General features: G+C 62.3%; 53 protein-coding genes and 1 tRNA gene (2 of these 54 running past the window's edge). 30 read left to right on the forward strand and 24 right to left on the reverse strand.

Features of this window, described 5'->3' with window-relative positions:
- Window positions 1–19 carry the start of a hypothetical protein gene (locus ACI5KX_RS04695; protein ID WP_406809513.1) on the reverse strand. It extends 368 nt beyond the left edge of the window, so the window shows 19 of its 387 coding nt (coding positions 1–19); it begins with the start codon at window positions 17–19; its stop codon lies off the left edge, out of view.
- Window positions 16–519, reverse strand: coding sequence for an SspB family protein (locus ACI5KX_RS04700; RefSeq protein WP_406809514.1), 504 nt, complete (start codon window positions 517–519; stop codon window positions 16–18). Before ACI5KX_RS04700 ends, ACI5KX_RS04695 begins: the two co-directional genes overlap by 4 nt.
- 138 nt (window positions 520–657) lie before the next feature.
- On the opposite strand from ACI5KX_RS04700, the gene hisB reads away from it, so the two are divergent.
- The 13 genes from hisB (at window position 658) to pal (ending at window position 9,321) form a co-directional block, all read left to right on the forward strand.
- Window positions 658–1,275 carry an imidazoleglycerol-phosphate dehydratase HisB gene (gene hisB / locus ACI5KX_RS04705; protein ID WP_406809515.1) on the forward strand — a complete coding sequence of 206 codons (618 nt, stop codon included), beginning with the start codon at window positions 658–660 and terminating at the stop codon, window positions 1,273–1,275.
- Window positions 1,276–1,382: 107 nt separating this feature from the next.
- Window positions 1,383–2,009 (forward strand): imidazole glycerol phosphate synthase subunit HisH, encoded by a 627-nt coding sequence (gene hisH / locus ACI5KX_RS04710; RefSeq protein ID WP_406809516.1) that lies wholly within the window; start codon window positions 1,383–1,385, stop codon window positions 2,007–2,009.
- 115 nt (window positions 2,010–2,124) lie between these two features.
- Window positions 2,125–2,853 (forward strand): 1-(5-phosphoribosyl)-5-[(5-phosphoribosylamino)methylideneamino]imidazole-4-carboxamide isomerase, encoded by a 729-nt coding sequence (gene hisA, locus ACI5KX_RS04715; RefSeq protein ID WP_406809517.1) that lies wholly within the window; start codon window positions 2,125–2,127, stop codon window positions 2,851–2,853.
- A complete protein-coding gene (locus ACI5KX_RS04720) occupies window positions 2,850–3,158 on the forward strand; it encodes a hypothetical protein (RefSeq protein WP_406809518.1) in 309 nt (102 codons plus the stop codon). The genes hisA and ACI5KX_RS04720 overlap by 4 nt, the downstream gene beginning before the upstream one ends.
- Window positions 3,155–3,976: an imidazole glycerol phosphate synthase subunit HisF gene (gene hisF, locus ACI5KX_RS04725; protein ID WP_406809519.1), complete on the forward strand. Its 822-nt coding sequence runs from the start codon at window positions 3,155–3,157 to the stop codon at window positions 3,974–3,976. The genes ACI5KX_RS04720 and hisF overlap by 4 nt, the downstream gene beginning before the upstream one ends.
- Before the next feature lie 15 nt (window positions 3,977–3,991).
- Complete coding sequence (locus ACI5KX_RS04730) at window positions 3,992–4,306, forward strand: phosphoribosyl-ATP diphosphatase (RefSeq protein ID WP_406809520.1); 315 nt, start codon at window positions 3,992–3,994, stop codon at window positions 4,304–4,306.
- Window positions 4,306–4,686, forward strand: coding sequence for a histidine triad nucleotide-binding protein (locus ACI5KX_RS04735; protein WP_406809521.1), 381 nt, complete (start codon window positions 4,306–4,308; stop codon window positions 4,684–4,686). Before ACI5KX_RS04730 ends, ACI5KX_RS04735 begins: the two co-directional genes overlap by 1 nt.
- A gap of 95 nt (window positions 4,687–4,781) precedes the next feature.
- Window positions 4,782–5,246 carry a YbgC/FadM family acyl-CoA thioesterase gene (locus tag ACI5KX_RS04740; RefSeq protein ID WP_406809522.1) on the forward strand — a complete coding sequence of 155 codons (465 nt, stop codon included), beginning with the start codon at window positions 4,782–4,784 and terminating at the stop codon, window positions 5,244–5,246.
- The gene (gene tolQ, locus ACI5KX_RS04745; RefSeq protein WP_406809523.1) at window positions 5,243–5,944 is read left to right on the forward strand and encodes a protein TolQ; all 702 of its coding nucleotides are present in this window, start codon (window positions 5,243–5,245) and stop codon (window positions 5,942–5,944) included. The genes ACI5KX_RS04740 and tolQ overlap by 4 nt, the downstream gene beginning before the upstream one ends.
- Before the next feature lie 127 nt (window positions 5,945–6,071).
- Window positions 6,072–6,512 carry an ExbD/TolR family protein gene (locus ACI5KX_RS04750; RefSeq protein WP_406809524.1) on the forward strand — a complete coding sequence of 147 codons (441 nt, stop codon included), beginning with the start codon at window positions 6,072–6,074 and terminating at the stop codon, window positions 6,510–6,512.
- Between the two features lie 13 nt (window positions 6,513–6,525).
- The gene (locus ACI5KX_RS04755) at window positions 6,526–7,326 is read left to right on the forward strand and encodes an energy transducer TonB (RefSeq protein ID WP_406809525.1); all 801 of its coding nucleotides are present in this window, start codon (window positions 6,526–6,528) and stop codon (window positions 7,324–7,326) included.
- Entirely contained in the window at window positions 7,323–8,741 is a 1,419-nt protein-coding gene (gene tolB / locus ACI5KX_RS04760; protein ID WP_406809526.1) for a Tol-Pal system beta propeller repeat protein TolB, read from the forward strand. The genes ACI5KX_RS04755 and tolB overlap by 4 nt, the downstream gene beginning before the upstream one ends.
- A 61-nt stretch (window positions 8,742–8,802) precedes the next feature.
- Complete coding sequence (gene pal, locus ACI5KX_RS04765; RefSeq protein WP_406809527.1) at window positions 8,803–9,321, forward strand: peptidoglycan-associated lipoprotein Pal; 519 nt, start codon at window positions 8,803–8,805, stop codon at window positions 9,319–9,321.
- 5 nt (window positions 9,322–9,326) lie between these two features.
- Here pal and ACI5KX_RS04770 read toward each other — a convergent pair whose 3' ends face one another.
- Window positions 9,327–9,488, reverse strand: a complete 162-nt coding sequence (locus ACI5KX_RS04770) for a hypothetical protein (RefSeq protein WP_406809528.1) — start codon at window positions 9,486–9,488, stop codon at window positions 9,327–9,329.
- Between the two features lie 181 nt (window positions 9,489–9,669).
- On the opposite strand from ACI5KX_RS04770, the gene ACI5KX_RS04775 reads away from it, so the two are divergent.
- Window positions 9,670–10,203 (forward strand): DnaJ domain-containing protein, encoded by a 534-nt coding sequence (locus ACI5KX_RS04775; protein ID WP_406809529.1) that lies wholly within the window; start codon window positions 9,670–9,672, stop codon window positions 10,201–10,203.
- 181 nt (window positions 10,204–10,384) lie between these two features.
- On the forward strand, window positions 10,385–10,798 hold the full coding sequence (locus ACI5KX_RS04780; RefSeq protein ID WP_406809530.1) for a hypothetical protein: 414 nt from the start codon (window positions 10,385–10,387) through the stop codon (window positions 10,796–10,798).
- A gap of 51 nt (window positions 10,799–10,849) precedes the next feature.
- On the opposite strand, the gene ACI5KX_RS04785 is transcribed toward ACI5KX_RS04780, so the two are convergent.
- From ACI5KX_RS04785 to pdeM, 8 genes are all read right to left on the reverse strand, one after another.
- Entirely contained in the window at window positions 10,850–11,668 is an 819-nt protein-coding gene (locus tag ACI5KX_RS04785; protein ID WP_406809531.1) for an SDR family NAD(P)-dependent oxidoreductase, read from the reverse strand.
- A 40-nt stretch (window positions 11,669–11,708) separates the two neighbouring features.
- Window positions 11,709–13,025: a cystathionine gamma-synthase family protein gene (locus ACI5KX_RS04790; protein ID WP_406809532.1), complete on the reverse strand. Its 1,317-nt coding sequence runs from the start codon at window positions 13,023–13,025 to the stop codon at window positions 11,709–11,711.
- A gap of 240 nt (window positions 13,026–13,265) precedes the next feature.
- Complete coding sequence (locus ACI5KX_RS04795; RefSeq protein ID WP_406809533.1) at window positions 13,266–14,693, reverse strand: SLC13 family permease; 1,428 nt, start codon at window positions 14,691–14,693, stop codon at window positions 13,266–13,268.
- Between the two features lie 213 nt (window positions 14,694–14,906).
- Window positions 14,907–16,106 carry a DUF547 domain-containing protein gene (locus ACI5KX_RS04800; protein WP_406809534.1) on the reverse strand — a complete coding sequence of 400 codons (1,200 nt, stop codon included), beginning with the start codon at window positions 16,104–16,106 and terminating at the stop codon, window positions 14,907–14,909.
- Between the two features lie 101 nt (window positions 16,107–16,207).
- A complete protein-coding gene (locus ACI5KX_RS04805) occupies window positions 16,208–17,200 on the reverse strand; it encodes a DUF547 domain-containing protein (protein ID WP_406809535.1) in 993 nt (330 codons plus the stop codon).
- A gap of 299 nt (window positions 17,201–17,499) precedes the next feature.
- A complete protein-coding gene (locus tag ACI5KX_RS04810; RefSeq protein ID WP_406809536.1) occupies window positions 17,500–18,633 on the reverse strand; it encodes a DUF547 domain-containing protein in 1,134 nt (377 codons plus the stop codon).
- 334 nt (window positions 18,634–18,967) lie between these two features.
- A complete protein-coding gene (gene infC / locus ACI5KX_RS04815) occupies window positions 18,968–19,486 on the reverse strand; it encodes a translation initiation factor IF-3 (protein ID WP_406809537.1) in 519 nt (172 codons plus the stop codon).
- Between the two features lie 102 nt (window positions 19,487–19,588).
- Window positions 19,589–20,296, reverse strand: coding sequence for a ligase-associated DNA damage response endonuclease PdeM (gene pdeM, locus ACI5KX_RS04820; RefSeq protein ID WP_406809538.1), 708 nt, complete (start codon window positions 20,294–20,296; stop codon window positions 19,589–19,591).
- A gap of 134 nt (window positions 20,297–20,430) precedes the next feature.
- Here pdeM and hemF point away from each other — a divergent pair, with 134 nt between their 5' ends.
- Window positions 20,431–21,288, forward strand: coding sequence for an oxygen-dependent coproporphyrinogen oxidase (gene hemF, locus ACI5KX_RS04825; RefSeq protein WP_406809539.1), 858 nt, complete (start codon window positions 20,431–20,433; stop codon window positions 21,286–21,288).
- A gap of 32 nt (window positions 21,289–21,320) precedes the next feature.
- On the opposite strand, the gene ACI5KX_RS04830 is transcribed toward hemF, so the two are convergent.
- The 3 genes from ACI5KX_RS04830 to ACI5KX_RS04840 all read right to left on the reverse strand — a co-directional run bounded on the left by ACI5KX_RS04830 (window position 21,321) and on the right by ACI5KX_RS04840 (window position 23,612).
- Window positions 21,321–21,713, reverse strand: a complete 393-nt coding sequence (locus ACI5KX_RS04830; RefSeq protein WP_406809540.1) for a hypothetical protein — start codon at window positions 21,711–21,713, stop codon at window positions 21,321–21,323.
- Between the two features lie 472 nt (window positions 21,714–22,185).
- Window positions 22,186–22,470, reverse strand: coding sequence for a hypothetical protein (locus tag ACI5KX_RS04835; protein ID WP_406809541.1), 285 nt, complete (start codon window positions 22,468–22,470; stop codon window positions 22,186–22,188).
- A gap of 257 nt (window positions 22,471–22,727) precedes the next feature.
- A complete protein-coding gene (locus ACI5KX_RS04840; RefSeq protein WP_406809542.1) occupies window positions 22,728–23,612 on the reverse strand; it encodes a family 16 glycosylhydrolase in 885 nt (294 codons plus the stop codon).
- Between the two features lie 128 nt (window positions 23,613–23,740).
- Between ACI5KX_RS04840 and ACI5KX_RS04845 the strand changes: the two genes are divergently transcribed.
- Genes ACI5KX_RS04845 through ACI5KX_RS04855 form a run of 3 tightly spaced genes read left to right on the forward strand, consistent with a single transcriptional unit; the run spans window position 23,741 to window position 26,832 of the window.
- Window positions 23,741–25,831, forward strand: a complete 2,091-nt coding sequence (locus tag ACI5KX_RS04845) for a RelA/SpoT family protein (protein ID WP_406809543.1) — start codon at window positions 23,741–23,743, stop codon at window positions 25,829–25,831.
- Between the two features lie 16 nt (window positions 25,832–25,847).
- Window positions 25,848–26,213 (forward strand): VOC family protein, encoded by a 366-nt coding sequence (locus tag ACI5KX_RS04850; protein ID WP_406809544.1) that lies wholly within the window; start codon window positions 25,848–25,850, stop codon window positions 26,211–26,213.
- A gap of 31 nt (window positions 26,214–26,244) precedes the next feature.
- Window positions 26,245–26,832: an N-acetyltransferase family protein gene (locus ACI5KX_RS04855; protein ID WP_406809545.1), complete on the forward strand. Its 588-nt coding sequence runs from the start codon at window positions 26,245–26,247 to the stop codon at window positions 26,830–26,832.
- Here the strand turns inward: ACI5KX_RS04855 and ACI5KX_RS04860 are convergent.
- Both ACI5KX_RS04860 and ACI5KX_RS04865 read right to left on the reverse strand, forming a co-directional pair.
- A complete protein-coding gene (locus ACI5KX_RS04860) occupies window positions 26,829–27,143 on the reverse strand; it encodes a DUF1905 domain-containing protein (protein ID WP_406809546.1) in 315 nt (104 codons plus the stop codon). The two genes, ACI5KX_RS04855 and ACI5KX_RS04860, sit on opposite strands and share 4 nt — an antisense overlap.
- Complete coding sequence (locus ACI5KX_RS04865) at window positions 27,136–28,245, reverse strand: peptidylprolyl isomerase (RefSeq protein WP_406809547.1); 1,110 nt, start codon at window positions 28,243–28,245, stop codon at window positions 27,136–27,138. The genes ACI5KX_RS04860 and ACI5KX_RS04865 overlap by 8 nt, the downstream gene beginning before the upstream one ends.
- Window positions 28,246–28,624: 379 nt before the next feature.
- Between ACI5KX_RS04865 and ACI5KX_RS04870 the strand changes: the two genes are divergently transcribed.
- Window positions 28,625–28,715, forward strand: a tRNA-Ser gene (locus ACI5KX_RS04870).
- A 111-nt stretch (window positions 28,716–28,826) separates the two neighbouring features.
- Here ACI5KX_RS04870 and ACI5KX_RS04875 read toward each other — a convergent pair.
- Genes ACI5KX_RS04875 through ACI5KX_RS04900 form a run of 6 tightly spaced genes read right to left on the reverse strand, consistent with a single transcriptional unit; the run spans window position 28,827 to window position 36,224 of the window.
- Window positions 28,827–29,447, reverse strand: coding sequence for an isochorismatase family protein (locus ACI5KX_RS04875; RefSeq protein ID WP_406809548.1), 621 nt, complete (start codon window positions 29,445–29,447; stop codon window positions 28,827–28,829).
- Entirely contained in the window at window positions 29,448–30,632 is a 1,185-nt protein-coding gene (locus tag ACI5KX_RS04880; protein ID WP_406809549.1) for a CaiB/BaiF CoA transferase family protein, read from the reverse strand.
- Window positions 30,629–32,536, reverse strand: coding sequence for a hydantoinase B/oxoprolinase family protein (locus ACI5KX_RS04885; protein ID WP_406809550.1), 1,908 nt, complete (start codon window positions 32,534–32,536; stop codon window positions 30,629–30,631). Before ACI5KX_RS04885 ends, ACI5KX_RS04880 begins: the two co-directional genes overlap by 4 nt.
- Window positions 32,537–32,540: 4 nt before the next feature.
- Complete coding sequence (locus ACI5KX_RS04890) at window positions 32,541–34,610, reverse strand: hydantoinase/oxoprolinase family protein (RefSeq protein WP_406809551.1); 2,070 nt, start codon at window positions 34,608–34,610, stop codon at window positions 32,541–32,543.
- 24 nt (window positions 34,611–34,634) lie between these two features.
- Window positions 34,635–35,552: a hydroxymethylglutaryl-CoA lyase gene (locus ACI5KX_RS04895; RefSeq protein WP_406809552.1), complete on the reverse strand. Its 918-nt coding sequence runs from the start codon at window positions 35,550–35,552 to the stop codon at window positions 34,635–34,637.
- Window positions 35,553–35,555: 3 nt separating this feature from the next.
- Window positions 35,556–36,224: a GntR family transcriptional regulator gene (locus ACI5KX_RS04900; RefSeq protein ID WP_406809553.1), complete on the reverse strand. Its 669-nt coding sequence runs from the start codon at window positions 36,222–36,224 to the stop codon at window positions 35,556–35,558.
- Window positions 36,225–36,394: 170 nt separating this feature from the next.
- Here ACI5KX_RS04900 and ACI5KX_RS04905 point away from each other — a divergent pair, with 170 nt between their 5' ends.
- Window positions 36,395–38,932, forward strand: a complete 2,538-nt coding sequence (locus tag ACI5KX_RS04905; protein WP_406809554.1) for a TonB-dependent receptor — start codon at window positions 36,395–36,397, stop codon at window positions 38,930–38,932.
- Between the two features lie 415 nt (window positions 38,933–39,347).
- Here the strand turns inward: ACI5KX_RS04905 and ACI5KX_RS04910 are convergent, their stop codons facing one another.
- A complete protein-coding gene (locus tag ACI5KX_RS04910) occupies window positions 39,348–39,995 on the reverse strand; it encodes a hypothetical protein (RefSeq protein WP_406809555.1) in 648 nt (215 codons plus the stop codon).
- 85 nt (window positions 39,996–40,080) lie between these two features.
- Here ACI5KX_RS04910 and ACI5KX_RS04915 point away from each other — a divergent pair, with 85 nt between their 5' ends.
- From ACI5KX_RS04915 to ACI5KX_RS04925, 3 genes are read left to right on the forward strand one after another with little or no spacing between them, the layout of a single operon-like run.
- Window positions 40,081–43,437, forward strand: a complete 3,357-nt coding sequence (locus ACI5KX_RS04915) for a hypothetical protein (protein WP_406809556.1) — start codon at window positions 40,081–40,083, stop codon at window positions 43,435–43,437.
- Between the two features lie 32 nt (window positions 43,438–43,469).
- Window positions 43,470–45,470, forward strand: coding sequence for a caspase domain-containing protein (locus tag ACI5KX_RS04920; RefSeq protein ID WP_406809557.1), 2,001 nt, complete (start codon window positions 43,470–43,472; stop codon window positions 45,468–45,470).
- Window positions 45,471–45,474: 4 nt separating this feature from the next.
- Window positions 45,475–46,617 carry a S1 family serine peptidase gene (locus ACI5KX_RS04925; protein ID WP_406809558.1) on the forward strand — a complete coding sequence of 381 codons (1,143 nt, stop codon included), beginning with the start codon at window positions 45,475–45,477 and terminating at the stop codon, window positions 46,615–46,617.
- 41 nt (window positions 46,618–46,658) lie between these two features.
- On the opposite strand, the gene ACI5KX_RS04930 is transcribed toward ACI5KX_RS04925, so the two are convergent.
- On the reverse strand, window positions 46,659–46,955 hold the full coding sequence (locus ACI5KX_RS04930) for a hypothetical protein (protein WP_406809559.1): 297 nt from the start codon (window positions 46,953–46,955) through the stop codon (window positions 46,659–46,661).
- A gap of 630 nt (window positions 46,956–47,585) precedes the next feature.
- Between ACI5KX_RS04930 and ACI5KX_RS04935 the strand changes: the two genes are divergently transcribed.
- The 6 genes from ACI5KX_RS04935 to ACI5KX_RS04960 form a co-directional block, all read left to right on the forward strand.
- Complete coding sequence (locus tag ACI5KX_RS04935) at window positions 47,586–48,542, forward strand: sigma-54 interaction domain-containing protein (protein WP_406809560.1); 957 nt, start codon at window positions 47,586–47,588, stop codon at window positions 48,540–48,542.
- 166 nt (window positions 48,543–48,708) lie between these two features.
- A complete protein-coding gene (locus tag ACI5KX_RS04940) occupies window positions 48,709–49,071 on the forward strand; it encodes a DUF3467 domain-containing protein (protein WP_406809561.1) in 363 nt (120 codons plus the stop codon).
- A gap of 4 nt (window positions 49,072–49,075) precedes the next feature.
- Window positions 49,076–54,232 carry an N-acetylmuramoyl-L-alanine amidase gene (locus ACI5KX_RS04945; RefSeq protein WP_406809562.1) on the forward strand — a complete coding sequence of 1,719 codons (5,157 nt, stop codon included), beginning with the start codon at window positions 49,076–49,078 and terminating at the stop codon, window positions 54,230–54,232.
- Window positions 54,233–54,248: 16 nt separating this feature from the next.
- The gene (locus ACI5KX_RS04950; RefSeq protein WP_406809563.1) at window positions 54,249–55,364 is read left to right on the forward strand and encodes a hypothetical protein; all 1,116 of its coding nucleotides are present in this window, start codon (window positions 54,249–54,251) and stop codon (window positions 55,362–55,364) included.
- Complete coding sequence (locus tag ACI5KX_RS04955; protein ID WP_406809564.1) at window positions 55,361–55,609, forward strand: hypothetical protein; 249 nt, start codon at window positions 55,361–55,363, stop codon at window positions 55,607–55,609. Before ACI5KX_RS04950 ends, ACI5KX_RS04955 begins: the two co-directional genes overlap by 4 nt.
- Window positions 55,606–56,003 carry the 5' portion of a hypothetical protein gene (locus tag ACI5KX_RS04960; protein ID WP_406809565.1) on the forward strand. 391 nt of this gene lie beyond the right edge of the window, so 398 of the gene's 789 nt are visible here — the first part of the coding sequence; its start codon is at window positions 55,606–55,608; its stop codon lies beyond the right edge, outside the window. The genes ACI5KX_RS04955 and ACI5KX_RS04960 overlap by 4 nt, the downstream gene beginning before the upstream one ends.

Below are 56,003 nucleotides of genomic sequence, written 5' to 3' on the forward strand. Positions count from 1 at the left end.
GCTTGCGGCTGCGTTTCACTTCTTCCGACCGAAATCGACAGTCACTACGTTCGAACCGTCGCCATCGCCGTCATCATCGGGCCCTTCGCTGCTATCGGAGCCATCGTTTTCTGCGTCCTCATGCGCCTCGGGCGCCATGTCGGCCACGGTCGCCTGGAATTGCAGGCCGAAATCGACGGCCGGGTCGACAAAGGCAGTGATCGCCGCGAAAGGCACCTGCAGCTTCGCCGGGATCTGGTTGAACGAGAGTCCGACGGAAAATCCTTCTTCACCGACTTCGAGGTCCCAGAACTTGTTCTGGAGCACGATCGTCATCTCGTCGGGAAAGCGTTCTTTCAGATGCGGGGGGATCGATACTCCCGGCGCGCCCGTCTTGAACGTGATATAGAAGTGGTGGTTGCCCGGCAGTTCGCCTCCGCCGCTCTCGATCTCGCCCAGCACACGTCCGACGACGGCGCGGAGCGCTTCCTGGACGATCTCGTCATACGGGATCAGGCTGTCGGGCGTGTCATCGCTCATAGTCCAAGTGGTGGCGAGGCTCGCGGCGCTGGTCAAGCCTTTCCCTTGGGCTAGCAGCAGAATTCGACGTCTCGGGGTGCGTGTCGAACGCGTCTCAATGGCTTGCGCTGATCGCTCACGCGCCTATAGCCTGCGGCCATGTCCGACCCGACGAAAACCAGCCCGCGCACGGGCACTATCGAGCGCAAAACCGCCGAAACCGAAATCGCGATCGGCGTCGATCTCGACGGCACCGGCACCTATGATGTTTCGACCGGGATCGGTTTTCTCGATCACATGGTCGAACAGTTTTCGAAACACTCGCTTATCGACGTGACGATGAAGGTGAAGGGCGACCTCCATGTCGACCAGCACCACACGACTGAGGATTCGGCCATCGCGCTGGGCCAGGCAATTGCCGAGGCGCTGGGCGACAAGGCCGGGATCGGGCGATACGGCAGCGCCTATTCGCCGATGGACGAGACGCTGAGCCGTGTCGCACTCGACATATCGGGGCGGCCTTATGTCGTCTGGAACGCCAAATTCACCCAGGAGAAGCTCGGCGAATGGGACACCGAGCTGATCGAGCACTGGTTCCACTCGGTCGCGCAGACCGCCGGGATTACCCTGCACATCGAACTGCTCTACGGCACCAACAACCACCACATCTGCGAAAGCATCTATAAGGGCTTCGCCCGCGCGATGCGGATCGCGGTGGAGCGTGATCCGCGCAAGGGCGGCGCGATCCCGAGCACGAAAGGCCAGCTCGGTGGGTAGTTCGGCTGCGAAGCAGCCGCAAGGGCGACCGCCCGCCCGCAGCGGGTGCAGCTTTGCTGCACGCCTAGCGAGGACCGCGCGCCCGGATGGGCGTGCGGAAAACCAAAATGCCTGAAGTCGTTGCCTTGGTCGATTACGGCGCGGGCAATCTCCACTCGGTCCACAACGCGCTGAAGGCTGTCGGAGCCGAGGTTTCCGTCACCGCCGATCCCAATGTCGTGCGCGCCGCAGACAGGATCGTCCTGCCAGGCGTCGGTTCGTTCAAGGCATGCGCCAAGGGCCTCAAGTCGATTCCCGGCATGGTCGAGGCCATGACCGAGAGGGTAGAAATGGGTGGCGCGCCGTTTCTCGGAATCTGTGTGGGGATGCAACTCCTCGCGACCCGCGGTCTGGAGCATGGCACGACGCGCGGGCTCGGCTGGATACCGGGCGAAGTGAAGCGGATTGAGCCGCACGACCGGAGCATCAAGGTGCCGCATATGGGCTGGAACGATGTCGCGATGCTGCCGCACATGCGCAGCCACGAAGTGATCGAGGAAGGCGAAGCCTATTTCCTCCATTCGTATCACTTCGTCGCCGATGATCCGTATCACATCGCCGCGCTCACCGATCACGGCGAGGGTCTCGTCGCAGCGGTCTCGCGCGGCAACATGATCGGGGTGCAGTTCCATCCCGAAAAGAGCCAGGCCTATGGGCTGGCGACGCTCGCCCGTTTCCTGGAGTGGAAGCCATGATGTCTGAACGCGCCATGCCGCCCGCGCCCTCCACCCTTCCACCCGGATTGTATCCCGGTAGGCTCCGGGTGGAAGGGTGGAGGGCGCGGGTGGCCCGGCTGGCTGAGGAAGTAACATGATCGTCTTCCCTGCCATCGACCTCAAGGGCGGCGAAGTCGTGCGGCTTGCCGAAGGCGACATGGACCGCGCGACGATCTATGGCGACGACCCGGCGGCGCAGGCCATGATCTTCGCCGAAGCGGGAGCGGAGCACCTGCATGTCGTCGATCTCGATGGCAGCTTCGCGGGCGAGGGCCGCAATCGCGAAGCGGTCGAAGCAATCGTCGAGCGTTTTCCCGGCTATGTCCAACTCGGCGGCGGCATCCGCGATGCCGAGACGGTCGAAGGCTGGTTCAACCTTGGCGTCGCGCGGATCGTGATGGGTTCGGCAGCGCTCAAGAACCCGCAATTCGTGAAGGATATGGCGCGTGAATGGGAAGGCGGGATCGTCGTCGCAGTGGACGCGAAGGATGGCATGGTTGCCACCGAGGGCTGGGCCGAGGTGTCGGACGTGCCGGTCGTCGATCTTGCCCGCCGGTTCGAGGATGCGGGCGTCGCCGCACTGCTGTTCACAGATATTGGCCGCGACGGTTTGCTCAAAGGCGTGAATATCGACGCGACGGTGGAGCTTGCCCAGCGGGTCGATATCCCGGTGATCGCGAGCGGCGGGGTGAAGGGACTGGACGACATCCACGTCCTCTCGATGCACGCGCATGAGGGGATCGAGGGCGTGATTACTGGTCGCGCGCTCTACGAAGGGCGCCTCGATCTGGCGGCAGCGATCCAGATGGGAGCGCGGGAATGAGCAAAGGACCAAAGTTCTATTTAGATACTGTTCACAGGCCTCGTTGGTTGCGAGTTGTAGGTATCGGTTTGGTCCTCGCATTTCTGGCAGGGTTCTTCCTTTATCCTTCACCTCTCTATGCGCCAATCATGCTCTTTTTTGTCTTGGCGCAATGGCTGGAGCGAATATGGAAGCATCAGGACGAGGGCTTCATCAAGCGCGCAGACGACCCCCACATTTTCTGGCTCGCTGTTTTGTCCATCGGTGCTGCGCTTGTTTTCCAGATTTTCTTGTTCTTCGATTTTTTGATGGCGGTTCTGCCATGACCGTCCGCATTCGCGTCATCCCCTGTCTCGACGTTGCCGATGGGCGCGTGGTGAAGGGCGTGAACTTTGTCGATCTGAAGGATGCGGGCGATCCGGTCGAGCAGGCGCGCGCCTATGACGAGGCGGGCGCGGACGAGCTATGTTTTCTCGACATCTCCGCCACGCATGAAGGGCGCGGGACGCTGCTCGATATCGTCAAGCGCACGGCGGAGGTGTGCTTCATGCCGCTCACTGTCGGCGGCGGGGTGTCCTCGGTCGAGGACGCACGCGCGCTGCTGCTCGCAGGCGCAGACAAGGTTGCGATCAACAGCGCGGCGGTGAAACGGCCCAAGCTTGTCGAAGAAATCGCGAAGAAATTCGGCAGCCAGTGCGTCGTCGCCAGCGTCGATGCACGGCGGGTCGCGCCCGAGGTAACGGTGCAGGGCGAGGTGACCAGCGATACCGGTGCGGTGTCCGAAACCGGTGCTCGCTGGGAAATCTTCACCCATGGCGGGCGCAAGCCCACCGGGATCGATGCGATCGAACACGCGGTAAAGCTGGCCGAACTGGGCGCGGGCGAGTTGCTCGTCACGAGCATGGACGGCGACGGGACCAAGGCGGGCTACGATCTCGAACTCACGCGCACGATCGCGGACAAGGTCGGCATTCCGGTGATCGCCAGCGGCGGTGTGGGCACGCTCGATCACCTCGTCGAAGGGGTGCGCGAGGGCCATGCGAGCGCGGTACTCGCAGCGTCGATCTTCCATTTCGGCGAGCATTCGATCAGCGAGGCGCATGCGGCGCTCCGGGCTGCCGGGTTGCCCGCGCGCGGCGTTTGAGCGAGAAGCGCGCGCATGAGCACACTTGAACGCCTTGAAAAAACCATCGCGTCGCGCCGTGCGGCTTCGCCCGATGAAAGCTACGTCGCCAAGCTCAATGCCAAGGGACTGCCCAAGATCGCACAGAAGCTGGGCGAGGAAGCGACCGAAGCCGTAATCGCGGCGGTTTCGGGCAGCAACGAGGAACTCGTCGGCGAAGCGGCAGACCTGCTGTTCCACCTGCTCGTGCTGCTCGATGCGCGCGGCGTTTCGCTCGAACATGTGCTCGGGGAACTGGAGCGCCGCGAAGGGCTTTCGGGGCTCGAAGAAAAAGCCAGCAGGAGCGAATAATGCCGATCGATCCGACGCTTCCCTATGACGACGACAACATCTTCGCGAAGATCCTTCGCGGAGAGATCCCCTCCAACAAAGTCTACGAAGACGACTGGGCGTTTGCCTTCGAGGACATCAACCCCCAAGCCGAAATTCACACGCTCGTCGTGCCGAAGGGCAAGTATGTCAGCTGGGACGATTTCTCGGCCAAGGCGACCGACGAGGAAATCGGCGGGTTCGTGCGGGCCGTGGGTGAAATCGCAAGGCGCAAGGGGCTGGTCGAGCCGGGGTATCGGCTGCTTGCCAACATCGGCGCGCATGGCGGGCAGGAAGTACCGCACCTCCACGTCCACATCTTCGGCGGGCAGCCGCTCGGGCCGATGATTGCGCGGAGATAATTCCGTCGCACGCAAGACTCGTTTTACCGCCGTTCATCTGACCGATAGCAAACGCCACTTTGCAGCGAATCCTTGCTGCGCTAGGTGGCTCCCCGATGGTTAACCCTGTTCCTCCCGGTGGCGTATTCGACGGCCCGCGGCACCTCTATGCGGTGCGGGTCTATTACGAGGATACCGACCTGTCGGGGATCACCTACCACGCCAATTATCTGCGCTGGTTCGAACGCGCGCGCAGCGATCTGCTGCGGATGCTCGAGATCGACCAACGCGAGGCGATCGAGGCTGGCGCCAGTGGCGATGGGGGCGCCTACGCGGTATCGGAGATACACCTGAAATATCTCCGCCCTGCGAAGCTCGATGACGATGTCGTGATCGAGACCACCTGCACCGAACTCGGCGCCGCTAGTTGCCGCATGCACCAGGTCGCCCGCCGCGATGGCGAGGATCTGTGTGAGGCCACCTTGCGGGTCGGCTTCATCTCGCTCGAAGGCCGCCCCAAAAGACAGCCTGCCGCATGGCGCGCAGCGTTCCAATCATTCATGGATCAAGAAGCTCAATGACCATTTCCGCGACCGTCCTTGCCGCTGCAACCGGCACCCGGCTCGACCCTCTCGAGCTGTTCCTGCAGGCCGATATCGTCGTGCAGGCGGTTATGGCGGGGCTGATCCTCGCCAGTCTCTGGGTGTGGACGATCATCGTCTCGTTCAGCCTGCGGATCGGGAAGATGGAAGGCCGCTCGCGCGATTACGAACACGATTTCTGGGAAACCCCCGATCGTGAGGGGCTGCTGTCGAAGGGGCAGCGCCGCGAAGTGCCTTCGGCGCGTGTGGCCGCAGCCGGTTTGGACGAGTGGAAGAAATCGACCTCGGGCGGCGTGCGCGACAAGGCGGCGGCGCGCGAGCGCATTGGCGCGGCGATGGAAGGGCAGGTCGCGCACGAGGCGGACGAACTCGCGAGCCGCCTCAATTTCCTCGCTACCACCGGTTCGGTCGCGCCGTTCGTGGGCCTGTTCGGGACCGTGTGGGGCATCATGAATAGCTTCTTCCAGATCGGCGCGCAGGAAAGCTCTTCACTGGCGGTCGTTGCTCCGGGCATTTCCGAGGCGCTTTTCGCAACTGCGATCGGCCTGTTCGCGGCGATCCCGGCGGTGATCGCCTATAACCGCTTCTCCAACCGCGTGAACCGCTACGAGGCAAAGCTCCAGCGCTTCGCCGACAAGGTTCATGCCGGCCTGAGCCGCGAGCTGGACAAGGCATGATTGTTTGCGCATTCGCATCCGCGAACGCGATTTCCTCGCTCACGCGACCTGAAGGTCGCGTCGCTGCGGGCGCGCGGTCGCGCTTGCGGCTGCTTTCGCACCCGTTTGAAGGCGAGGAGGTAATCTCATGGGCATGAGCGTCTCCTCGCGCCGAGCAGGCCGCAGGTCGCGGCGCGCACCCATGTCGGAAATCAACGTCACGCCGTTCGTCGACGTGATGCTGGTGCTGCTGATCATCTTCATGGTGACTGCGCCGCTGCTCGCGGTCGGCGTGCCGATCGAACTGCCCGACAGCCGCGCCAATCCGGTCGATCAGACGCCCGACCAGATCACCATTTCGGTCGATGCCGAAGGGGTGATCTACATCGATGATGCAGCAGTCCCCGTCGGCGGTTTTCCCGATGCGGTCGGCCAGCTTGGGTGCGGGGGCGCGCAGCAGCCGGTGATCGTCTTTCGCGGCGACCGCAGCGTCGATTACGGGCGCACCATGGCGGTGCTGGGCGAGCTTAACCGCGCGGGCTGCAACTCGATATCGCTGGTCACCAGCGGTTCAGTTAACGAGCCATAATTTCGGGTTCGGAATGGGAGAAACCGCCATCTTTCGCAGCGAGGACCGGGTTGCCATCCCGGTCGCGATCGTCCTGCACCTTGCGGTGATGGCCCTGCTGCTGTTCCAGCCAAGCCGAGGCGACGTGTTGGACATTCCGGAACGTATGACGGTTAGTCTCGCGAGCGAAGTAAGCCTCGAAGCGACCGCACCGAACCCGGCCGAGGACAGCCGCGCCGCGATGGCACCCGAGCTTTCCGACGAACCGGCTCCAGTAAGCGAGGCCGATGTCACGGAAAGCATTCCCGAAGCGACAACGCCCCCGACTCAGCGCCGCACCACGACTTCACCGACCAGCCCCGAGCGCAACAGCCCGACAACCCCGACGCGCCAGCCGGATCCGCCAGCCCGCAACGCCGAGCGCGGCGGCGGCAGCCGCATCGGCGAGGATTTTCTGCCCGGTTCGGGGAGCTCGACTACGACCGACGACACCCGGATTCCTGCGTCGCAAATCGGGGCGAGCGCGAAGGCTTCGATCATACAGGCGATCGTGCGACAAATCCGTCCGCACTGGAATGCGCCGAGCGGCGTTGATGCAGAGCTTCTAGTGACCGAGCTCGCTTTCGACCTGAATGAAGACGGCTCGCTCAAAGGCCGACCCCGGGTGCTCAGGCAAAGCGGCGAGACCGATGCCAACCGCCCGCAAAAGGCGCTCCATGCCGAGCGGGCGATCCGCGCAGTGCAGCTTGCCGCGCCTTTCGACCTGCCCGACGAATACTATAATGCCTGGAAGTCGATCCGGGGTGCGCGCTTCGATAGGAACCTTTCACGATGAAATTCAGCCTCTTTACCATTTCGCTATTGGCCGTCTCGCTTGCGAGCCCGGCGCTGGCCCAGCAGACCGATCTTGGAGAGCCGGTGGGCGAAGGCGGCGAGGTCGAAACGACCGGCACAGCGGCCTCCGACGAACAGGCCGAAGAGGGCGGGCTGACTTTCACCGTCACCGACGAAAGCGACTGGTCCGATATTGGCGTGGCCATCCCGGCCTTTGCGACCGATCGCGACCAGCCGACGCCGGCCAATGCCAACGGCACCGAAGCATTGGGGCGCGAAGTCGCGCGGGTCATCACCGCGAACCTGCGGAACAACGGCCTGTTCAAGCCGGTCGGCCCGGATAGCCTGCCGCAGCCGAGCTTCCCGCAGATCACTTCGCCGAGCTGGGGTAGCTGGAGCGGGCGCGGGGCCGAGATGCTGGTCCACGGCTATGTCCGCGCGCAGGGCGACGGCCGGCTGGTGGTCGGCTGCTATCTCTACGATGTGGCCTTGCAGGACGAGCTGATCCGCGAAGGCTGGGTCGTGCGGCCCGCCGACTGGCGCCGCGCTGCGCACAAATGCTCGGACCTGATCTACGCCCGGCTGACCGGCGAAAGCCCGTTCTTCGACAGCCGCATCGCCTATATCGCCGAGACCGGGCCGAAGGATAAGCGCGTGAAGCGGCTTGCGGTCATGGACAGCGACGGCGCGAACCACCGCTTCCTCACTCTCGGCAGCGCGACCGCGCTCACCCCGCGCTATTCGCCCGATTATTCGAAGATCATGTACCTATCCTATGTCGACGGGAACCCGCGCATCTACGTCTACGATATCGGTACCGGCAAACAGCAACTGGTGACCGAGAACCGCAATCCGACACTCGCGCCACGCTGGTCGCCTGACGGTCGGTACATTCTCTATTCGATGGCGGTCGCGGGCAACACCGATATCTACCGCGTGCCCGTCACCGGCGGTAAGAGCGTACGCCTCACCGACACGCCGGGGATCGACATCGGCGGGTCCTATTCGCCCGATGGGTCCAAGATCGTATTCGAAAGCGATCGTTCGGGCTCGCAGCAATGCTACGTCATGGATGCCGACGGGCGGAACCAGCGCCGCATCACATTCTTCGGCGGGCGTTGCGCGACGCCGGAATGGAGCCCGCGCGGCGACCAGATCGCCTTCACCCGTATCGCGGGCGACTTCAACGTGGCAGTGATGAGCCCCAACGGGCGTAACCTCCGCGTGCTTACCAATGGCTGGCAGGACGAGGCCCCGACTTGGGCCCCCAACGGCCGCATCATCCAGTTCTTCCGGACCGAGCGGAACACCGGTCGGTCCGCCTTGTGGCAAGTCGACCTGACCGGTCGCAACGAGAGGAGACTGCCGACGCCGGTGGACGCGTCGGATCCTGCATGGGGACCTATTCGTCCCTGAACCGTTACTTCTTTGGAAATCCCCGACGGGGTCGCACCCCATTCATGAGAGGATGAACACGATGAACACGATCAAAGCCACGATGCTTCTCGTCGCTTCGGCCACCGCTCTGGCGGCCTGTTCGAAGAAGCCGCCCGAACAGCTTCCGCCTGCGCCCGATACGGGTATCTCGACGCCGGCCCCCACTCCGAGCACAACCCCGAGTGGTCCCAGCGTAGGTACCCAGCGTCATTTCGTAGACGCGGTAGGCGGGCAAACCGTGATCTATTTCGACACCGACCGCTTCAACATCGACAGCCAGGATGCCGCCGCGCTTCAGGCCCAGGCACAGTATTTCGCGCGCTATCCGCAGCTTACCTTTACCATCGAAGGACACTGCGACGAACGCGGCACGCGCGAATACAACCTCGCGCTGGGCGAGCGGCGCGCGAACGCGGCGAAAAACTATCTCGTCAGTCTCGGTGTGTCGTCGGACCGGATCCGCACGGTCAGCTACGGCAAGGAGCGCCCGGTGGCGCTCGCGTCAAACGAGAGCGCATGGGCGCAGAACCGCCGCGCTGCGAGCATTATCATCAATTGATGGGATCAGCCGTGCAGGCCGGGTGCGGTCTCGGCCTGCACGCTCAACTCGATCGACGGGGCAGTCGAGCCGACGGGATCGCCCAGCATTCCATGACCCGCAGCCAGGCACAGGCTTGCAAGTGCAAGCGCAGAGAAAATGCTGGAAAGGGTGAGTTGCTGGCTCATTTCGATCTCGTTGATGGCGTTCGAAGTACGCCGGTGATTTAATGCGGTACTGCAATGCAACATTTCATATCGCAACGGGTTCCCGCTTTCATCAAGACCATGCCTGCGCTTTGAAATCCGTGCGACCTCGCCTAGGTTAAGCGCGTAATGCTTTCGACCAACGACATCGCGCGCAGTTCCTGTGCCTAAGCCCCGCCGCTCGCTCGACTGGGGATTCCCCCGCTGGCGCGGCTACGAGGCCTCGCGCGAGGCAACAGAGGTGCGCCTGTGCGACCGGCACGGTTGCGAGGAGCCGGGCGATTGCCCTGCGCCCAAATCGCCCAACAGCCCGGATCGCTGGTATTTCTGCCAGAAGCACGCCGCTGAATACAACAAGGGTTGGGATTACTTCGAAGGGCTCGACAAGGAGCAGAAGGAAGAACGCGCCCGCGCCGAGCGACAGGAAAGCGCCGGTTACGCCGAAGCCTCGCATTACGGTTGGAGCGGTTCGGGGGACGGCTCGCGATCAGCAGACGAGATGCGGGCGCTGGAAGTGCTCGAACTCGAGGCCGACGCCGATTTTGCCGCGATCAAGAAGGCCTACCGCGCGAAAGCGAAGGAAGTGCATCCGGACGTAAAGCCGGGCGACGAAGAGGCGGCCAGGGAATTCCAGCGCATCCAGGTCAGTTACGAAGTGCTGCGCATGGCCGAAGAGCGCCGTGAATGGCGGGGCTAGCGTGCACAGCCCGCCGCGAAGACTTCGGGCCCTGTGATTTCCGCTTCCGAGATTTGAAACTTTGACCGGCTGGCATCGACCCGATTGCGGACGTTCGAATAATCATACAGTCTAACGCTATCTTGCCGATTTTGGGAGCGAAGCGATCCAACTCTTCAAAGCAATCTCTGCGCGCTGGTCAATGGGACAAATCCAGCATCATCGCAAAGAGGGAGACTTGCTCATTGTCCGCAAGCGCTTGGATCGTTTCTTAGAGCGCCACGCCAACGCATATCCCTTTATGCTAGCATTCGATGCCGCACTTATGTTTGCGGAAGGGCGAAACAAAGATGCGCATGTGCGCTTCGAAGAATGCAAGGCCGCGATGCCGAACGACAATTCACCGGACACGAGGTATGTGCGTCTCTTTTGCGATTTCAATCAGAGTTTGAAGATAGACTCCAAATGGCGAAAAGCGCGGCAGGAGGCGCTTCAACTCAAGCCCGATCGTCTAATCAAAGCGTTTCTCAGTTTTCCGACCGAGGAACGTATGAGTGAGTTAATCCGTGAATCAGGCCGACCTTCCGTCTTTGTTGATGCCGAAATGGACTTGTAGTCGACTTCGCACTTCCCCCTCCCACCCAAAGGCAGACGACACCTGGAGTTGCTAGGTTTTCGGCCCCGCGAAGCTCTTGCCGCGTCCGTCGATTTCGGGGTTGGGGTTATCGTTCCACCACGCGACATCGGTCCATGGGCGTATGTCCAGTTCGTGGGTCCAGCAGTTCTTCGGCTGTTGCGCGAGATGCCAGTAGGTTTCGGCCAGTTCGCCCGGGTCGATCACCCCATCCGGCCCCTTGTTTGCCTTGAACGCTTCGTATTTGTCGCCAAGCAGCTTGCCGAGTGTGTCGGGCGCATCGACCGCGCCGTCCACCACGATATGCGCGACGTGGATCCCTTGCGGTCCGAATTCGGCGTTGAGCGTCTGGCACAGCATCCGCCGCCCGCCCATGGCGGCAGCATGGCTGTGCTGGCCTGCATTGCCGCGCATCGCCGAAGTCGCCGAAGTGACGAGCAGCGTGCCGCGGCCGCGCTCGACCATTGCCGGGAACATTGCATGGGCAAGCCGGAACACGCCGTAGCACCCAAGCCGCCAGCCAAGCTCGAAGGTCTTGTGCGGCGTATCATGCAGTGTGCGGTTCCCGATCTGTGCGCCGAGGTTGTAGAGCGCCGCACCGATCGGGCCGATGTCGCGCTCGGTGCGCTCGACCAGTTCCTCTATCGATCCATCCTCGGCAGCGTTGATCAGCGTGCCGCTCGCGGAGCCGCCCGCATCTTCGATATCGCCGATGATCCTGGCCATGCTCTCTTCGTCGGAGCGCCGCGCGAGCACCGCATAATACCCTCCCGCGGCAAAGTGCTTTGCGCAGTGGCCGCCAATCCCGGCGCCTGCGCCGATTACTAGGAATACGGGTTTGTCGCTGGCCATGTCTCTCTCCCCTTGTTCGGGAGCGAGATTAGGCCAGCGATCAGACGTGTTCCAGTGCCTGCTCGAAATCGGCGATCAGGTCGTCAGGATCCTCGATCCCGATGCTGATGCGCACAAGGCTGTCTGTGATGCCGAGCTGCTGGCGCCGCGCGTGTGGGACGGACAGGTGTGTCATCGAAGCCGGGTGGCTCGCCAGCGTCTCGGTCCCGCCGAGGCTCACTGCGAGTTTGGCGATCACGAGATTATCGAGGAAGCGGAAGCACTCTGCCTCGCCGCCCTTGAGGAACACAGAGAAGGTCGATCCTGCGCCGAGGCAATGGCGGTCGTAAATGTCCTGCTGGCGCGCATCCTTGATCAGGCCGAGATAGCCGAGCCCTTCGACCTTCGGGTGATCCTTGAGGAAGGCGCAGACCTTTTCCGCGTTCTCGCCCGCGCGCTGCATGCGCAGTTCGACCGTCTCGAGCGAACGCAGCAGCATCCACGCGGTGTTGGGATCGACGATCCCGCCCATCGTGTTGCGCAGCGCGCGCACCGGGTCCATCCACTTCTTCGCACCCGCGATGCTACCGGCAACGAGGTCCGAATGGCCGCCGACGTATTTGGTCAGCGAATAGGCGACGATGTCCGCGCCGTGATCGAGCGGCCGCTGCCACAGCGGACCGAGAAAGGTGTTGTCGATCGCGATCGGGCAGTCCCATTTGAGGTTTGCGTCGCGCGCTTCCCTGACCGCTTCGATGTCGACTAGCGCGTTGGTGGGGTTGCCGGGGCTTTCAAGATAGATCAGCGCGACTTTGCCGCCGTTCTCGCCCGCCTGTTTCTTGGCGCGCTTGAGTACGTCGTCGATCTCCTCGCTGCTCGCGCCTGCGGGGAAGTCGATATAGGTCACGCCAAATTTGCTCAGCACCTTGGAGACGAAGCCTTCGGACGCTGCATAGAGCGGGCCGGAGTGGACGATGACATCCCCGTGGCTGACATATGCGAGCATCAGGATGCAGATCGCGGTCATCCCGCTCGAAAAGCTCAGCGCATCTTCCGCGCCGTCCCAGATCGCAAGGCGATCTTCGAGGATTTCCTGGTTCGGCGCGTTGAAGCGCGAATAGACGAGGCCTTCCGCGCCGCCCGGGCGCTGCCCGGTGATGCCTTCGAAGTGGCGCTTGCCGTCGGCCGCGCTCGGGAAGGCGAAGGTCGATGTCAGGAAGATCGGCGGCTTCAGCGAGCCTTCGGACAGGGTCGGGTCGTAGCCATGACCCATCATCAGGGTCGAGGGCTTGAGTTCGCGCCCGCCGATGCTGGTCTTTTCCGGTTTCGGGTTGCGGCGCGGGGTGGGGGTTTCAACAGCGTCGATGGCGTCGGTCATGTGCGACGATCCTTCCTCAGCGAATGCTCCCAGGAAGGCAGGAGCCGATTGGAGGCCCGGCAGGCACCCGCTTCTAACCTCCGCAGAAGCGCCTCTCCGTACCGGGCGATCAATGAGGGGTAATTATCGCGAGATGGTTTCAATCGCAACTTTCCGATTTCCGCAAGCGTCTCCGCGGTCGCGGTTTCGCTGTTCATGCGATCTTTCGGTCGCGTGGTCGCCCGACGCTTGAGGGTCAAATCAAAGCGACGCGATCGCCCACACCATTCCGACCAGCAGGAAAATCCCGACCAGGTCGAGCACGAGCCCGGCCTTCACGAGACGCCCGATTCGCAGTCGTCCCGTGCTCCACGCGATGGCGTTGGGTCCGGTTCCGGCGGGCAAGATGAAGCCCCAGCTCGCGGCAAGCGCAGCGGGCATCGCTATCAGGATCGCCTGCTCGCCCAGGCCCAGCGCGGCGGCGAGGCTGGCGATCACCGGGATGATCGCACTCGCCGTGGCGACGTTGCTCGCGAATTCGGTGATCAGCACCACCATCGCGACGATGGCCAGCGCCATCAGCGCCAGCGGGACGGCTTCGAGTGGAAGCAACGCATCGCCCAGCCATTGCGCAAGCCCGCTTTCCTGCATCCCGGCGGCGAGGGCGAGGCCGCCCCCGAACATCATGATGACGCCCCACGGTGCGCGGTCGGCTTCCTTCCATACCAGCAGCGGGCGACCCGTCCCGTCGGGCAGCAGGAACAGCGCCATGCTGGCGATGATCGCGATCGTCCCGTCGACCCAGCTGCCTTCGGGCAGGAATGGCGCAACCCAGCGCTGCGTCATCCAGAGCAGGAAGGTGATCGCGATAACCGGCACCAGCCGCTTCTCCGCAGGGGACCATGGGGCGTGATCGTCGATTGCGGCGCGCGCGGCGACTACGTCGAAAGGGTGCTCGGCGACCCGCTGGACCTTGGCGATGATGAAGGCGGCGAGCGGTATTCCGATGATGACGATCGGAATGCCGAACGCCATCCAGCTAGCGAAGGTGATCCGCAATCCGATCATGTCGTCGAGCAGCGCGACTGCGATCCCGTTGGTCGGAGAGCCGACGATGGTGCCGAGCCCGCCGATCGTCGCGGCGAAGGCGATACCCATGGGCAGGGCTCCATATAGCCCTTCCTGTTGGGGCGCATCTCCCTCGGGCGCAGCGGCAGCGCCTCCCGCCAGAACCGCCAGGGCCATCGGCATCATGATGAGCGCGGTAGACGTGTTGGAAATCAGGTTCGAAAGCAGCGCAGCCGAAATCATGAAGGCGAGCAACAATCGCGCCTGTCCTCCGCCCGTGCCGATCGCCTTCAGGATCGCGAGGCTCAATCGCTTGTGCAGTCCGGTTCGCTCGATCGCCAAGGCGATGAAGGCGCCGCCAAGCAGCAGGAACAGGATCGGAGCGTAATAGGCGCTTGCCGTATCCTTCGCATTCATCACGCCGCCAAGCGGAAGCCAGATGAAAGGAAGCAGCGCGGTCGCGGTGAGTGGGATCGCTTCGGTCATCCACCACGCCGCCATCCAGATCACGAGGCCTGCGACAAGCCACGCCTCTGCGCTCATTCCGGCGGGCGCGGGAAGAAGGAAGGTCAAGGCAAAGGCGAGCGGGCCGAGGAAAAGGCCGATCCGGCGTGCAGTCATCGGTTGGTTGCGCCCCCTGTCATCGCCGGCGCATTCTTGCCGCGCCCGTCGATGCTGTCCAGTGTCGCGCGATGGATTGGCCCCGAACTCTTCTCGCCGGTTTGAAGGCTGATTGGCGGAGCAACCGGATACCTCTAGCGGCGCTACACCAGACAGGCTGAAGTGGAAGCCGGAATCAATACTATCGCCGACGTGTTCGGCTAGGCCTCCGGTTTACTCGACCTCTTTCGGCCCTTCGCCCTCGGCATACTGTCCGTCGCCATAGATCACTTGCCCGGTGCGGATGCCACGCTTGTACGCCTTGTTGAGCTTCTGCGCACGCTCTTCCATCAGCCGCTGTTCGGCGCGATTCGGACGGGTCGGCTGGTCGGCGCATTTGGCAGGACCGTTCGCATCGCCTGAAGCCGACGGGACATCATTCGTGATCGGCGCACAGACGAAATTCAATCCCGGATCGGCCCGGCCATAGACGAGGTCGGCAATATCGGTTTCATAGCGATTGTACGCGGTCCCTTCATACTTCCCGATCAGCTCTTTCACATCGTCGCGCGCGAACTGGGCGAGATGCGCGCGGAGTGATCCGGCATCGGAGAAATAGAAGGGCTCGGCCTCTTCATAGAGGCGGCTTACGCGAAGGGCGCCGTTGAAGGCCTCGACACCCCGCAGCGAGTTGACGAATTCCTCTGCTGAGAAGGCGAGCAGGGCATCGACGTTGCTGCCGCTGAAGGCGAGTCTCTGGATCGACGGCCCGCCGATCTCGCCGCGCCAGAACCCGTAAATGACCTTCGGGTCCTTCCAGTTGGGATAGACGATCCTCTCGCGAATATCGCGCGGGCTCAGCGCGACGCCCCGTACTGTCACCAGCTTGGCGTCCTGCAGCCCAGCGCCGTTCGAACCGAATGGCCCTTCGGACGGATCGCGCAGCGGATAGTTATTGGCCAGCGCTTCGATCACCGCGACGTTATGGAGATTGAGCCAGTAGGCGAGCTGTTCGTTGCGAGGGAGGCGGGTGAGGTCAAGTTCGGACCCCACGCGCTCGAGATCCTGGCGATACTCGGTCAGCGCGCGGCGGATTTCGTCGTCGATGTAGGTGAAGGCCACGCGATTGCCTTCGAGCCGATAGCGCGAAGTATGACCGTAAATGAAGCGAGTGCCGGTTCCCGGAGTAGCACGCGGTGCGCCTTCGCGGATCGACGGGCCCATCGGGATCACGAGCCAGGCGAGCGCCTCGTCCCAGTGGGCGTAATCAATCCTGTGTTCGCGCTGGTCTGCGACCGGAGCAAATTGCGCGAGCGCATCCTGCGCCCCGGCGCGCGTGCCTTGCGACTGAAACGCGATCTCGGCGCTTTCGGCGGCGAGCGGGGCGGCGAGGCTGCCGATTGCAAGTGCGGCGATAACGGAACGGGTTTTCATGGTCGGTCTCCCACCTGGACGTCTCGAATCCCTCCGGAAATCAGAATGTTCTACGCCGCCCTAACCGAACATGAACGGCAGACAACGAAGCCTGCCGGACCTTATTCGACCTCGTTCTTGTCGGGCGGATCGCCCGGCAGGTCGATATTGCTGAAGATTACCTGCCCCTGTCGCAGTCCCTTGCGTTCGACATAGTCGAGCTTTTGCGCGCGCTGCGCCAGCAGCGTTGCTATTCCGCGGCCAATACGTCCGCTCGAGAACCACGGGTTGTCCCTCGCGCCCCCGGCAAGATCGGCGATATCGTGCTCGCTCAGGCTTGCTTTTGCGGTAGCGGTCTCGCCCAGCATCTCGCGCACCTCCTCTTCGGCGAAATCGAGCAGGTGCTTGCGCAGGTCCGCCTCGAAGTCGCGGAAGTAGAACGGGGCGGCTTCCTCGAACAGTTGCGAGACATGGAGTGTGTCCCCGCGCTTTTCGACCCCGCGCCGGGAATTGGCGAATTCGCGTGCGGCGCGGTCGAGCTGATCCGAAACATTGTTGCCAGTGAAAGCCTCCCGCTGCATCGCCGGCCCGCCGATCTCGCCGCGCCAGAAGCCGTAAATGACCTTCGGGTTTCTCCAGTTGGGATAGACGATCTTCTCGCGGATATCGCGAGGGCTAAGTGCAATCCCTTCGACCACGATGAACTTGGCGTGGTCGAGCGGCACTCCATCGACTTCGATCTCGCGCGGCTGGCGGACCGGCCAGTGCTTGGCGATCTGTTCGACCATCGCGACGTTGTGGAGGTTAAGCCAGTAGGCGAGTTGCTCGTTGCGCGGGATCGATTGGATATCGAGCGTGTCGGCCACGCTCTGCAGGTCGAGCCGGTATTCGGTGAAGCTCTCACGCACTTCGTCGTTCATGAATGAAAAAGCGAACATCGACCCGTCGAGCCGGTAGATCGAATTGTGACCGAGTTGGCGCCGCGTGCCGATTACGCTTGGCGGGTTGAACGGCTTCTTGCGCAGCGGCGGTCCCATCGAAATGACGAAGTTGGACAGGGCCGAAGTCCAGATCGAATAGTCGATACGGTGCTGGATGCGGTCTTCGTATGGCACGAAGGTAGCAAATGGCTCGCTACCCTGTTCGCTCGACTCGTCTTGCGATTGCGCAGACGCGGCTTCCGGGCTGAGTGCCAGTATTGCCGCCGCTAAGGCGAGCAAAACGCTTCGAATAGGCAGCCCCACCATCGGCCAATATCCCCTGATTGCTGGATCGTACGCATAGCAATTAAGGATACCGATCAAAACCTTGGCTGAACCACCCACAAAAAAAAGACCGCCGAACTTGATGCTCGGCGGTCTTTCGGGGGTATCCGGTCGTTCGGGGCTCGACCGGACGGAACGGGCGAGGGGGACTATTCGACCTCGCCGGTATCCTTGTCTTCGGGATCACCCGGCAGTTTTATGTTGCTGAAGGTGACCGTGCCGGTGCGGCCCTCACGGATGATCTTCTGGAATTTCTGTTCGCGCTGGGCGAGCAGGCGGGTCATGCTCTGCGGAATGCGGAAGCTTTGCGAAACGCCGTCGGGAGACTGGATGTTCTGGTAGGTCGGTTCGCGCACGCCGCCGGCAAGATCGGCGATGTCGTGCTCGGATACCGCCGCCTTCATATCGGAGGTGGCAGCCAGGATTTCGCTGGTTTCAGTGTCGGCATACCGGGCGAGGTGTTCGCGCAGGTCCTTCTCGAAATCGGGGAAGTAGAACGGCGCCGCTTCCTCGTAGAAAGTCGAGACTTGCAACGTGTCGCCCTGCTTTTGGGTGCCGCGCAGCGAGTTGACGAAATCGCGGGCGCTGCGATCGAGCAGGCGGGCGACGTTGTCCGCATTGAAAGCTTCACGCTGGATCGACGGACCACCGATCTCGCCGCGCCAGAATCCGTAGATCACCGAGGGGCTTTTCCAGTTCTTGTAGACGATCTTCTCGCGGATATCGCGCGGGCTCATTTTGATCCCTTCGACCGTGATGAACTTCGCGTCGTTAAGCGGCACACCGCCGACCTCGATCTCGCGCGGCTGGCGCACCGGCCATGCGTTGGCGATCTGCTCGATCATCGCGACATTGTGGAGGTTGATCCAGTAAGCGAGCTGTTCGTTACGCGACAATTTCTGAATGTCGACCTTGTCGGCTGTCGCCTCGAGGTCTTTGCGATACTCGGTGAAGCTGGCGATGATCTCGGCATCGAGAAAGCTGAACATCAGCCGCGAGCCTTCGAGCCGGTAGCGCGAGACGTGCCCGTACTGGCGACGCGTGCCGAAGCTCGGCGGGGGCGAACCGGCGCCTTCGCGCAGGCTAGGGCCCATCGAGACGACGAGATTCTTCATGGCCTCGTCCCAGATCGAATAGTCGATCTTGTCGCTGTTAGGTTCGGCCGAGGGGGTGAAGGTTGCGAATTGCGCATCGACCGCTCCGGCGTCCTGTGCGGTAGCCGGGGAAGCGAGCAGCGCGAGCGCGCTCACGGCGGTAAGGGCAAGGGTGGGGAGGCGGGGCATTTGGGTTCAGTCCTTCCTGTTGGGCGGCCCTCTCGCGGGGCCTTTGATCGGGGGTGCTCCTTGGGGAAGGAGCGATAGGGGGCGTCACGCGGCGCAGTATCGTTGGCGAGTTGGGACCGGCTTCAAGGGGAAACCCAGAAGGGCAGAAACCGATCCCGCCTCGCACGTGATCATATAGCTCAAGGACTTATACGAGTGTTGTCGATTGTCGGATGCGGTGTGTTATTTGTCGATAACACCTGCAGTTTGTCGGTCTGACCCCCGGCTGCTTTGCACAAACGAAAAGGGCGGAGCATCAAGCCCCGCCCTTCGATACCTTGTTCAGCTTCAAATCTTACTTCGGTGCCAGCACCATCAACATCTGACGGCCTTCGAGGCGCGGGAAGGCCTCGACCTTGGCGATCTCCTCGACATCTTCCTGCACCCGCTTGAGCAGGTCCATGCCGAGGTGCTGGTGCGCCATCTCCCGCCCGCGGAAGCGTAGGGTGACCTTCACCTTGTCGCCATGTTCGATGAACTTGTTCACGTTCCGCATCTTCACGTCGTAATCGTGCGTGTCGATGTTGGGACGCATCTTCACTTCCTTGATGTCCTGCGTCTTCTGCGTCTTGCGCGCGGCGTTGGCCTTTTTCTGGGCCTCGTAGCGATACTTGCCAACATCGAGGAACTTGCACACCGGCGGGTCCGCATTGGGGGACACTTCGACGAGGTTGAGACCCTTGTCCTGGGCCTGCTCAACCGCTTCTTTGGTGTACATTACACCAAGGTTCTCGCCTTCGTCGTCAATAACGCGAACTTTCGGAACCTGGATAAACTGATCGTAGCGAGGGCCGCTTTTGACTGGCGGGGCCATCGAACGCCGAGGTGGACGGGCTATGTGAGAATCTCCTGTGGTAGCCTGAGTCTTGTGATGCGCCCTATGTAAGGCGAAATCCTTGCAAATTCTAGCGGAGTCTCAGGCCGCCTCGCGATAAAGCGGAAAGCTGACCAGTTTGTGTTTCGCGGAGAGCACGGCATCGATGCGCGATGCCGGCTGCAGGGCCTCCATGATTTCGGGCGATCCGGCATCCATGCCGCCGGTGTAGGCGCCGAAGGCTGGCAGGATCATGCGGTCGCCCCTGTCCTTTGCCCGGCTGACAACGCCGCAGGGGCGGGCGATATGGCGGTTGCGCACCTTGAGCCGCATCTTGGGGTGATAGTGGCCCGAAAGCTCGGGTCGCGTTTCGCCGCGCTTTGCTTCGTGCCGTAGCGCGATGCCATTGATCTCGAGTTCCTCGACCAGAGTCGCGCCGAACGCCCGGTGCATCTGCTCGTCGTGGTTGCCCGTGATCCACACCCATTCGAGCGCGCGGGTCAGCGATTCGAGCATCCCGGCCGCATACGGATCGAGCCGGTGCGTACCGGCATCGTCATGGAAATTGTCGCCCAGCGTAATGACTCTGCGCGCCCCGGTCGCCTTCACCGCATCGGCGACCCTCTCGAGCGTTTCGCGGCTGTCATAGGGTGGCAGCATCTGGCCGTGCTTTGCATACCAGCTGCCCTTCTCCAGATGCAGGTCGGCCACCAGCAGCGCGCGCTCGCGCGGCCAGTAAAGCGCATTGCTCTTCATCAGGACAAGCTCCTCTCCGGCAAACGGAAGAGGGGCGAACGAAACGGGAACCATGCAGCACCTCTGCCGCGCTTGACCGGCTTTGGCAAGAGCCGGATCGCCAAGACTGTGGTTGACTTGACATTTGTCAAAGCGGATGGACACAGGCGCTGTCACAGCAAGCAACGGCGAAGGGGATGGGAAGCTTAATGACCGACTGGACACCGCATACGGATCGCGCGCGCAAATGGTTTGAAAGCTTGCGCGACCAAATCTGTGCCGCATTCGAAGAGATCGAGCGCGAGGCGGGTTCGGAAGCGTCCTTCACCTACACTCCCTGGACCCGCGAGGAAGAAGGCAACGAAGATCCCGGCGGCGGCGTGCAGGGCCTGATGAAAGGCACCGTGTTCGAGAAGGTCGGCGTAAACTGCTCGACCGTGCGCGGCAACTTTCCCAAGGAGTTCGCCGGCAGCATCAACGGTGCCGATCCAGAAAACCCCGGTTTCACCGCGACCGGGATCAGCCTCGTCGCACATATGGCCAACCCGCATGTGCCCGCCGTGCACATGAACACGCGGTTCCTGACGACCGGCAAGGCATGGTTCGGCGGCGGGGCGGACCTCAATCCGCCGATCCCCTATGAGGAAGACACCGAGGAATTCCATGCCGCGATGCGCGCTGCGTGCTCGGCGCACAATCCTACCTATTACGACCGGTTCAAGAAATGGGCCGACGATTACTTCTACCTGCCCCATCGCGAGGTCCACCGCGGGGTCGGCGGGATCTTCTACGACCATCTCGAATGCGACGACGATCCGAGCTGGGAACGGAATTTCGCCTTCACGCAGGATGTCGGCAAGGCCTTCCTCGACATTTTCCCGAAGCTGGTGCGCAAACGCATGAACAGCGAATTCGATGCAGCCGACGAAGCCGCACAGCTCGAATACCGGGGGCGCTACGCCGAATTCAATCTCGTCTACGACCGCGGCACGATCTTCGGCCTGAAGACCGGCGGCAATGTCGATGCCATCCTGATGAGCCTTCCGCCGAGAGCGACGTGGAGATGACCTCGCTGGCCCTTGGGTGAAGGCCTGCCGGATCAACCAGCGGTTGATGCTGGTGGATTTTGCTCTTCCATTTCAGGATCGTGCAGCAGCTCCTTGCGGAACTTGGCGACGGTCGATTCATCGTGGCCGTAGCTGACGATGCGATAGACTTCGCGCGCAATGTTGCCGCCGCCGACGTTGCAGATGATCGTCCCGTTGTCGCTCTTGATGCCGGGCGCGTGGGCGCCGATCCAGTCGTGATTCTCGATTGTCGTCTCGATGCGGCAATCCTCCGGAATCCTGATCCCCATCTCCGCCAGGAATTCGCGGGGGTGGCCAAGGAACTTCAGATACTCGTCAGGAGTGCATTCCCAGAAATGCACGTGAAACGGCTCGTCACGGATAATCTTCGAGCGGGCGGATAGATCGACGATCTTTGTGGGCATGGTAGTGGCCTCGTCTGGAGTTAAGCGGGCGCCGAAGTGGCAGGGCGGGCGGCCTCGCGCATTGTCGTGTCGGTATCGTTGCTTTCAGTGGCGATCTGCGGACATCGCCGACATGCGGCGATGCGCTCCTGCTTGAACCATCGGCAGTCGCGACGGATAGTACAGGGCGGCAACTTCTCCGCGACCGGCTCGAGCATTCCGACCAGCCGGGTCGCCAGTTCGCAATCGCTTCCGTTGAAATGGGCGCAAGAGCTCTCTTGGCACGCTCCGGCGAAACGAAGGACCCGCGTCGGCTCGACGTCTCCGGTCTTGGCCAGGAATTCCGGGGTTACCGGTACGGGCTCTTCCAACCACCGTACACGCCTCCCGCGCCCATTGGACCGAGTTACGATGCCGAACGCTCGCGCGTCATCCGCGTCCGCCGGAGCGCTGGGACACAGGACAGGCCTGCGCCCAGGCGTCGGCTGGCCGGTCATCGGACGATGCGCGGATCGATCGGTCCGATAAATCCGACGATGTACGGATTCTTGAAACCCTCTGCGACCGAGAGCTCGGGACCTTCGATCTTCATGACCGCAGGCTTGAAGTCGCCGCTGAGTTGACCGGTTACCTTTTCGGCGAGCTTGAACGCTTCGTCTTTGCCGTACCAATCAGGCGGAAGGAAGCCGTAAATAATTCGACCCTTGCCAATGTCAGTTCCCTTGAGAGCTTCTGCAATTGCAGAGTCGAGGTTAGCTAAAGATACACGGTCTTCCATAAATTCTCCTATCAAAACGCTTTGCGACTCGGAGATTATGTTGCCGTGTCAATGTGAATGAAATTCGTTGTGAATCAAGACCGCGAATCGTTGTATTTATATTGACTCGATATTCTGTATTTGCACAATTTCGGAAAATATTTTCTTGGATATGGGTAGGTTGAATTCACCGCCATAGAGAATCTGTCCCGCGCAAGCGGAGGCAACGGCAAAGTGCCGGGCCGATGCGAATGGGAAATGCCTTGCCTCGAAGTCGGTTAAGGCAGCGGCTCGTAGACCCGGACCCAGTCGACATACATGGCGACTTCGCCCGCCTTGATCTGGTCGACGGTCGATTGCGGCATTCCGTTGTAGGGTTTCTCGATCATGTTGGTCTTGTAGGGGTAGGCACCGCCGAGCGCGAAATTGAGGATCAGGAATTTGGGCGTGTCGAACCGCCATTCACCATAGCGTTCGACCATCGGTCGTGACGCGCGGTAGGTGAGGCGTCCGTCGACTTCGAACAGGATCGCGTCTTTGGTCCATTCGATCGTATAGACGTGCCAGCCGGTTGCGTCCGTCCCTTCGTCGAAAAAGAATTTGTTCACGATCGGGGTATCGCCCGAATAGCCCGGTCCGTGGAGTGCCACACCGGTCCAGTCCTTTTCGCCGACATATTCCATGATGTCGATTTCCCCGGTGTCCGGCCAGCGACCATTGCCGAGCATCCAGAAGGCCGGCCACACGCCCTCGGCATCGGGCATCTTTATGCGCGCCTCGACCCGGCCATAGGTGAAGTCCGCCTTGCCGCGCGAATTGATCCGGCCCGAGATGAAATCGGCCTTGCGATCTTTTTTGGTGTCGACGCCGGGTTTGTAGACGGGGCGCAGCACCAGCGCGCCGCCATCCGCTCCTTCGACCTCGTCGGTGAACTGGATCGTCTCCGGACTGTCGACATAGGCCTGCTGTTCGTTGTTCACCCAGAAGTCCATGCCGACGACGTTCCAGGTCTTCCGATCGAGCTCGCCGGCGTTGAATTCTTCCGCAAATACCAGCTCCCGCGCTTCGGCGCTGGCCGATATTGCGTGATCGTCCGAGGCTGCCGCTGGCGGGGCGAGCAAGGCGGCCGAGAGTATCGTAAGCTTTGGAGCGGCAAAGTGCATGAATGTTCTCCCAATTGCTGCGCCGGACCCTAGCATGACGCAGCGTCGGCGCCACCGCTGCGCAGACGAATTCATGCGCATGCAATTCGCGCTTGCTCCCGCCCGCGCCGGGGCACATATCTAAGTCAATGCTGCGCCAGTATGAACTCGTTGAGAAGGTCAAGGACTATGACCCCGACGCCGACGAGGCGGCGCTCAACCGCGCCTATGTCTACACCGTGCAAAAACACGGCACGCAGAAGCGCGCGAGCGGCGATCCGTATTTCTCGCACCCGATCGAAGTTGCGGGGTTGATGACCGACCTCCAGCTCGACGAGAAAACCATCATCACCGCGCTGCTCCACGACACGGTCGAGGATACGCTGGCGACGATCGACGATATCGAGCAGCATTTCGGCCACGAAGTCGCGCGGCTGGTCGACGGGGTGACCAAGCTTTCCAAGATCGAAGCCATGCCCGAAGACGAGCGGGCGGCCGAGAACCTGCGCAAGTTCCTGCTCGCCATGAGCGAGGACATTCGCGTGCTGCTGGTGAAGCTCGCCGACCGGCTGCACAACATGCGCACGCTGCACTTCATCAAGTCGCCCGAGAAACGCCAACGCATCGCGCGCGAGACGATGGATATCTACGCGCCGCTCGCCGAGCGTGTGGGGATGTACGAATATATGCGCGAAATGCAGCTGCTTGCCTTCGAGCAGCTCGAGCCAGAAGCCTTTGCCACGATCTCCAAACGGCTCGAAGAATTGCGCGGGCAGGATGGCGGCCAGGTCGATGCGATCGCGCTCAAGATCAAGCAGGCGCTGGCCGAAGCGGGACTGCAGGTCGAGGTGTCGGGGCGCGAGAAGCACCCCTATTCGATCTGGAACAAGATGTCGGAGCGCCATGTCAGCTTCGAACAGGTGACCGATATCATGGCGTTCCGCGTCATCACGGAAACGGAGGCGGATTGTTATCGCGCCCTGGGCATCCTGCACACGACGTGGCAATTTCTTCCAGGCCGTTTCAAGGATTACATTTCCACCCCGAAATCGAACGGTTATCGCTCGCTTCACACCTCGCTGATGTACGAGAATTCGATGCGGGTGGAGGTGCAGATCCGCACCCGGCAGATGCACCAGCGCAACGAATTCGGGCTCGCGGCGCACTGGGCCTACAAGCAGCATGACAAGGCCGACGGGCAGGTCGGCTGGCTGCGTGATCTGATCGAGATCGTCGATGCGAGCCACGATGCCGAGGAACTGCTCGAGCATACGCGGATGGCGATCTACCAGGATCGCATCTTCGCGTTCACGCCCAAGGGCGCGCTGTTCCAATTGCCGAAGGGGGCGACCTCGGTCGATTTCGCTTTCGCGGTTCACACCGATCTCGGGCTTTCCTGCGTCGGCGCGAAGATCAACGGGCGGCACATGCCGCTGCGCACCCCGCTCAACAACGGCGATGTGGTCGAGATCATCAAGGGCTCGGCCGCCGAGCCTCAGCTATCGTGGCTGGGCTTCGTCGTCACCGGCAAGGCGCGCGCCTCGATCCGCCGCGCGGTGCGCCTCAAGGAGCGCGCCGAGGTGGCCGATATCGGCTCAAAACTGTTCGACGAGATCGCCTCGCGCGTGCCCGCCCGGATCGGGCGCAAAGCGATCCGCGACGCGATCGAACGACTGGGAATGGATGGACCGGAAGATCTCATGTTCGCGATCGGGTCGGCCAAGCTTACCGACCGCGAGGTGATGGAAGCGCTCGTTCCCGGCTGCACCGCCGATTTCGAAGACGACGAGGACTGGCCCGCGCGCGACCGGGCGATCTCGATCAAAGGGATGACCCCGGGTGTCGGATTCGAGCTGGCGACCTGTTGCCACCCGGTGCCGGGAGACCGGATAGTCGGCCTGAGGCGCAAGGGCGAGACGGTGCTGGTGCACACGATCGACTGTCTCGAACTGGCCAACGGGGTCGATACCGACTGGCTCGACCTGTCGTGGGGCAAGCGCTCGCACGGCGCGGTCGGGCGGCTTTCGGTGACGCTTTACGACCGGCCCGGCACGCTCGCCGAAATGGCGGGCATCTTCGCGCAGAACAAGATCAACGTGACGAGCCTCGCGCAGACCCAGCTCGACCATCCGTTCACCACCTACGAGATCGACGCCGAGGTGCAGGACCTCGCGCACCTCTCACGGATATTGAGCGCGCTCAGGGCGAGCGATGCTGTGGCGCAGGCAGAGCGCATATGAAGCCGGAGCGGATCTGATGGCGATTATCGGGCTAGACCATATCCAGATCGCCATTCCCGCTGGCGGCGAGGACCGTGCGCGGCGCTTTTACGGCGACCTGCTGGGAATGCACGAGGTGCCCAAGCCCGACAATCTCTCGCCTACCGGATGCTGGTTCGAACGCGGCGGGGTGAGCCTGCATATCGGGGTCGATCCCGAGTTCGTCCCGGCGCGCAAGGCGCATCCGGCGTTTCTCGTCGATGATCTCGCGAGCCTGCGGACTCGGCTCGAAACCGCGAATATCGAGACGCATGACGACAAGCCGGTCGAAGGCTACGCGCGGTTCTTTACCTTCGATCCGTTCGGCAACCGCGTCGAATTCATGCAGCGCGGCGAGACCTGACCGGATTCCCCAAGGGTAGCGGCGAAACAGGATGATCATCGACACCCAGCTCAATGATGGACTTCCGATCTGCATTCGTGAAGTCGACGCCGGAGACGAAGCCCGCTTGCGGGAAGGAATCGCCAAACTCTCGAGCCGGTCCCGCTACCTGCGGTTCTTCTCCGGCATGCGCGAGCCGCCGCAGCACGTGCTTGATGCGTTGCTGGATGTCGATGGATACCGACACATCGCCTGGGGCGCGATTGCTGTGCGCGAGCCGGGTCAACCGGCGCTCGGCGTGGTCCACGCGTTCCGGGATGAAGACGATCCTTCGGTCGCGGAATTCTCGGTCGCGGTTATCGACGCTCATCACGGGAAGGGGCTGGCACGCCTCCTGACCGCAGTGCTGCTGCTTGATTGCCGGAGCGAGGGGCTCGAGACGCTGGACTGCCATGTACTTCCAGACAATGAAGCTGCTCTCGCGCTGGCCCGCTCGCTCGGCGGCAGACAAGCCGGTCAGGAACGAGGAGTGGTGCATTTCGAGATTGAAATCCTCGCCGCGATCGAGGCTCTGAAAGCCGAAACCGATGTCCGTGGTCTGGCCGCTGTGTTTCGCGCGTGGGACGAGCGCTCGGACTAAATCGTCAGAGACACCGGAATGCTGTCCCCGGGCGCAATCCCTTCGGCACGCATCACCTTCTTGCTGACCAGCAGCACCCATTCGGATTGCTTGCGCTGGGGGAAGACCGAAGTTGTCCACTCGGTTGCACCGATCCGCGCGATTACCTTGACCGAGCCGAACCCGCGTTGACGCCCGAATTCGAGCCGGTGCATCATCGCATGCGCCGCAATGGCTTCAGCCTCGGCGCCGGTGAAAGCGACGAGGTGGTAGACCGCCTTCTCGCCCTGCCAACGCTTGAGTGGCAGGATGGTGGAGAGGGTTTCACTCACCCGCCACCGGCCGGATCGGGACCGGGATGTTGCAGATATCCGCCCCGCCTGCCGGCACGATGAAGAACGGATCGCGGCGGTAGGCGCGCGCCTCGGCATATTTGGCGAAGGTCTCGCCTTCGGTGGAGAGATATTCGAAACCCGGGCGCTCGCTCTCGGGCAGGTCGGAGGCGACGCGGACCGACAGGATCGGGGTGCGCTTGTCGGCCTCTTCCTCTGTGTAGAAGCCCAGCACACCCGAGCCGCGCGGCAACGAGGAGAGGTGCTCCATCCCGCTGACGATCCTCCCGACCAGCGCAATGTTGCGATCGAGATGGCGCGGTGCATGGCCGATCACGGTGTAGAGTTCCGCGCCCGATCCGGTGTCGGGCGAGTAGTTCCGTCCGACGCCGACCATTCCGTAGCAGTGGATGGGCCAGAATCTGTTCTTCTTGTCTGCCTCGCTACCCATGGTTCCCGTGATCGGCCAACCTAGGGAAAGCGTGGCGATTTGACCGTAGTTGTCTCCGATCTTCGGGCTCATTTCTGAAGGGGCCTCGCCGGTCTCCAGCGCCTCTGCGAATTCGTCCGGGATGGCAACTCCGCCGCTGGCGGCTATCATCGCATTGCGCATCATCATCGCGCCCAGCGTGTAATTGAATCTCGGACGACCCCGCGGATCGGGAATACTAAGAAGTCCGGTCGCAGCGTATTCATCCTCTCCCATTACCCGAAGCCCCTCTGGCAGCGGTTTCTGCTCAACCTCGCCGCTCTCCGGATTGTCGTATCCCGGATCGCCCCACTGGACGACGTAATTGTCCTGCACGCGGTTGACGCTGATCCCGTCGTACCACTGCGCGCGGGCGAGGGTGCGGATGTTCTCGACCCACCCTTGCGAGAACGGCGCGGGCATCAGCTGGATCACCACCTCACGCGCCGATCCATCCGTGGCGGGCGCGAGCGTCATCACCAGCAGGTCCTCAGCCGGGATCGCCACCCACTCGTCGAGAGCAGCGGTCTCGACGATCTGGTTGGGCGAGGTCGCACCCTCGGGTTCCTCCTGGGCGGAAGCGGGCAAGGCAAGGGCGAGAGCGGCGCTGGCGGCAAGCAAAGGTTTCTTCATGCCCGATGTTTGGCACTCGGCGCGAAGCGCCGCAAGGCCAACCGGCCGCCCGCAGCATTGCGACCGTCAGGTCGCATGAGCGAGGAAAGAAAAGAGCTCCCAAACAAAAACCCCTTTCCGCGCGTTTTTGAGGGCGGAAAGGGGCTCTTGGGATACAGCGTTCGCAGGGAATGCCATTCCGCGCAGCGCTGCCCAATGCGACTCGTATAGCATTTTTTTCGCGCTAACGCTTCGCTGCTTGAGCGCTTTTTTCGCGCGTATCGTCGCAAGCCTTCGCCGCGCCTTGCGGAGCCGGGCTTTCATGGCTAGAGGCAGCGCGTCTTTGTCCCGGGCAGCCCCGCGCTCAAGCAGTGCAGCGGTAGCGCGACAAACGACACGCGGAGCAGTGGCCGAGTGGTCGAAGGCGCACGCCTGGAAAGTGTGTATACGGCAACCCCGTATCGAGGGTTCGAATCCCTCCTGCTCCGCCACCTTCTTCGAAAAAGATCTTAAGATCGTCGTCCTGGGGGATCGGGTCCCTGATCCGCCGCCAATTTCTTCGCGTTACCGATTGGGAAACCGGCTGTCCGAATTCGGGCTGATCAGGAGGTGTTGCCGGTCTCCAGCATCGCCGGCACCTGCTCGGACATCACGATCTCTGCATATTTGGCGCCCAGATCGCGCAGGTTCTGCCCGTGGAAATCCGTATTCCGGTCTGCGCAGGCATCGCTGACGACGAACGGGACATAGCCGTATTGAAGAGCGTCGAGCGCGCTGGCACGCACGCAACCGGAGGTCGAGAAACCGCCGATGAAGAGCGTATCGACCCGGTGTGTGCGCAGCCATTCGTCGAGTGCCGTCCCGAAGAACGCCGACGGATACTGCTTCATGAAGACGGGATCGTCCGCAGCGGGCTCAAGATCGGCGGGGAAGGCGCCAAGCGGGCTATCGCCGATGAAGACTTCCAGTACAGGCACTTTCCGGAAGAAATGGCCACCGTCGGCGCCGTTCGGCTGGTAGCGCACTCCGGTCCAGATCACCGGGAGGCCGCGCGAACGGAAATCGGCGGCCAATTCGGCCATTCGTTCGGCCGCTGCCTGCCCGCTTTCGAGATAGAGCGGAGATTTCGGCTCGACATAGGCGGCCACCGGATCGACCAGCAGCAGTGCGGGCGATTTGCCCGGCTCCAGGCGTCCCGAAAAGGCGCTGTGCCAGTCCGTCATTCAGATTGCCGCAGTCTCTGCCAGCCGGGCTATATCCTTTTCCCCCATTCCCAGCAGCTCACCGAATATTTCGGCATTGTGCATGCCTGGCGATGCCGGGGCGGGGCGTCGGATGCCCGAAGGGGTGGCCGAGAGTTTGGGAAAGGCGTTCTGCATCTTGAGTTTGCCATGACCCTCGGTTTCGACCTCGATGATCGCCTCGCGCGCCTTGAAGTGCGGATCCGCCAGCATGTCCCTGGCGGTGTACACCCTGCCCGCCGGTATTGAATGCTCGATCATGAGCGCGTCGACCTCCGCGATGGTGAGTGTCGCGGTCCAGGCGTTGATCAGCTCGTCGAGTTCGGTCTGGTTTTGTCCGCGCGCAATATGGGTCGCATAGCGCGGATCGTCGGCCAGATCGGGGTGCCCCATCGCCTGTGCGAGGCGCGCGAAGATCGCGTCCTTGTTCGCCCCGATCATGAACGGGCCGTCCTTGCAGGTGTAGACGTTGGACGGCGCGATGCCGGGCAGGATCGAGCCCGAACGTTCGCGGATGAAACCGTTGTAATCGTATTCGGGGACGAGGCCTTCCATCACCTGCAGCACGGCTTCGTAGAGCGCGGTGTCGATCACCTGGCCTTGGCCGGTCTTTTCGCGGTGGTGCAGTGCGGCGAGCACGCCCATACAGCCATAGGTCGCACACAAAGTGTCGCCGATCGAGATGCCCATGCGGGCAGGCGGGCGGTCGGGTTCGCCGACGATGTAGCGCCATCCGCCCATCGCTTCGCCGATCCCGCCGAAACCCGCGCGGTCCGAATACGGACCGTCCTGTCCGTATCCCGACATGCGGGCGATGATCAGTCCGGGATTGTCCTCGAGCAGGACCTCGGGCGACAGGCCCCATTTCTCGAGCGTGCCGGGCTTGAAGTTCTCGACCAGCACATCCGCCTTCGCGATCAGCTTTCGCGCGAGCTCCTGCCCCTCCGGGATGCGCAGGTTGCAGGTGACCGAGCGCTTGTTGCGGCCGATCACTTCCCACTGAACCTTTTCCTGGCCCTGGCCCCACAGACGCATGGGATCGCCTGCACCGGGCGGTTCGATCTTGATGACATCCGCACCCATATCGCCGAGCAGCTGGCCGCAGAACGGGCCTGCCAGAAGCTGCCCCATCTCGACGACGCGGATGTCGGAGAGCGCTCCGGTCATTCCGCAGCCTCCGCCAGCGAGCTGTCATGCCATTCCGGCTGGATCGGGGCGGGGAGGCCGGTTTCCTCTTCGCACTTGGCGCGCAGTTCCTCGATGCCGGGGCCGTAATCGAACAGCGGCAACTCGCCGCGTCCGGCTTTCATCTCGGAGCGCAGCGCCTCGGTCGCAGCGGCGTCGACCACGCCGTTCTCGCTGGCAACCACGCCATAGGCCTTGGCGCCCTCGGCGGTGACGAGGCCCTGCCGGATTTCAAGGCCGACCAGTTCGGGATCGCGCTCGAGCGGGTCACCCCAGCCACCGCCGCCCCAGGTGATGAAATGCAAGAGGTCGCCCGCCCGCACCTCGACGTCCTCGACCTTGTTGCCGACGATTTCGGTGCTGCCGTCTCCGCGCTCGATCACCTTCCTGGCGCGAACGCCAGGGTGGCCGCCATTGACGCCCCATGGCGGCACGAACCAGCGGTCGTCGTGGATCGCGATGTTGCCATCGGCGAGAAAACGATAGGTCATGTGGATGCCGTTGCCGCCGCGATGCAGACCAGCGCCGCCGCTGTCGGGCTCGGTCGAATAACGCTCGATCCGCAGCGGGAAATAGCGCTCGAGGAACTCGTTTGGCACGTTGGTGAAGCCCGGCCACAGCGAGTGGCCGTCCGGCCCGTCGCCCAGCGGTCGGCCCGGAATGCCGCCGAAGCCGATCTGGAACAGCTGGAACCACTCGCGGTCCCCGTTCTTGGCCTTGCCGTCGCGCTGATCCCATCCCGAATAGAACAGGTGCGGAGAAGAGCTGAAACCGGCGGCGTTGAGGAACTCGGGTGTCCCCTGTCCGAGCAGACCCCCGAGAATGTCGAAGATCCGCCCCAGCGCATGGGTGCGACCCGAGAGCGCGGCGGGAAATTGCGGCTTCAGCAGCGATCCTTCGGGTATCCGTACCTCGATCAGGTCGTAGAACCCGTCGTTGAACAGGATCTGCGGGTCGAAGACCATGATCATGTAAATGCCGAAGAACATCTTGAACATGTTCTCGTTGAGATAGAAGTTGATCGAGGCGGCCGATTGCGGGTCGGTGCCGTCGAAATCGAGGATCACCTTCTCGCCCTCGCGCCACATCGTGCACTTGATCTTGTAGGGGCCGTAGCCCTTTCCATCGTCGCAGATGTAGTCCTCGAAACTGGCGGGTTTTTCGGCCACCGCCATGCCGATCAGCGCCTTCATCGCTCGGTAGTTGCGGTCGAGCAGCTCCTGCGTAGCGGAATAATACACATCGTCGCCGAAGCGCTCGGCCATCTCGACCACGCGGTTTGCTGCAACGCGGCACGAAGCGATCAGCGCATTGAGGTCCGCCTGGCACCAGTCGGGCTTGCGGGTCTGGTGCATGACGAGCTTCATCAGGTCGTCGTTATATTGGCCCTTCTTCCAGATCTTCACCGGCGGGATGCGCACGCCTTCCTCGAAGATCGAGCTTGCCCCGATCGGCATCGAGCCGGGGACCATGCCGCCGATATCCGACTGGTGGCCGAACATTGCGGTGTAGGCGATCAGGCGACCGTCCTTGAACACCGGCAGCAGCACCAGCCAGTCGTTCGAGTGGCTGATCGCGCCCTCGCACGAATAGGGGTCCGACAGGAAGATCATGTCACCGTCTTCGAGCGTGTTGTCATAGCCCTTTAGAAAGCCGTCGATGAAGCTGCCGAACTGGCCGACGATCATTTTGCCCGATGGATCGGCGATCAGCGGGAAGGCGTCGCCCTGTTCGCGGATGCCGGGCGACATCGCGGTGCGCACCAAAGTCGCATCCATCTCGATGCGCGCGTTACGCAGCGCGTTCTCGATGATGTCGAGCGTGACCGGGTCGATGTCGACCTTCTTGAAGGGGGTTTCGTTGGTCTCGATGATTTGTGCCGGCATCGGTTCAGCCCTCCGCGCTGTCGGTTTCTTGGGGGTTGATGAGGATATTGCCCACGGCGTCGATGGTGGCGACGCAGCCGCTTTCGACCAACGTGGTCGAATCCATTTCGGTTATGATTGCAGGGCCGGGGATCGTGTCTCCCTGCCGGAGTTTTGAGCGGTCGTAGATCACCGCCGCCTGCTCCTTGCCATCCATCCACAGCGAGTGGTCGCGGATCTTCGCGGCGGAAGGATCGCCATCGCCCTTGGGCAGTTCGGCAGCCGGCAGGGCGGGGGCCTGACCCAGAGCGACCGCGCGCAGGTTCACGATCTCGTGCGGGGTATCCATGTTGAAAGTGAACAGCCGCAAGTGCTCCTCGTCGAAGCGCTTGAGGATGCCCTCGATCCCGTCCTTTTCGAGCACCGTCTTGTCGATCGTAAGCGGCACTTCGAAAGCCTGTCCGGCATAGCGGACGTCGACTTCGAACTGGGTCGTGATCTGGTCCTCGGCAACGCCATCTGCGAGCAATTCGCCGCGCGTCTGGTCGGCCATTTCGTCGAGCACGGTTTCGAGATCTGCGATGGAGGTGTCCTTCGCCAGCTTCGAGAAACTGCGCGCAGTCTCGGTCCGCATCTGCGTGGTGGCGTCACCGAGTGCGCAGAGCACTCCGGGGGAGACCGGCGAGACGGCAGGCCAGCTGCCCATCAGCTTGGCAACCGCGTTCACATGGAGCGGTCCGGCTCCGCCGAAGCCCATCAGCGCGAACTCGCGCGGATCGTAGCCCTGCTGGACGCTGATCATTCGAAGCGCGCCGAACATGTTTTCGTTGACGATGTCGATGATGCCGCGTGCCGCCTCCATCAGCGACACGCCGAGCGCGTCGGCGATGGTTTGCACCGCCTTCTTCGCGCCTTCGCGGTCGAGCTTGAAGCTGCCGCCGAGCAGGTCTTCGGGCAGGTAGCCGAGCACCACATTGGCATCGGTCACGGTCGGCAGTTCGCCGCCCTTGTTGTAGGCCACCGGGCCGGGCACCGCGCCCGCGCTTTCGGGGCCGACGCGCAGCGCCTTGGTCAGTTCGGGAACATGGGCGATCGAGCCGCCGCCCGCGCCCACCGTTTTCACATCGAGCGCCGAAGCGCGGACCGAGAGGTGCCCGACATCGGTGGTGCGCACTCGCCGCGCCTCGAGGCCCTCGATCAGCGCGACATCGGTCGAGGTGCCGCCGACATCGAGCGTCAGGATGTTTGTGAGTCCTGCATTCTTTGCGACCCAAAGGGCTCCGGTTACGCCGCCTGCCGGACCGGACATCAGGATATTGACCGGGTGTTCTTCGGCCTTCTGGCTGCTCATCAGTCCGCCATCCGAACGCAGCAGTGACAGGCGGCCTTCCAGTCCCTGGTCTTCAAGTTTGGTGCGCAGGTTGGAAACGTATTTGCTCACCACGGGTCGCACCGCCGCGTTGGCGACGGTCGAAAGCGTGCGTTCGTATTCCTGCATTTCCGGCAGGACCTCGTGGCTAAGCGACACCGGCACGCCCGGAAGTTCCTCGGTGGCGATTTCGCCAATGCGTTTTTCGTGCGCACCGTTCACATAGGCGTTGATCAGGCTGACGGTGAGCGCCTCGATCCCCTGTCCCTTGAGCTTGCGAAGCGCAGCACGCACCGCGTCTTCATCGAGCGGGCGGACTTCCTCACCATCGGCACCCATCCTGCCAGGGACCTCGACCGTGTCTTCAAGGTGCGCGAGCGGCTGGGGCTTGGGCCAGACGATCCACGCCGCGAGCCCGCCGGGCACGAAGCTGCGCGCGATTTGCATGATATCGCGGTAACCCTCGGTCGTTACCAGGCCGACCTTGGCGCCCTTGCCTTCGAGGACGGCGTTGGTTGCAACCGTGGTCCCGTGGAGGAAATAAGCGATCTCGCCGGCCGGAACCCCGGCTTCTTCGGTGATCGCCTTCACGCCGTTGAGGATGCCTTCCGAGCTGTCGTGCGGGGTCGAAGGCGTCTTGTGGCGCCAGAACTTGCCGTTCTTCTCGTCGAACAGCAGCAGATCGGTGAAGGTTCCCCCCACGTCGACACCCAGTCTGTAAGTCATAGTTTCTCCGTGGCTTCAAATGGGTCAGGCCGCGCGCGCGACCAGGGATGGCAATTCACGGCCCAGCTTTTCGGCGAACCAGTGGTTGGTGGCGATGGCTGCTTCGAGATCGACGCCGCTGTCGATGCCCGAACGTTCCATCAGGTAGATTAGGTCCTCGGTCGCGATGTTCCCGGTCGCCTTGGGGGCGAAGGGACAACCGCCGAGCCCGCCGAGCGAGGCGTCGAACACGCGTACGCCTGACTGATACGCCGCCCAGGCGTTGGCGATGCCGGTCCCCCGGGTGTTGTGGAAATGACAGCGCATCGGGATTGTGTCGCCGAGCAGTTCGCCGAGCCGGCCGAACAGGTCGCTGACCTGTGCCGGCGTGCCGACACCGATCGTATCGGCGAGAGCGATCTCGTCGGGTGCCTCGGCCGCCATTTCCCCTGCGATGGCGAGCACGGTCTCCGGCTTGACTTCGCCTTCGAACGGGCAGCCAAACGCGGCGCTGATCGTGACCTGCGCGCGCAGACCTTCGGCCTTGGCGAAGCGGATCATGTCGCGGTTCTCGGCGATACCCTGCTCGATGGTCTGGCCCTGGTTCTTCTGGCCGAAGGTGTCGCTGGCGACGAGCACGTAGCCAACCTGGTCGATCCCGCGCATTCCTCCTTCGCGAGTGGCCAGAGCCCGCATCACCCCACGCTTGTTCAAAGTGAGGCCGATATAGGTCACGTCGTCGCGGTCGGGCAGGGCGGCGATCACCGCTTCGGCATCGGCCATTTGCGGGACGCGTCGCGGATGAACAAAGCTCGCAACCTCCAGCCTGCGTGCACCATAGCCGATCATGCGCTCGATCAGCCCCAGTTTGACCTCCGTCAGCACCGTTTCAGGCTCGTTCTGTAGCCCGTCGCGCGCTCCAACTTCGACCAATTCGATCGTATCGGTGTGATTTGTATACATTTTTCAGGCAGCGTCTTTATCGATCGACGGGAGGCCCCGATGCGCGTCAGCATAGGCGTGGAAGGCGCGCCGGATATGCGCGGCCATGATCGCTTCGGCCCATGCGCCATCGCGGCGGGCGAAGGCGGCGAGGAGGTCGTCGTGTTCGCTATGGGAGCTGTTAAACGCCTCTTTCCCGTAGTGTTGGGCGGTACGCCAGACGACCGGCTGCTCGATCAGCGCGCCGAGCAGGCTTATGAGACGACGCGAATCAGCTGCTTCCAGAATGATTTCGTGGAAACGTTTGTTGTATTCCAGAAACGCTGAAACATCGGGCGCTTTTCCGCGGATTGCAGTGTAAATAGCTGAATTGCATGAGCGAAGACGATCTAGAGTGCGGTCATCCATGCGCTCCGCAGCACGTTTTGCCGCATAGCCTTCGATCATTGCCCGCAGCTCGAACGCGTCGGCGACGTCGCCCAGCGACCAGTCGGCGACGAAGCTGCGCTGCGACTCGTTCTTGCGCACCAGCAATTCGGCTTCGAGTCGGCGCAAGGCATCGCGCACCGGTGTTCGCGACACTCCGCAACGCTCCGCCAGGGCTTCCTCGCTAAGCTGCTCGCCCGAGGATAGCTCGCCCGACAGAATCATCGCGCGGATAGTGTCATATGCTCTGTCGGAGGCCTTGGCCACGAATGCACCCTTTGTCTTGACTCGGCCAAATTGTATACAATAAGAGCAGGTCAGCGCAACAGGTTCGAAAAAAAGAGCCAGGCGTTGGGGAATGTTTGCGAGGAATGGTCGTGGTCTTTTGCGGCTTCGGTCTCTTGGCAAGTCAAATTACGGTTCAGGGAGAACTGGGTATGCGCAATCTGAAATTTCAACTCGCCGCCGGAGTCGCCCTGAGCGCGGTACTGTATTCCAATCCGGCCATGGCGCAGGACGACGAGGTCGCTGCAAATGATGCTGGTCAGGAAAACGCGATCATAGTGACCGCCCGCCGTCAGAGCGAGCAGTTGCAGGATGTTCCGGCATCGGTCTCGGTCATCACCGCCGATGCTCTGGCGAAGACCGGTGCCGACAACGCCGAGGATTTCGTGCAGCTGACGCCCGGCGTGACGATTGTCACCGGTACCGCAGAGGCGGGCGATACCCAGATCAACATCCGCGGCATCAATGGTGCGCGCGATGCGGAAAGCTCGATCGCTCTGGTTGTCGACGGCATTCTCAAAACCAACACCGCGCAGCTCAACCAGCCGCAGGGCACGCTCCGCCAGGTCGAAGTGCTCAAGGGTCCGCAGGGCGCGCTCTACGGCCGCAATGCCGCTGCCGGTGCAATCGTGCTTTCCACCCTCAAGCCGTCCGATTACTTCGAGGGCGCGGCGAGGGTCTCCTACGCAAACGAGGAAACGATCGAAGCGACCGGCCACATCGCAGGGCCGATCGGAGATAACCTGGGCTTTGTCCTCTCGAGCTATTATCGCACCACCGACGGGTTCTTCGACAACATCTTCACCAACAGCAAGACGGTCGACAACCAGGAAGTGTGGTCGGTCGACGGGCGGCTCGTGGCCGAGCTCGGCGATGCCACCGAAGTCGACGTCAAGGCACGCTATTCGCAGCTGCGCGGCGCTTCGATCAACTTCAACGCATCGTTCCACCTGCCGCAATTCGCTGCGTTCAATCCGGCCTTCTACGAAGACGTGAACAAGCACGAATTCCGTTACTACAGCAATATCGACCCGTCGAACGACCAGGACAGCTTCGACATCTCGGCCAAGGTCGAGCACGATTTTGGCGGTGCCACGCTGACCGCGTGGGCGCTGTATTCGGACGTCGATCAAAGCCTCGTAGCCGACGGGACCGCAGCCGATTTCGCGCGCTACATCCCGTTCCCGGCTCCGACGCAGACGGCCGCCGATGTCGCGGGAGCATGCTTCGCCTCGACCGCCGCGCTCACCGGCTTCCCGGTCAACCAGCCCGGCTTCATCGGGCCGACCCCCGTGCCGTTCCTGTTCGACGTAGCGACGGGTTCCACCTTCGGGCCATACAGCCCGACCACCTGCGACGGTACGCAGTTCCAGTCGCGCGAGCAGACCGACATCAGCGGCGAGATTCGCCTCGCTTCGAACGGCGATGGTCCCCTCAGCTGGCAGCTGGGCTTCTATTATCTCAATATAGACCGCCAGACCGGGGTGAGCCTCGGTGCCGATACCGGTGGTCCCGTGATCCCGCAGCTCTACAACGCACCGGGAACGTCGAACCCGACTTCGTTGCTGCTCGCGGACAGCTTCAACACCGATGTCTATGCCGCATTCGGCAATTTCGAATACGAGATGGGCGATGTGACCGCTGGAGTGGCGCTGCGCTACGATATCGAGGATCGCAGCACCGAATCTCTCGTACCGACCGCAATCGATCCTATCACCGGAGGCCCGATCAATCCCGGGCAGCTATTTGGTACGCTCGATCCGGCGAGCGAAACCTTCAAGCAGTTGCAGCCCAAGGTCAGCCTGAGCTGGCAGCCCACCGCTAACCTCAACCTCTACGCCAACTGGGGCATCGGTTTTAAATCCGGCGGTTTCAACAACCAGGGCTCTTCGGCGATCATCGACACCTTCTTCAACGACGGCGTGACGCCGGGCACCATTGATGCCGACGTGACCATCTTCGACCAGTACGAGAAAGAGGTGTCGAGCGCGTTCGAAGTCGGCATCAAGGGCAGCGCTGCCAATGGTCGCTTCACCTTCGATCTTGCGGGCTACTACACCGAGATCGACGACATGCAGTTCTTCGAATTCTTCGTCGGCAGCTTCGGCCTGCTGCGCGTCGTTTCGAACATCGACGAGGTCGAGGTGATGGGTGCGGAACTCAACCTCACGGCAGAAGTGATCGACGGCTGGAAATTCTTCAGCTCGGTCAACGTCACCGACAGCGAGATCAAGGCCAACACCTCGCGACCCTACACGGTCGGCAACAAGTCACCTTACACCGCCGATTACACAATCAACTTCGGAACCGAGATCGACACTCCGCTGAGCGACAGTGTCGACCTGATCGTGCGCGGCGATTACCGCATAACCGGGCCGACGTGGTTCCACTCGGTGCAGGACCAGGAGCGCCCGACGATCTTCAGCGGCCTGATCCCGATCTCGCAGGTGAACTTCCTGCCGCCCGAATTCGGCAATGCCCGCTACGATGTCGCCCAGCGCGACGAATTTGGTGTGCTCAACGTGCGGGCCGGGCTGGAGTTCGGCAATTTCAGCATCTTCGCGTTCGGCGAGAACATCCTGGGTGAAGAATACATCGCCGAAGCGATCCCCGCGATCGAGTTCGGTGGTTCGTTCATCTCGCCGGGGGCGCGGCAGCTGTACGGTGTGGAAGTAGGGGTCAAGTTCTAAGCGGAACTCCAAAGAACAGTATCGGAAGGTAATCGGTCTGTCGGTTTGCCCTCCGGACCTGTCGGTTGCTGAGTCCAGCACGTTTCGGGTTTGGCGTTTCGCAGGCTAGCCTTCGACCAGACTGCAAACAGGTGCAGCAGCAATGGTTGGTCGGCTTTCCCACCAACGGCACGGGCGGGCGTACCTGCCGTATCGAGACAGCGGCATACTTTGGCACGTTTGGGCGGATGCCGCGACCTCCACATCGCCAGCATAGAGCGTTTTGCGATCTGTGATCGTATCGAGCAGCCAGCCGCCGGCTCGGCAATCTAGAGCAAACCGGAAATCAGCCCAGCCTTGACCTCGACATGATGCGGATGGCTGCAGACTGTCAGATCCGATTTGGCTGGCTGCGCTGCTAGCGCGCGCGCAGGCTTCATGCTCCCGATGCCCGTCTATTGCATCTGGCGGCTCGTTCTTCGGCGCTCTCCGGAGCATGTGGGACGGGTTCCGAACTCATTCCAAAGCGGTTCATCTCCGCTGGCGACATCCAGTGCATGCCTTCGGCGGGAGCCGCCGTGATCGTAAACCAGTAGAATTCGGGCGAAATCCCGATTGCTTCGAAGTAACTCAGGAAGTCCTGATGATCTTCATGGTCACGAGGCAGGTCGGTGGCCTGATAGGCAGGCGGCCCGCCATCTTCCCAGCTGTGAACGCCAATGCAGGCGCCCGGTTCGATAATGCGGCGCTTCCCGGCCAGAAAGAAATCGGTTCCGCCCGAGGCGACCAGTCCATCCGCAGGAACGACCGTAGTGAAGCCATCCTGATGCAGCTTCCAGGCCGCGTCCATGTAGTCGTTGTCATCGTCGGACCCCGGCACGTTCTGCAATACGAGGACTTTGATGTCAGGGTGATTGCGGCGAACTGCATCGATGTGCGCGCCGGAGTCGGGAACAAGCGTCCCGCTGGCGGAGAAATAGCCGTCTCCGGCGAGCAGGACCAGGCTTTCTGGGTCATCCGCGGCAGAGTTTGCGCAGAGCAAAAGAGCAAATGGCAACGAGGCCAGAACAAGTGGACGCAACATACACCCCCGGAAATCTAACACCCGCGACACTTGACAGGGTATAGAAGGTTTGAAACCATGTAAATCAGCGCCTGGGGGTGGGGCAATGTCTTTATTTTCAAGGACTTATGAAGGTCTTCGCCATTGGTCGGTTGCGGTGGGCATGGTCTGCCTTGGCGTGCTGGCATCCTGCACTCAGCCCGACACCTTCGAGCCTGTCGCCGACTACAGGCCAACCCCTGTCGATCTGCAACCGAAGATCGTCCTGCAAAGCCTGCCAACCAAAGGTGTCGAGGTCGCAGCGTGGACCCGCGATGACGAGCACATCATCACCGCGGTCGGCCCGACCCGTTCGATTGCGATTTGGGAGGTGGCGACCGGCAATATCGTCGATCGGATAAGGATGCCTGCGGAAGAGGGGCGGACGGGCGCTTTGCTGAGGCTGATCGGCATGGAAGTCACTCCCGATGGCACAACTGCCGTGATCCGAGGGGTGTCGGCCCGATATGTTTCGGAAGGCGAATATGCCGACCCGCGCGCAATGCGGTATGAGATGGATCTCGAAGAGCGAACCGTCATCATCGCCGCATCGGTTCCGGATCCAGCTTTCGATCTGGAGAACGACAACATCGAAGCCGCCGCCGATGCGCTCGAAGCTGTATTTGAGAATGACGACGAGCTTTGGGAAACGCCGGAACAGGCAATGACGGATCTTCCAGACCTCCCTGGCTCTCATGATGGGGCCTGGCTACTTGAGAGGCTGCCCGTGCCTTCTGAAGGAGAGGAAGGTGAATTCCCCGAAGGCGGTCTTGTGCTTACCAGTACTGTGGACGGATCGCAGCGCGAGCTGCGCCATGCGCCGATGCAGAAATACGATGCTGCCAAGCTTTCCCCCACCGGTCGCTGGATTGCGATGACCAACGACAAGATGGAGGAGGACGAAGAGACCGATCGCGATCAGTCGATCATCGAAATCTTCGACATCGAGACCGCAACCTTCGAGCCGCAAGTCAGGATCACCGGCGATTACAGCCATATCCAATGGATTTCGGACGAACGGTTCGTTGTTTCGGAAACCTCCGTCCGCAATGATGGGATGCGCGACGGCGTTCCCGATCGAGGGCCTGCCCCGAATGCCTGGATTATCGAAGCAGATGGAGGGTTACTCAACGAGCGCATCGAGCCGCGTTGCTACATGATGGCAATTGCCGATGGGGGCTTCGTCGGCGCCGGAGCGCAGACATGCCGCGCATTCCCTCAGGGAACCTTTGGGCTCGAGAAATACGACGCGGAAGCTGTCGCATGGAAGAAATTCGGCCCTCCCGAATTGCAGGACAATCCGCTTATAGATCTGATCGCGGTCTCTCCCGACGGGTCCCGACTGGCGGTCACGGAGCTCCCGCCGCTCGAGCAAGATAGCTCTTCCCTTCGAGGCCACATCATCGATGCGAAGTCCGGAGAATTGCTGTTGAGTCGGACATTCGAAGGCCTGTCGATCAACGATTCGATGGAATTTTCTCCTGACGGAGAGGATCTTTTCGTCTCTGGAAACGGGCAGATCTTCCGCTGGCATATCGAAGCCGACGAATGGGGGGCGATGTCGATTTCCTCGCTCGATACGACGGTGCTCGCGAGGCATGGAGATGTCCTTGCCATCGCTGGCGAAGCGGATGATGCAATCGGCCTATACGACTTTGCCAGTGGAGAGACGTTGCCGTCGCTGCAATTCGGCAATGTGTCTTCGGGTGGTTTCTTTCCTGACAAGCCGCTCTTCTGGGCATTCTCCGCCGAAGAGGGGCTTCGGCTTTGGGATACGCGCGACTGGTCGGTTGTGCTGACGACTTACTTCCTCGACGATCACGGCATTCTCGCGGTAACACCGGATGGCCGCTATGACAGCAATGTCCATCCCTACGATGCAAGATTTCGCTGGCTTGTGCCGGACGAACCGTTTGAAAGCCTAAATCCCGACGCTTTCAGCCGCGACTATTACACGCCCGGCCTAACCGAGCGCTGGATTTCCTGTTCCGTCGATGAAACCTGCGAAAGCGACTTCGCTCCGATCAGGCCGCTGGTCGACCTGAACCGTTCGTTGCCGGAAGTCGAAATCGTCGAAGTCAAACCAGGCAAGATCCCGAGCGAGGCCATTGTGACGGTAGAAATCCGTCGCTCAGCCAATTCGGGCGCCGATGATCCGTTTGCTCCATGGGCCTTTGACCTGCGCCTGTTTCGCAATCACCAATTGGTCGCGCGCACACCGGGCGCAAGCACACACGATCTTGGCCAGCTGCTCAGCTGGCGAGCGGACAATGCATTGACGATTCCCGAGAGCGGCGAAACCAACTCTCTCCGAGTGACGAGTACGATTTCGCTCGGCACGGGCAACCGACCAGAGGACGAGCTTCCCGTCTTTACTGCCTATGCCTTCAATGAAGACCGGATCAAATCGGAGACAGCGTTCGCCGAGTATGAGCGGCCTGCAGTAGAGACTCGCGTGCCGAAGGCCTTCGTGATCACATTCGGAATCGATCATTATCGGGAAACGCGGCTCAACCTCAATTTCGCGGGAAACGATGCGATTCTGATGGAGCAAAGCCTCAGCCTCATCCCCGGTTACGAAATGCGCACGCTTGCGATCAGGAGCTCCGGTCCGGAAGCCGATCAAGAGCCTCGAGGGGCAAGCGCCGGTGACACGTCTCAACGTCCCGAATTCATATCTCCGGCTATTATAGAAAGTGTTCTAGCCATTCTGGCGGAACCGCAGGCGAACGAGGCCCGCGATCGGTTGAGCGCACTGGGCATCGATGCATCGATGCTGGAGAAGGTGATGCCGGACGATCTCGTGATCATCTCGTATGCCGGTCATGGCTGGACCGATGAGAGAGGCGAATTCTACCTGGTGACATCCGACGCATCCTGGTCGGAGGATGACGGTTCTCCGGACGGCGATGGCCTGGTTGCCTCGGCCCGGCTTGCCAGTTGGATGAGCAGGATTGATGCAGGCACCATGGCGCTCGTTATCGACGCCTGCCATTCTGCAGCCAGCGTCGAAAACGGTACCTTCAAGCCCGGACCGTTGGGCGATCCCGGCCTTGGCCAACTGGCCTTCGACAAAGGCGTGCTCATCCTCACCGCAACACAGGCCGACGACGTGGCGATCGAGGATGCTGATCTCAGGCACGGTCTTTTGACGTATGCCCTGGCAGACGAAGGGCTCAATCCTTACGAATTCTGGGTTGATCGCAATGACGATGGTCTGATCCACCTGACCGAATGGATGACCTACGCGGTTGAGCGTTTGCCAGAATTGCAGGCGGATGTACGCGTCGAAGGGCTTGGTGCCCGGTCCATCATCTTTCACGATCTGCCCGAAGGCTGGGTCGAGAAAAGGATCCAGGAGCCCTCGCTGTTCGACTTCAATGTGATACCGCGCGACGTCGTTCTCCAGGAGCTGGAGTTTTGAGCCGGGCACTGGCCCTCCTTTGCACGCTGGGATTGGCGATCCTGCTGCCGTCGTGTTCAGAACAGGAGACAGTCGAACCGTACCAGGCGATCAGTGCTCCGGCGGTCGTGGCTCCGGTCGATGAGGCTCCGCTTGAGAATATCTACGGCCTGTTTGTCGGCATCGACAAATACGAGTTCTCCCGCGCGCAGCTTCGCTTCGCCGATTTCGACGATTTGCGCGGTGCCGTGGGGGATGCACGACGTTTCAAGACAGCGCTTCACGATCTCTACGGGTTGGAATTCGATCGGACTCCGCGGAGCGAATGCCGGTCGGAAAACGAACTATCGACGACGCTGCTCGATGCGTGCGCGACGCGCGACGAAATCCTCTCGGCACTAGACCAACGGATCGACGCGCTGGAGGCGGAAGACACGCTGATTTTCTATTTCGCCGGTCACGGGTCGCAATATCGCGACGATGTGAACCACGATCAGGACTCGGGCTATAACGGAACGATACTTCCCCATGATGCGCGCAATCCGGATGGCTCGCCGGGCGAGATATTCGATATCGAATTGAAGCAGCGCAAGGATCGCGCGACCGCCAAAGGGATCTACTTCGTTTCGATCTTCGACAGCTGCAACTCGGGAACGGCGACGCGCGATGGTGCAACCGGCCAGGCGCGAAGCGCTCCAGTATCGACTGTCGCCCCCCCTGCCGAACAGCCGACGCAGGACCACAGGCCGGTTTCCGACACCTCGGGGTATTGGGTGCATCTTGCCGCTGCGCAGGACGGCCAGGAAGCTCAGGAGGCGATCAGCGGCGAGGTCGGCGAGCGGTCGGGCGTCTTCACCGATGCTCTGATCGAAACCCTGCGCACGCCGAATATGCGTCTTGCAAGTTTTGGTGACATTATCCGCGAGGTCCAGCTTCGGGTTTCGAAGATGGCGCACTCAGCGCAAGTCCCGTCCGCGGAAGGAGAGCTGACCGCCGCGCTTGGATCGCGTGCCGGATCGGTCGTTGTGTTCGATGCCAGGCCCGAGGGCGACGGAGTAGCGCTTGCCGCAGGATCGCTTTCGGGAATGACCAAAGGCTCGCGATTTGCGCTCTACACGTCGCAAAGCGACGCCATCGCACGCGAGAATTCGATCGCGACCGCTGCAATCGTCTCGGTCACCCCCACTTCGGCCCTGCTTGCGCTGGAAGAAGCACCCGGTAATCCGTTGCCCGAGCGGCTGTTTGCCGAAGAGATCGCACACTTCTTTCCGGAGGAGACCTTGCAGGTCAGCAACCGGATCGATGGCGCACAGGGCCAAAATGCCGTGGCCGAGGCGTTCGCCAGGATCGACTTCGCCGACATCGTGGACAATGGGACGATCCTGATCACTTCCACGCCAGGTGACGCAGCCCTCGCACGTTTGCAGGCGAGCGACGGAACCGTGTTCGCGGAGCTGGGCGATCCGGGCGATCCCGCATTTGCCGGATTGCTCAAGGCGGAGCTCATGAAGATCGCGCGGGTCAACCAGCTCTTGTCGCTTCGCACGACGAGCCGCTCCGGCGATCCATCGAGCGACGTAGGTCCGGTCGAATTCTGCATTGCGAAGGAGGGAAGTCGTCCCGGTAACTGCCCTGCCCCCGAAGCAGGCGGAATACGACAGATCGAACGTGGCGATATGACTTTCGTGACCGTCATCAATCGGGGGCGAAAACCGCTGTTCACATACGTTCTCGCCATCGACCCCAAGAACGCAGTCATCCAGGTCTTGCCAAGGCCGGGTGAAATCGACGGGCAACTCGATCCGGATCGTCCCTACAGGCGCGGCCCTATCTCCTTCGCCGAGCCGGGAACCTACCGCTTCGTGACGATCGCCAGCGACCAGCGCATAAGGGTGGACGCGCTGAGGCAAAGCGGCAACGGCACCCGCGACATCGAGTCTTGCAAGACGCCGCTTGAACGGTTGCTCTGTTCGGCGAGTAAAGGAACGCGCGATCCGTCAGTCGGGGCGGTCGACAATTGGCTGGCGACCGTCTCGTCGGCAGTCGTGGAGTGAGCCGATGAAGCGTCCGAATTTCTTGCCGCAGATTGCTGCTCTGGTTTTGGCGCTGGGCCTGCTTCCCGCGTGCGAGCAAGCCGTGCCGTCCGACGGAAAAGTCGAAGCCTCATCGAAATCCGCAGATGCCGGTGGTTCGACGCGCAGCGAGCGGTGCCGGGCGAGGCTTGAAAAGGAAAGCGGCGGTCGGATTGTCGGCGGGGAACCGGCGCGCCCTCGCTCCGCCCCGTGGCAAATCGCAATCATGTCCGAACCGGATTATTCCGAGGCTGAACGGCGCTTCGACGCGACATTGGAGGATGGCGACGAGTGCAAGAGCTACCTCCTGGAGCGCGAGGATTTCGAACTCGCCCACAAGTGTGGAGGATCGTATATCGGCGATGGCTGGATCGTCACCGCCGCGCATTGCGTCGTCGGGATCAAGGCCCCCGATGGCAACGACAGCAATGCCATCAAACATCGCCATCTGCTGCTCGGGACCCAGAATCTGACAGTCCAGGATGGCAAATTCGATATTGGCGCGGTCGTCGTTCACGCGGGCTATTCGAGAGACAGCAAGATGGACGACATCGCGCTGATCCGCCTGCGGGACGACGATGAGACAAAGAAACGTTTGGACGCGCTGATCGCCGATGGACGTCTCTCCGCGATTGACCTGATGAGGCCCGACGATCGTGATTTCGATCAGAAGGAAGAGCTGAGGGTCACCGGGTGGGGATACATGGGGCAGCGCAACGCCGACCGCGACTGGCAGCGTCTGCGCGACAGCAGCGGCGAGCTCCAGCGCAGGCCCGCAGCGTTACAGCAATTGTCGATCAGCTATCTGGACGATCAGTTCTGCGAGGAACAATTCGTCGACTATGGCGGAGGTAGCTTGTGCGCAGGCTCGCTCATTTCCGATGGAACTGTCGGCGGCGGAAAAGATAGCTGCCAGGGAGACAGCGGAGGGCCACTGACTCGCCTCGAAGACGGAGGTCGCCGCACGCTGGTCGGTCTTGTGTCGCGCGGCAAGGGATGCGGTGCGCCGGGGGTACCGGCGGTGTATGTGAGGGTTTCTCACTATGCTGCCTGGATCGACGAGGCCAAGAGAGCCGCGCGCATGTCAACGGTCACCGAATGGCCGCGTGCGGAAGGCCCGGAGCGTTAAGAAAAGAGGCCGCTCTCGCCAATTGCGAGAGCGGGTCCGCTTCAGCGGTCGTCTTCGCCGGTGCGATCGTCTTCCCCGGTGCGATCGTCTTCCCCGGTGCGATCGTCTTCCCCGGTGCGATCGTCTTCCCCGGTGCGATCGTCTTCGCCGGTGCGATCATCTTCGCCGGTGCGATCGTCTTCGCCGGTACGATCGTCTTCGCCGGTACGATCGTCTTCGCCGGTACGATCGTCTTCGGACGTATCCGTTCCGGTGCCGCCATCAGCCGCAGGTTGCCCGCATGCGGACAAACCGAGAGCGGCCGAAACCAGCACGGTGGTCAGAATTGTCTTACGCATAGATTTTCCCCTCAACTCGCAGACCCTGAGTGGTCTACACGAATCCCATCGTGCTTTCCAACTTCGCATATTCCGGCTCCTCCTCGGCAAGGTCAAGCAAGCGATCGACGAACAGCACAGGGAAGCCACCATCTCGGTGCGTCAACGCCGCGAGTGGCGTTTTGGCCGCCAAAACCTTTGTCAGGGGCCAGTCATGCTACGGCCCTCTGCGATCGATCGCGAAACGGACAACAGCGTGTCAAACTAACCGGTTCTTACTTTCTCCATCAAAGTGTCGGTCAGCCGTTTCGGGCTGCTCTCCCTGAACCCAGTATGTTTGTACGACGCGACTCGAAGCAACCGGAGAGTAACGCAATTCCGCAATTCTCGATTCACCCAACGACAATCGCGGGTTTCGCGGATTCTAGCTGAAATCCGGCCCTCTTCGGCGCGAATCTACGAGAAATTCTCGTTCCAATGACATTTCCGATGCAGTATCTTTTCTTCGGGTCGCGGACCGCCTGTTGGCGGGGGAGAGAACCGACGCAATCGGTCAGAGTATGAGGAATCCTGGGATCGGAGCCAGCCGCGCGGCAGGCAACGTTCACCTAACGAAGATGTCTTTCGTGCTGTGCTCGATGAGGAAAGCTGATGCCCGCGATGGGAAGGGGGGGCCAGGAGCTGATCGGTTCAAGCGAACCGATGGAAGACCTGCGCGCCTACATTCCCAAGGTCGCGCTATGCGATGCCTCGGTCCTGATCCAGGGAGAAACCGGCACCGGCAAGGAGCGGGTGGCCGCGCTCATCCATGAGCTCGGTCCCCGGCGCGACAAGCCCTTTGTCGCGCTCAACAGCGCCGCGCTGCCCGAGCATCTCGTCGAATCCGAGTTCTTCGGCCATGAGAAGGGGGCCTTCACCGGCGCATTTGCTTCGCATCGCGGCAAGTTCGAACAGGCCGATGGTGGCACGCTGTTCCTCGACGAGATCGGCGAGATGAGCATGGCGACCCAGGCCAAGCTGCTGCGTGCGCTCGAAACCGGCGAAGTCACCCCGCTCGGGGGGACCCGGACGAAAAGGGTGGACGTGCGGATCGTGGCGGCGACCAACGAAGATCTGGAGGAACGCGTGGAGCAGGGCAGCTTCCGCGCCGACCTGCTCTATCGCATCAATGTCGCGCGGGTGTGGGTCGCGCCGCTGCGGCAACGCGCCTGCGATATCGGACCGATCCTCAGTCACTTCATTGCGCGGCTCAACACTCGCTATCACCGCCATGTCGAACGACCCGATGCCAAGCTGATGGAAGCGCTTTCGGAGTATGACTGGCCTGGCAATGTCCGCGAACTGAGGAACTTTGCCGAAGCGCTTTTCATCGATCCGCCCGAGAACCGGCCAGTGTGCATCAGCGACATCCCGATGGGTTACCGCCGCCTGATCAAGGGCCATGTGAAGAAAGCGCCGCCCGAGCGCGAGCAGATCATGGATGCGCTCGAGGAAACCCGTTGGAACAAGGCGCAAGCGGCGCGCAAGCTCAACTGGTCGCGCATGACGCTGTACCGCAAGCTCGACAAGTATCGCATCGAAGATCGCGACCCGCCCGAGGACATGTGATGCTGCGAGTGTAACACCGCGCGACTGCACGGTGTCACATGATACACCTTCCGACGATACCCCGACGCGCCGTCGGCCAACCGAAACCCAGCATTCCCGCCGTTTTTGCCGTCTTGGCACGCCGCTTGCGAAGCGGTGCGCAAAGCGAGGGAGGCGTTACGACTCTATGGCCGAGCATCCAGAAGGTTTGCGACGACAGCAGCCGCCGATGGCGAGCTATGCGAACTATTTCGAGATCGGCCACAACGCGGCGGAATTCCTGATCGATATCGGCCAGCTCGACCCCGAAAGCGGCGACGTCCGCCTGTCCAAACGCGTAGCGCTCAGTCCCGCGCACGCAAAGCTGCTGACCACGATGCTCAATGGCTCGATCGAAGAGTTCGAGCGCCAGCATAGCCCCATTCCCGACCTCTCGATCGACGACGAGCTCGGCGATTTCGGTCTTACCAACCCAACAGAATTCGAACGACGCGCGATCGATGCCCGGCGGCGCGTCGTCGAACAGCATTCAAGCCCGGCAAAGAGGTGATCCGATGAAAGCCCAGATCCGTCCGAACCGTATCGACATCAGCGACCGGTTCCCGCTCGCAAGCTTTACCATAATGACCGATGGCCAGCCGCGATTGGCAGAGATCGTCCTCGCGACGGATCCCGCGTTGTTCGCCAGCAAGGAAGGGCGCAGCCGTTCGACCTTCTTCACGACGAAGGAGCTGGGCGTCCTGTCGTTGCCGCGCGCGGAGGCGGTCTATACCGTTCCGCCGGAGGTCCTTGCCCGCTTTACCGATGCCGAAAGATTGTGGTTCGGGCTGGCCACGGCTCCGGCGAATGGCGGCCAGAAAACCTGGACGGTCGATGTCATGCCGACCGGTTCGAGCCCTTACATCTCGCTCAGCGGGCTCAACGACCGTTCGCTGCGCCGCGTCCGGATGTATCCACGCCGCACGGGACAATCGGGATACGGCGAGGGCGCTCCAAAGCCGCTGCTCGAATGGGCCGGAGATGCAGCGCAGTCGGGCACGAGCGAGGTTGGTGCGCAACCCCAGCCGAATGGATCGAACGGCAACGCCCCCCCCGCGCCGGCGCCATCCCCGGCGCCGTCCAACGTACCCTACGATGATGGCTTCGGACCTCTCCCACCGAGAGACGCTGCGAACGGCGGCAATGGCAACGGAAACGGAAATGGCGCGCAAGCCTCTCCCGAAGCGCAGGGGTTCGGTGCCAAGCAACAGGACACGATGAGCGATGCCGAGCGCGATCGGCTGGACGATCAGGGTATAGATGGGCCGGTCCCCGACGTGCCGCCGTCTTCGCAGCCGTCGGCGATGGAGGGCAGGCCGCGAGCCCTGCGCACGGCCGAATACGAAGGTGCGCGGGTCATGCCATCGCCCGCCTATTCCCCTGGACGGCGCGGGACCACGATAGACCGGATAGCGATCCACATCACCGATGGCCCGCAGAGCCGGTGGCTCGGCAGCTGGTTTACCCGCGAGGAAGCCAATTCCAGCTCGCACTACATGGTCGATCAGGAAGGCGTCATCCGCCAGTTCGTGCGCGAGCAGGATACCGCCTGGCACGCGGGCAACCGCGCGGCGAACCGCCGCAGCATCGGGATCGAGCACGTCGCCGTGAAACGCGGCGGTGCAACCTACGGTCAGACCACCTACCCCTACACCCCGCCGACCGAAGAGGAGTATCGCGCCAGCGCACGGCTGGTGGCGCATCTGTGCCGCAAATACGGTCTCGAACCCAATCGCACGACGATCGTCGGGCACAACGAGATCAACGCGCGCACAGGCCATTCGAGCTGCCCCACGGGCGCTTGGGACTGGGATCACTACATGCCGATGGTCGCCGAGGAATACGCCCGGGTCGGCGGTGTCGGTGCGGGACAGTCCTACTCTCTCGGCCTGTTCGACCACGTGCTCGGTCGCAGGGTCAGCGATGTCGTGGCAGAAACCGCCCGCAATCGGTTGATCGAGACCGGCAATTACACTTTCGGCGAGAACCGGCGATCGATCCGCGCGCCCCAGGTGCGCGAACTCACCACGGCAGAGCAGACTGCGCTCGAAGTACTTCTTGCGGCTGCCGGTCCGCTGTTCAGCGTCGGCAGGCTCGTCGCAAACGAAGCGGGAGCATCGATCGCAATCGGGGTCGGTGCCAATATCGGAGCGGCAGAAGGAGCCTCCATCGGTGGCGGGATCATCTTCGCGCCGCAGGGCAGGATCGGGATCTACGGTCTCGGCCAGATCGATATCGGAGAGATCTTCTCCGGCAGCGTCACCCTGCAGGTCACCATCATCGACGGCGGGATCGAAGCGTTCAACGGCATGTCGACCGTCGTCTCGGTCAGCGGAGGCGAGGTCTATGTCGGCGGTGCCAGCGCGATCTTCAACGATCGCGGGAATTTCGTCGGCGTCACTTTCGAAGCCGGCCTCGGTTTCGGTTCGCCGCTCAGCGTCTATGTCGGCGTGCAGCGCAGCTGGTCGACCACCGTTGGCCAGCAGCAAGGACTGGTCGACGCCTATGGCATGTCCGCCATCGATCCCGAGAGCCGCGGTGTCGAGTGCTGCGGCGGAAGCCATGCCCGGCCAGCGCCGGCTTCGGCGCTGGAGCTGACCGACGCCGAATATGACGGGGTCTCGCAGGTCAGGGTGAGCCCGCACTTTACGCCGGGTCGAAGCGGTCGCGCAATCGATCGGATCGTAATCCATATTACCGACGCTCCGACCGCGAGCAGCACCATCAACCACTTGACCGACGCTACCCGCGAGAACGGTTCGAGTGCCCATTACCTCGTCGCCCCCGACGGAGCGATTACCCAGTTCGTCTCGGAGGCGGATACGGCCTGGCATGCAGTCGGTGGCAATTCGCGCTCGATCGGCATCGAACATGTTGCGGTCAAGACGGGCGGCGCGACCTACGGCCAGACCACCTATCCGCATCAACCACCGACCGATGCGGAGTACCGCGCGTCCGCCCGGCTGGTGGCGCATCTGTGCCACAAATACGGTCTCCCGGCAGACCGCACGACCATCGTCGGTCACAACCAGATCGATACTCGTCCGCGTCGCGCCCAGTGTCCGGACGGCGCATGGAGCTGGGACACCTACATGGCCATGGTCGCCGAGGAATTCGCGCGGATAGGCGGTGCCGTCGGCGGGGTCGGAGCGCAGTCTTTCGGCGCGAGCCAGACAATCAACTGGGACATGGTGCAGGTTGTGCCGCAGCCCACCAACCGGAGTTGCTGGGCGACCGCCGGCGCGATGCTTTATGGCTGGCAGAACCACCAGAGCGTTTCCCCGGCCACCATCGCCGAATTCGCCGGCAAGACAACCGGCGATTACCTGAATGCCGGGCGCTTCCAGGAATTCGCCGACGCGATCGGCTTCGATTACGATTACGGCCAGAGCTACACTCCGGAAGGCTTTTTCGGGCGGCTCGAGGAAGTCGGGCCACTGCTTGTCCTCAAGAACAATCCGCCGATCCTGCACTGCGTGATCGTGACCGGCATGTATAAGGACGGTGCCCAGTGGTACGTCCGGGTGGCTGATCCGTGGGATCGCGCGGTAGGTACGCCGGGCGCGCCCGGGCGCTACGCGAGCACGCACACGACCGGTAGTCGCTACATCCAGAAATACGAAGACTTCGTCGCGGAATACGAAGGTTCGGCCGGTGTAGCGGACCTGCAAGTGCTCCACGCGGGCGGGCATCACGGCCACACGCCCAATCGCGGCGCGACGACGCCCGCAGGCTACGCGATGAGTGGCGACATCCCGCTCGATCCGGGCGAAGGCGGCATGTCGATCGGAAAGAGCGCGCTCAAGCCTGGAGACATCATCGTTACCACCACCGCAGCGCCGGTATCGGGCATTATCCGGCAGGCGACCGACCAGCCGGTCAGCCATGTCATGCTCTATGTCGGGCAGGGCGGCCAGGTGATCGAGGCGCGTGGCGACGGCGTCCGTCTGAAACCGATCGAAGAGGCGCTGCAAGGCGCCACTCTCGCGGTCGCCTATCGCTCGCCCGAAGTCGACGAGATGAAAGGCTTGGAGATTGCCGACAAGGCGGCACAGTATCTGGACAGCGGCTTCGACTATGTCGGTATCGTCAAGGCCGGGCTGTTCCGGCTGGCGGTACAGGCGTGCCAGCGGCGCGGCTTGTCCGAAGAAATGTGCCGCTCGCTCGTCGCCTGGAAGATGGACGGCAGCGCCAGCGCCGACCGCTTCTTCTGCTCGGCGCTCGTGCTGCGTTCATACGAGGATGCGGGGCAGCGGCTTACCGTCAGCGCGCCCAACTGGGCATCGCCGGGCGACATCCCAGAACAGACCTTGCGAGATGGTGCACTCGGCTATGTCGGCCACCTGGTCACGCCGCAGACGCCGTTCTCGGGCACTCAGGCCTACTCGGGTGCCTTTGGCAACAACCAGAGCCGCACGATCAACTGGGACGACGTGCAGCTCGTCCCCCAGCCCACCGACATGAGTTGCTGGGCGACGTCCGCAGCGATGGTGATCGGTTGGCGCGACCGGCAGAGCGTCACCGCCGAAACGATTGCGGACATCGCTCGCCGCAACATCAAACAGCCGATCAGCGGCCAGGACTTCGACGATTTCGCGGACGAAGTCGGCCTAACCTACGAGCCGGCGCAGAGCTTGCCGCCCGAGGAGTGGTTCGCGCTGCTCGAAACCAAGGGCCCGCTGTTCGTGGCGGAAATCCCCTCGAACTTCGGCCACGTCGTCGTTGTCACCGGCATGTATAACGATGGCGGGCAATGGTATGTGCGGGTCACCGATCCTTGGGATCGTGTGGTCGGAACGCCGGGCTCGCCGGGAGCGCACATCCCCAACAGCCATTCGACCGGCAGCCGCTACATCCTGACCTTCGAGCAGTTCGTCGCCGATTACGAGCGCGCCGCGCCGCACGCGACGGTCCAGGTGCTGCACGCCAATGGAACGCACGGGCACACGCCCAATCGCGGAACTTCCACGCCACCGGGATACGCTCTGTCCAAGCCCGACAACCAGGCCGTCATGCCCGATATCCCGGTCCTCGACGGCAATGTGCAGACACCCGCCGGCTCGCCATCGAGCGGGGCACCTTCGCCCTCGCTCAACGGAGAGCCTGTGGCCGACCATCCTTTTGGCCCCGGCGTTACGGTGACCCGTCAGGTAATCGAGAAAGGCAAACGCCGATATGATCTCGCGCAGCTTCGCGGCTTCGTGAACCCGCAGACCGGCGCAATGGTCGAAAGCGACGCCATGCGCGCCGAGCCAGTGCTGCTCAACGACTGGCCCTATATCGACGGCGCTGGCGGTCGCACGCAGGCAGGGGTCGCGATCGACTGGGCCTTCAAGGGCGGCGCGGTGGGCGAGATCGGGATCACTCCGCTCGACGGCGCATCCCCCGATGGATGGGACATCGCCGTCCGCGCCGACCTTGTCCGCGGGACCGACGTGCCCGGCAAGGCGCAGGTCTGCGTCCGCGTGACGACCACCTTCACCAAGGCGGGCGAATCCGAGCAGGTCGCGGTGAGCGAGGTGAAACTCGACGGCGATGGCCGCAGCAATGTCCAGCACGGTGTCGGCCAGACCGGCGAGGTCGAAACCCAGCCGACTAGTGGCCAGCCCAGGAACGGGACTGGCAACTGGGAGCAGGTTCCGGCCGTGAATTCGGCTCCGGTCGAAGCCTGAGGCGAGGAACATCGCGATGCCGGGTCACATTCCTCCCCCGCCAGACAGGAACCCGCAGGCCACCCCGGTGCGCAGCTTCGCGCGCGATGCCTTCGGCCGGGAGATTGCTGCGGGGCCCGCCTACGGCGAAAGCACCCGGCAGCAAGACCCGTTCGCGAGCGCGCCCACAGAGAGCAAACCGAAAGAGAAAGCGACCGATGCTCTCGGTCGGCGTGCCGGGGAGCTTTCCGACGAAATCGACTTCCCCGCCTTCGTGGCATCGCTCGTCCACGGCACCTTCGATGCGATTGTCGACAGCTCGATCCGTCAGACCGAATCCTTCGCCGAGTTGGTGACAGCGGTCTCGAAACCGCTTGACCAGTTCGCGCAGGAGAACGTGACCAAGGGTCAGACCCGCGCCTGGCTGCTTGAGCAGTACCCCTCCGACGTCACGCTGGTGGACGACGAGGCCGGTGGATACAAACTCGCACCGCTGGTCTCGCCCGATGACTTCGATGCGCCCGACCTCGCGCTGATGGGAGAGTTCGGGCTCGAAGGTCAGCCAGCCGACAGCGAGACTCTCGAGAACGAGGTACTGCCGCTCGCTCGCCAGCGGATGGCACAGCAACGCCTCTCCACTCTGGCCAGCATGGTGTTGATGGGTATGCAGCGCGTGGTCGTGAAGGACGGCGTGATCGACACCAGCCTGCGCTTCCGCGCGGCGGCGCGCGATCGCGCGGCGGTCGATTATGCAACCGGCAACGACACCCAGACCCCGCAATCGCAATGGGGCATTCGCGGGCATCAGCAAGCCGCGGTCAAGGTCGCAACGGTCGATATCAACGCGCAGTCGGACACCCAGCTGGCGGCAGAATTGCGCGGCAAGGTGCGGATCAACTTCGCTTCCGACTACGTGCCTCTCGAACGCTTCGTTGACGAGGCGCAGCGCACGCTGCTCGAACGGCACAGCCGCCTCACCGAGGCGCAGCGCGGGGCGATGCGCCAGGCGATCCAGCAGCAGCCGGTGCAACCGGTGCAGGCACCCGTGCAACAACCGCTGCCTGCGCCGGTCCAGCCGGTGCAACAGGCACCGCAGCCGACCCAGCCTGCGCAGGTTGCACCTGCCCCGACGCAACCGGGACCGACGTCATGAAGCTGCGCCGCCCCCTCGCCGAACTCCTCGAGGAGATTGCCTCGAGCGCGCTTGAAGGCACTGCCGGTGCGCCAATCGCAGTTCATGGATTGGAGATCGACCTACCTATCGAACTGCGGTTGCATTCGTCTGATGAAGGCGCGGCGCTGCACGGCGATGTGCCGCTGTTCCTCACCCGAACTCCATTCGATCCGCCAGTTTCGCGGCTCGCGGTGCGTTGGGAAGCCGGGGAGGTCGAGCCATGACCGATGGCGGAACCCTGCGTCTGGAGGATTTCATCCAGGCCGTGCAGTCGCAGCTCGACAACGCGCAGGCGGCGATGGCGATCAAGGCGCGCAACCTCAACCTGCCGCTGACCTTCGCGATCAAGGACATCAACCTCGACCTGCGTGCGCATATCGAATTCGTCGCCAGCGAAATCCGCATCCGGCCTGCGGCGGCGGGAGAGACCGACGCCAGCGTTTTTCACCTCGTTTTCACCGCGATCACCCGGCCGGCGATCGAGGAGAACGCGATCAGCTTTGCCGAGGACGAGGAGGACGAGCCGCTCGACATGGCAGAGAGCGGCCTGACGCCAGACCAGATCACCCGGCTCAAATGGGCGGGGGTCCAGACCATTCGCCAGTTCCAGGAGCTCGA

The sequence above is a fragment of the Erythrobacter sp. GH1-10 genome (assembly GCF_045363165.1).
In the GTDB taxonomy this organism is placed as follows: domain Bacteria; phylum Pseudomonadota; class Alphaproteobacteria; order Sphingomonadales; family Sphingomonadaceae; genus Erythrobacter.

Excerpts from the sequence above, each read along its gene's own strand:
- ACI5KX_RS04885 (WP_406809550.1), bottom strand. The coding sequence starts at position 32,536 with ATGCCGGCACAAATCATCGAGACCAACGAAACCCCCTTCAAGAAGGTC.
- ACI5KX_RS04750 (WP_406809524.1), top strand. The coding sequence starts at position 6,072 with ATGGGCATGAGCGTCTCCTCGCGCCGAGCAGGCCGCAGGTCGCGGCGC.
- ACI5KX_RS04850 (WP_406809544.1), top strand. The coding sequence starts at position 25,848 with ATGGCGATTATCGGGCTAGACCATATCCAGATCGCCATTCCCGCTGGC.
- ACI5KX_RS04895 (WP_406809552.1), bottom strand. The coding sequence starts at position 35,552 with ATGTATACAAATCACACCGATACGATCGAATTGGTCGAAGTTGGAGCG.
- ACI5KX_RS04875 (WP_406809548.1), bottom strand. The coding sequence starts at position 29,447 with ATGACGGACTGGCACAGCGCCTTTTCGGGACGCCTGGAGCCGGGCAAA.
- ACI5KX_RS04840 (WP_406809542.1), bottom strand. The coding sequence starts at position 23,612 with ATGCACTTTGCCGCTCCAAAGCTTACGATACTCTCGGCCGCCTTGCTC.
- ACI5KX_RS04915 (WP_406809556.1), top strand. The coding sequence starts at position 40,081 with ATGTCTTTATTTTCAAGGACTTATGAAGGTCTTCGCCATTGGTCGGTT.
- ACI5KX_RS04735 (WP_406809521.1), top strand. The coding sequence starts at position 4,306 with ATGCCGATCGATCCGACGCTTCCCTATGACGACGACAACATCTTCGCG.
- ACI5KX_RS04905 (WP_406809554.1), top strand. The coding sequence starts at position 36,395 with ATGCGCAATCTGAAATTTCAACTCGCCGCCGGAGTCGCCCTGAGCGCG.
- ACI5KX_RS04800 (WP_406809534.1), bottom strand. The coding sequence starts at position 16,106 with ATGAAAACCCGTTCCGTTATCGCCGCACTTGCAATCGGCAGCCTCGCC.
- ACI5KX_RS04785 (WP_406809531.1), bottom strand. The coding sequence starts at position 11,668 with ATGGCCAGCGACAAACCCGTATTCCTAGTAATCGGCGCAGGCGCCGGG.
- ACI5KX_RS04740 (WP_406809522.1), top strand. The coding sequence starts at position 4,782 with ATGGTTAACCCTGTTCCTCCCGGTGGCGTATTCGACGGCCCGCGGCAC.
- ACI5KX_RS04925 (WP_406809558.1), top strand. The coding sequence starts at position 45,475 with ATGAAGCGTCCGAATTTCTTGCCGCAGATTGCTGCTCTGGTTTTGGCG.
- tolQ (WP_406809523.1), top strand. The coding sequence starts at position 5,243 with ATGACCATTTCCGCGACCGTCCTTGCCGCTGCAACCGGCACCCGGCTC.
- ACI5KX_RS04880 (WP_406809549.1), bottom strand. The coding sequence starts at position 30,632 with ATGACCGGAGCGCTCTCCGACATCCGCGTCGTCGAGATGGGGCAGCTT.
- pal (WP_406809527.1), top strand. The coding sequence starts at position 8,803 with ATGAACACGATCAAAGCCACGATGCTTCTCGTCGCTTCGGCCACCGCT.
- hisA (WP_406809517.1), top strand. The coding sequence starts at position 2,125 with ATGATCGTCTTCCCTGCCATCGACCTCAAGGGCGGCGAAGTCGTGCGG.
- ACI5KX_RS04830 (WP_406809540.1), bottom strand. The coding sequence starts at position 21,713 with ATGCCCACAAAGATCGTCGATCTATCCGCCCGCTCGAAGATTATCCGT.
- hisH (WP_406809516.1), top strand. The coding sequence starts at position 1,383 with ATGCCTGAAGTCGTTGCCTTGGTCGATTACGGCGCGGGCAATCTCCAC.
- ACI5KX_RS04795 (WP_406809533.1), bottom strand. The coding sequence starts at position 14,693 with ATGACTGCACGCCGGATCGGCCTTTTCCTCGGCCCGCTCGCCTTTGCC.
- ACI5KX_RS04890 (WP_406809551.1), bottom strand. The coding sequence starts at position 34,610 with ATGACTTACAGACTGGGTGTCGACGTGGGGGGAACCTTCACCGATCTG.
- ACI5KX_RS04930 (WP_406809559.1), bottom strand. The coding sequence starts at position 46,955 with ATGCGTAAGACAATTCTGACCACCGTGCTGGTTTCGGCCGCTCTCGGT.
- hemF (WP_406809539.1), top strand. The coding sequence starts at position 20,431 with ATGACCGACTGGACACCGCATACGGATCGCGCGCGCAAATGGTTTGAA.
- hisF (WP_406809519.1), top strand. The coding sequence starts at position 3,155 with ATGACCGTCCGCATTCGCGTCATCCCCTGTCTCGACGTTGCCGATGGG.
- ACI5KX_RS04755 (WP_406809525.1), top strand. The coding sequence starts at position 6,526 with ATGGGAGAAACCGCCATCTTTCGCAGCGAGGACCGGGTTGCCATCCCG.
- tolB (WP_406809526.1), top strand. The coding sequence starts at position 7,323 with ATGAAATTCAGCCTCTTTACCATTTCGCTATTGGCCGTCTCGCTTGCG.
- ACI5KX_RS04940 (WP_406809561.1), top strand. The coding sequence starts at position 48,709 with ATGGCCGAGCATCCAGAAGGTTTGCGACGACAGCAGCCGCCGATGGCG.
- ACI5KX_RS04855 (WP_406809545.1), top strand. The coding sequence starts at position 26,245 with ATGATCATCGACACCCAGCTCAATGATGGACTTCCGATCTGCATTCGT.
- ACI5KX_RS04700 (WP_406809514.1), bottom strand. The coding sequence starts at position 519 with ATGAGCGATGACACGCCCGACAGCCTGATCCCGTATGACGAGATCGTC.
- ACI5KX_RS04810 (WP_406809536.1), bottom strand. The coding sequence starts at position 18,633 with ATGCCCCGCCTCCCCACCCTTGCCCTTACCGCCGTGAGCGCGCTCGCG.
- infC (WP_406809537.1), bottom strand. The coding sequence starts at position 19,486 with ATGGCCCCGCCAGTCAAAAGCGGCCCTCGCTACGATCAGTTTATCCAG.
- ACI5KX_RS04910 (WP_406809555.1), bottom strand. The coding sequence starts at position 39,995 with ATGTTGCGTCCACTTGTTCTGGCCTCGTTGCCATTTGCTCTTTTGCTC.
- ACI5KX_RS04845 (WP_406809543.1), top strand. The coding sequence starts at position 23,741 with ATGCTGCGCCAGTATGAACTCGTTGAGAAGGTCAAGGACTATGACCCC.
- ACI5KX_RS04730 (WP_406809520.1), top strand. The coding sequence starts at position 3,992 with ATGAGCACACTTGAACGCCTTGAAAAAACCATCGCGTCGCGCCGTGCG.
- ACI5KX_RS04770 (WP_406809528.1), bottom strand. The coding sequence starts at position 9,488 with ATGAGCCAGCAACTCACCCTTTCCAGCATTTTCTCTGCGCTTGCACTT.
- hisB (WP_406809515.1), top strand. The coding sequence starts at position 658 with ATGTCCGACCCGACGAAAACCAGCCCGCGCACGGGCACTATCGAGCGC.
- ACI5KX_RS04835 (WP_406809541.1), bottom strand. The coding sequence starts at position 22,470 with ATGGAAGACCGTGTATCTTTAGCTAACCTCGACTCTGCAATTGCAGAA.
- ACI5KX_RS04955 (WP_406809564.1), top strand. The coding sequence starts at position 55,361 with ATGAAGCTGCGCCGCCCCCTCGCCGAACTCCTCGAGGAGATTGCCTCG.
- ACI5KX_RS04790 (WP_406809532.1), bottom strand. The coding sequence starts at position 13,025 with ATGACCGACGCCATCGACGCTGTTGAAACCCCCACCCCGCGCCGCAAC.
- ACI5KX_RS04935 (WP_406809560.1), top strand. The coding sequence starts at position 47,586 with ATGCCCGCGATGGGAAGGGGGGGCCAGGAGCTGATCGGTTCAAGCGAA.
- ACI5KX_RS04865 (WP_406809547.1), bottom strand. The coding sequence starts at position 28,245 with ATGAAGAAACCTTTGCTTGCCGCCAGCGCCGCTCTCGCCCTTGCCTTG.
- ACI5KX_RS04950 (WP_406809563.1), top strand. The coding sequence starts at position 54,249 with ATGCCGGGTCACATTCCTCCCCCGCCAGACAGGAACCCGCAGGCCACC.
- pdeM (WP_406809538.1), bottom strand. The coding sequence starts at position 20,296 with ATGGTTCCCGTTTCGTTCGCCCCTCTTCCGTTTGCCGGAGAGGAGCTT.
- ACI5KX_RS04720 (WP_406809518.1), top strand. The coding sequence starts at position 2,850 with ATGAGCAAAGGACCAAAGTTCTATTTAGATACTGTTCACAGGCCTCGT.
- ACI5KX_RS04780 (WP_406809530.1), top strand. The coding sequence starts at position 10,385 with ATGGGACAAATCCAGCATCATCGCAAAGAGGGAGACTTGCTCATTGTC.
- ACI5KX_RS04945 (WP_406809562.1), top strand. The coding sequence starts at position 49,076 with ATGAAAGCCCAGATCCGTCCGAACCGTATCGACATCAGCGACCGGTTC.